Here is a 57137-nt window from a genome sequence, read left to right on the forward strand (position 1 = left end):
TGAAACGCCACCATACTGGCAAACCCGAGCCCGATAGGACGAGCCGTTCGAATGGGTAGACTTTCCCTTTTCAGCGGCCGGTGAACTTGGGCTTGGCCCTCTCCGAGAACGCCCGCATCCCGATCTTGGCGTCGTCCGTGGCGAACAGTCCGGAGAACTGCAGGCGCTCGATCTCGAGCCCCGTGTCGAGGTCGGCGTCCAGGCCCTGATCGACCGCCTGCTTGGCGGCGCGGAGCGCGACCGAGGGTCCGCCGACGAACGTGGCGGCCCACTCCAGGGCGGCCGTGTAGACCTGCTCGTCGGGCACCACCCGGTCCACCAGCCCCAGGTCGAGGGCCTCGGCGGCGGGCACGTGGCGGCCCGTGAAGATCAGGTCCTTGGCCCGCGCCGGGCCGATCAGGCGGGGCAGGCGCTGGGTGCCGCCCGCGCCGGGGATGAGGCCGAGCAGGATCTCCGGCTGGCCCAGCTTGGCCGACTCCCCCGCGACCCGGAAGTCGGCGCACAGGGCGAGCTCGCAGCCGCCGCCCAGCGCGTAGCCGGTGACGGCGGCGATGACCGGCTTGCCGATCCGCGCGACCTCGGTGAAGCAGGCCTGGAGCGTACGGGAGTGGGCGGCCATGTCGGCATAGGACATGTCGGCCATTTCCTTGATGTCCACACCCGCGGCGAAGACCTTCTCACCGCCGTAGACGATCACGGCCTGCACCTGCGGGTCGGCGTCCACCTCGCGGGCCGCCTCGACGATCTCCCGCTGGACCTGCATGTTGAGGGCGTTCATCTTCGGACGGTCAAGACGGATCGTGGCGATCTGGTCGGCCACCTCGACGCTCACAAACTCACCCATGAGCCGAACCTAACAGAGTGATCGCGTACGTCCATGGCAGCCGCGGTCAGCGCGCGGCGGAGATCACCTCGTCGACCGTCTTCCTGCTCCGGGAGGCGCGGACGAGCGCCGCCGAGAGCCGGGCCAGCTCGTCGTTGGAGTGGGCCAGCTCGGCCAGCGGGCGCGCCTGGCGCGGCAGCCCGAGCTTGCCCGCGCCCTCCAGCACCCGCTGGTCCAGGTGCGGCGCGACCTGGGGCCACACGGCCTGGACCTCGCGCAGGAAGATGTCGGCCCCCGTCGGGCCGATGCCCGGGAACTCCGTCAGCAGCGCCGCGATCTCGCGGTCGTCGCCGCCGGCCTCCTCGCGCAGGCGGCGCAGATCGCCCTTCCAGCGGTCGAGGAGCAGTTCGGCGCCCTTGCCCAGCATCGTCGAGGTGCGCTCGTCGTAGCGGACGTAGTGGCCGCGGTCCAGCGCGTCCACCCGGTCCTGCCAGCTCGCCTCCCGCATGGCCTTCGGCGTGCCGTACCCGGCCTCGAACAGCTCCCTGGCGGCCGCGACGGCGACCTCGGCCGAGATGCGCGCGCTGAGCAGCGTGGCCAGGACCAGGAGCTGGTACAAGGGCTTGGGCTGGTCGGCGAGTTTGATGCCGGCCTCCCGGGCGAACGTCCGGCCGTACCGGTCGAGCAGCACGTCCACGACGGCTTTCTCGGTCTTACCCATGCCCGCCCGCTACCCGCGGCGTGTCGTGACATGCCGGGTTTGGGGTGCAGGTCGCTGGGGAGGCGGAGGGTTGGCGACTGCGAAGGAGCTAGCCGTGCTGACCTTGACAGACAACGCCGTCGAGGCGATCCGCGATCTGATGGTCGGAGAGGACGTGCCCGCCGACGCGGGCCTGCGCATCTCCCCGAAGCCCGACGAGGCGGGAACGCTGGAGCTCTCGCTGACGAGTACGCCGGAGGCGGGTGACCAGGTCGTCGAGAAGGAGAACGTCCGCGTCTTCGTCGCCGAGGACGTGGTCGAGATCCTCGACGACAAGGCGCTCGACGCGCAGCCGGGCGTGCCGGGGCAGCCGACGTTCCGGCTGGATCGGAGGGCCTGACAGGTCCTAGCCGAAATCGGGCCCGGTCTCGGGCGGGCGCACGTCGCCCAGCCCGAACAGGCCCACCAGCGTCCCGTCCACCCGGGTGACGACGACGTGGTCCACCTTGGCCCGGTCCATGCGCTGGACCAGCGGTTCGAGCTCCTCGCTCGGCCGTACCGTGGTGACGCCGACCCGCATGGCGCGCTCGGCGGCGCCGTTCAGGTCGGCGCCCTTGAGCTCGCGCGAGCCGATGACGCCCTGGACCACGTCGTCGTCGTCCACGACGACCGCCAGCCCGGCCGGGTCGCCGATGATGCGCTCGGTGATCTCGTCCAGGGGGTCGCCGAGGGCGGCCCGTACGGGGTCGCGGCGCAGGTTGCGCGACACCAGCGCGGCCGTGCCCTCGTAGGGCAGGTCCGCGGAGAGCCAGTCCATCTTGCCCTGCCGGTAGTCGTACACGTCCTCGAACCCGAGGTGTTCGAGCCGGTGGGCGGCCCGCGGGCTCAGGTCGCAGAGCCAGTCGTGGCAGTAGACGACGACCGGCCGGCCCGGATCCAGCTCGCCGGCGGACGTGCGCAGGGCGGCGAGCGGCAGGTGCACGGCCTCGGGCAGGTGCGCCCACGCGTACTCCTTCTCCGGCAGCACCTCCACGAGCTGGGCCCGCCGGTTGGCGACCAGGTCCCGCACGGCTTCGCGATCGATGATGTTCGTCATGGCATCCCCCTGCCCTCAGACGGCGATTCGTGTCACGATGACGAGGCGTCCTGCTTCAGGGAGTGCCCGATGTGTGACGATCCGCTGCTGCCCGCGTCCGTGGCCCGCGCGCTCGCCGACTATCGCGAGCTGCGTGATGCGCACGGCCCCTGCTGGGGCGAGCCGCCCATCCCGTACGTCGTCCAGGCCTGGGCCACCGTCTTCCTCGACCGCCGCTACAACTACTGGGAAGCGGCGCTGCGGCAGCTCGCCGGGCGCTACCCCCCGGAGGAGATCGAGGACCATCTCGACGAGGTGGACCCGGAGCGGGCGGTGCGGGACGCGCTGGCGGGCGACGTGCTGGACAACCTGGCCGCGCTGCGACTGACTCCCGAGGGGTTCGCCCTGGAGGCCGTCACCCGGGTGGTGCTGGACGAGCGGCCCTTCCGTACGTCGTTGCTCCTCGACTCCGGCGTGGACGAGCCGGTCACCGTCGTCGTGGACGGCACGCCGTACGAGGTGCCTCCCCATGGCGCCCGGGTGGCCGGCCTGGAGCGGGACGTCAGCGTGGCCGGTGCGCCCGTGGACCTGTCGCCGCTGCGCAGGCGGGCGGAGGCGGCCACGATCAGGGTGCGGGCGGGGTTCCCGTGCCGGTGGAGCGTGACGGGCGCCGACGGGCAGGGCTGGTACCCCGAGGGCGCCCCGCCCAAGGTGGACGTCCACCGCAGGCCGTTCTTCCACGGCGACGACCTCGTGATCGCGGTGCCCGCCGAGCCCGTCACCGTGGCGGTGGCCAGGGGCATGGAGTACACCGCGAACGAGGTCGTGATCACCCCCGAGGCGGGCGCGGAGACGCTGGTGGAGCTGGCCCCCGAGCGCCTGTACGACGCGGCGGCCCGCGGCTGGTACGGCGGCGACCTGCACGTGCACCTCAACTGGATGGGCGAGGAGCCCGCCGCGCCCGAGCTGGCCGCGGCGGCGCAGCACGGCGAGGACCTGCACGTGCTCAACCTCGTGGCGGGCAACGTCGCGAGCGGGCGCGTCTACGACGTCGAGGCGCTGGAGCACTGGGTGGGCAAGGACCTGCCCTGGTCCGACGACCGGCACCTGGCCAGGCTCGGCGTCGAGTACCGCAACGACGTCGTCGGCCACCTGACCGCGTTCGGCCTGCGGGAGCCGCCGCGGCGCTACCACACGGGGTTCGAGGGCACGGTCGACTGGCCGCCCAACGCGGTCGCGCTGGAGGAGCTGCGCGGGCTCGGCGGGGTGACGGGGTACGGGCACCCGTTCCACACGGCGTTCTCCGACGACGACCCGCCCGACGTGGTGCTCGACCAAGGGCGCGACTGCTCGGCCAGGGAGATCGTCGCCGACGCCGCACTCGGCCTGATCGACACGCTCGACGTGCTCAACCACTCCTCGATCGCCGGCACCGCCGCCGTCTACCGCCGTTTGATCGGCGCGGGCAACAGGCTCACGGTCACCGCGGGCACCGACGCCGTGCTGTCCTTCTGCCGCCGCGGCACCGCGTCCAGCCCGCCGGGGTGGGAGCGGGTCTACGCGAACGTCGCGGGCCCGCTCACCGCCGAGGCCTACGCCGAGGCGATCCTGCTCGGCCGCACGTTCGCCACCACCGGGCCGTGGCTGGAGCTGACCGTGAACGGGCACGGGCCGGGCGACACGCTGGCGCTGGCGCCCGGGCAGCGGGTGGAGATCGTGGTCTCCTCGATCGGGCCCGAGGTCGAGTCACTGGAGATCCGCACCGCCGAGGGCGTCCTGGCGCAGGGGCCGCCCGGGCGGCTGGTCGCCTCGATGACGGCGGGCGAGCCGACGTACGTGGTCGCGGTGGCCTCGGGCGGGCCCCACCCGCGCACCGTGCACCGGTCGGGGGCGTACGCGCACACCAGCCCGGTGTACGTGGACGTCGCGGGCGGACACGTGGCCAGGGAGGCGGACGTGCGCTGGTGCCTGGCGTGGCTGGACCGGCTGGAGGTCCTGCTGCGGCGCCACGGCACGTTCGAGACGCCTACCCAGCTGGACGATCACCTCGAGCTGTACGAGCGCGCCAGGGCCGTCTACCGCGGGCGGCTCCCCTAGGCGAGACCCGCGAGGACGCGTTCGAGGCCCCAGCGGAACGGTCCGTCGACACGTACGCCGCGATCGCGTCGGTCGCGGCGTGCGTGCGCGGGAAGGCCTCGGGGTCGATCGAGAGCGCGGCGCGGCGGGCGGCGATCCGCTCCTCCTCCGGCGGGACCGGCCCGTGCACCTCCGCCGCCTCCAGCGCGATCGCGCCCAGCACGTACACCATCACCGTGTAGGACGCCCGCGGGTCCGGCAGGGCGGCCAGGGAGGCATTCGCCCACGCGCAGCGCGACCGGGCCGCTGAAGGCGGCGCCGAGGATCGCGGGGACCGCGCTCCGCGACCGCCTCCTGCCCCGGCCCGCCCCGGCCGTCACCGCCCACTCGGGCTGAAGCTCACTCCCCCGACAGGCGTTCGACGACGCGCAGCAGCGCGGAGTGGTCGAGCGCGCCGTCCCCGGAGGCGTTCGCGGCGGCCACCAGCTGGGCGACCAGCGCGCCGAGCGGCAGCACGACGCCTGCCTCGCGGGCCGCCGACGTGACGATGCCCATGTCCTTGTGGTGCAGGGCGATGCGGAAGCCGGGCTCGAAGGAGTGGTTCAGCATGTTGGCGCGCTTCTGCGCCAGCACCGCCGACCCGGCCAGGCCGCCGCCGAGCACCTCCAGCGCCGCCTCCAGGTCCACCCCGTACGCGCGCAGGAACACCACCGCCTCGGCCAGCGCCTCGATGTTGGCGGCGACGACGAGCTGGTTGGCGGCCTTGACCGTCTGGCCCGCGCCGCTCGGCCCGACGTGGACCACCGTCTTGCCGACGACGTCGAAGATCGGCCGGGCGGCCTCGAAGGCGTCGCCCGCGCCGCCCACCATGATCGACAGGGCCGCGTTCTTCGCGCCCGCCTCACCGCCCGAGACGGGGGCGTCCAGATAGCGCAGGCCGCGGCCGGCGGCCTCGGCCGCCAGCTCGCGGGTGACGTCGGGGCGGATCGAGGAGAAGTCGATGACCAGCGTGCCGGGGGCGGCGTGCGCGAACACGCCGTCCTCGCCGGTCAGCACGTCCTGGACGTCGGGCGAGTCGGGCACCATGAGGGCGACCGCCTCGGCTCCCGACACGGCGTCGGCGATCGACTCCGCCACCCGGCCGCCGGCCTCGGCGAGGGCCCTGGCCTTCTCCGGCGAACGGTTGTAGCCGGTCACCGTGTGCCCGGCCTCGACCAGGTGGATCGCCATGGGGCTGCCCATGATGCCGAGGCCGATGAAGGCGATGGTGGTCACGTTGGTCCTCCCGTTCCGTTTCAGCGCCCCGAGGCTCCGGGGGCCGCGCGTCGGTCGCGCGGGAGCCAGGCGAAGCGGTCCGGGCCCTCGGAACGGTATTCAAGGCCGATATATCCGTCATATCCGGCGGCGTACACGTCGTCGATCCACTGCTGGAGCGGCAGCGCGCCCTCGCCGGGCGCGCCCCTTCCCGGGGCGTCGGCGATCTGTACGTGGGCGACGCGCGGGCCGTACCGCTCGATGGCGGCGGACACGTCGTCGCCGTTGGTCGCCAGGTGGTAGAAGTCGGCGAGCAGCCCCACGCCGGGCACGTCGCCCAGCCGGTCGAGCACGGCCACGGCGTCGTCCGCCGTCAGCAGGGGATAGCGCGGCGCGCCGCTGACCGGCTCCAGCAGCACGGTCCCGCGCACGCCCCGGGCGCAGGCCGCCAGCATCTCGACCGCCAGCTCGTCCTGCTCCTGCGCCGCGACCCCGTCCACCCGGTTGCCGTAGAGCGCGTTGAACGCCCGGCAGCCGAGCCGCTCCCCGATGGCCGCCACCACGGGGACGTTGTCCAGCAGCTCCCGCGAACGCCCCGGCCAGGACACCAGCCCGCGGTCGCCGCCCGGCATGTCCCCGGCGAAGAAGTTGAGCCCGGTCAGCCGCACCCCGGCGTCCTCCACGGCGCGGACGAACGCGTCCACGTCCCGGTCCGCGGGGACGGCCACCGGCCACGGCCACCAGAACTCCACCGCGGTGAATCCGTCGGCGGCCGCCGCGGCCGGGCGTTCGAGCAGGGGCAGCTCCGTGTAGAGGATCGAGCAGTTCACGGTCCACTTGGTCACGCGCAGGCCTCTTCCCGTCAGACTCGGAACATTGTCACGCAAGTGCGCAGGAGTCACAAAGGCGGGGCGACACGCGCGTGTCGGCGGAGTGGCTTCGTGAAGTCGTGGCGGGTCTATGATGTTGGAAACTGAAGCGGCTCCGGTCCCCGGTCGCCGCCGGGCAAAGCGTTCGGAGGTCGGCGCATGCTGGAGTCGCAGTGGGCCCGTGACACGTTCGGGCAGCGGGTGCCGGCGATCAGACAGGCGGTCGCCGAGGCGCTGTCGATCGCGCTCGACAACGCCCGCGACGCCCAGACGGCCGCGCAGACCGAGCACACGCATCCGTTCGGGTTCACGCTCATGTCGCGCAAGTTCGAGGCGCTGGCCGAGGCGTTCGAGGACATGGGCGACGTGCGCATCATCAAGCCCGCCGGGTCCCCCCACGAGCTGGTGGTGCTCGACGGAAAGCTGCTGTTCCCGTTCCGCTACGCCAAGGACCGCTCGATCAGCGTGATGAGCGCGCGCATCGGCGAGGGCCGGCCGTCGGCGCTGGTGCAGGCGCTGTTCAACCGGTTCGGGCCCGAGCCGCGGATGCGGCAGCTCGCGCTGCACGACCTCGCGCCGCACGCGGTGCCGGTGGCCGAGGCGCTGTCCGACCTGCCCGACGAGACGAGCCTGGTGCTGATCGCCTACGCCTGCAACGCGCACGCGGGGCTGCTCGACGCCTGGTGGGGCGAGGCCGAGCTGCTCGACCGCACCGGCAGCCTGCGCTGGCACGTGTGCGAGCCGATCCCCCTGGATCAGGACGCGACGGCGGCCGGGCAGGCCGGGGCGCAGCCGGCCGCGTTCGACCAGGGCGCCCTGCCCACCCCGTCGCTCAACCCCCGCACCGGGGCCGGGCGGCTCGTGGCGCCCGTCAGCGAGGCCGTACCGATCACCAGGGCAGAAGCCGCCGGCGGTGAGTGAGTTCAAGACCGGCACGCCGACCCCGCAGGCCGTCGCCGACGCGTTCGACGCCACCCGCCTCACCCAGGCCCGCCATCTGGCCGCGCTCACCAAGAAGGAGGTGGCCGAGCTCCTCGGCGTCTCCCCCGCCGCGGTCGGGCAATATGAGGCGGGCGTCACCCGCCCGCGCCCCGACCTGGTCCCGCTGCTGGCCGAGGTGCTGGCCGTGCCGATGGCGTTCTTCCTGCCCGGGCGGCCGCACGGCAAGCTCGACGGCTCCATGGCCCACTTCCGCAGCCTGCGCTCCACCCGCGCCTACCAGCGGGCCAAGGCCGTGGCCTTCGTCGAGCAGGTGTGGGAGCTGACGTACGCGCTGGAGAAGCGGGTCCAGCTGCCGGCCGTCGACCTGCCCGGGTTCGCGGGCGGCGAGATGCACTCGTCGCTGCCGCGCGACCCGGCGGGCGCGGCCCGCGCGCTGCGGGCCCACTGGGGGCTCGGCACCGGTCCGGTCAGCCACCTCGTACGCCACATGGAGTCCCACGGCATCGTCGTCGCCTTCCCCCGCCACGACCCCGACGCGGTCACCGTCGACGCGTTCTCCACCTCCAGCCTGCCGCGGCCGATCGTCGTGCTGACCCCCAACCGGTTCGACGACATCTACCGCCACCGCTTCACCGCCGCCCACGAGCTGGGCCACCTCGTCCTGCACGGCGACACCGCGGCGGGCGACAGCCATCAGGAGCGCGAGGCCGACGCGTTCGCCGCCGAGTTCCTCACGCCGCGCGACAGCATCCTGCCGCAGCTGCCGCAGCGGGCCGACCTGCGCAAGCTCGCCGACCTGCGGCGGACGTGGGGGGTGTCGGTCGACTCGCTGCTCTACCGGTGCCGCGAGACCGGGCTGATCTCCGACTCAGCCGCCGGCCGCGCCTACCAGCGGCTGGCCGCCCTGCGCGACCAGCCGGGCTTCACCAACGAGCCCGTCTCCGGCTACCCCGGCGAGCAGCCGGTCCTGCTCGCCCACGCCTTCGACCTGGCCACCCGCGAGAGCGACCTGACCGCCGCCACCCTCGCCCGGGAGCTGGCCTGGCCCATCAGCCGCGTACGCGAGCTGATCGGCCTGCCCGACCAGCGGCCCTCACTCAAGCTCGTCCTTTAGTCCCGCTGGTCCCGCGCCGACGGCGTCCAGCTCCGCGACCGTGCCCGGGGACAGGACCTCGCGCGTCGCCTGTCCAGGCCGACCTCCACCGACACCGGCGCGCTCACGGCCAAGGAGCTCGCCCGCCGCCTGCAGGTCAGCCCTGCCTCGTCCGCGGCAAAGCGGCCTTTCTCAACGGGAAGGCGCCGAGCCACCGGAGCCGGCGATCCGGTCCGGCAGTCGTGCGGCCAGATGGTCGACCAGCTCGCTGATCCGCCGGGGCACGTGGACGTCTTCGGGCAGGAGCGCGTAGATGTCAGCGGGCGGTGTCGGCACCTCGGGCAGCACGCGCACCAGGGCGCCGCTCTCGAGGTGGGGCCGGATCTGCCATTCGGAGCGCATGATCACCCCGCGGCCCTGCAGCGCCCAGTCGGTCACGATGTCCCCGTCGTTGCTGGACAGGCGGCCCTGCACGCGGATCTGGCGCGGGTTCCTGGCGTCGCCGAAGCGCCACACGGCGAAGTCCCCCTCGTTCTCGCGGAGCACGATGCAGTCGTGATCGGCCAGGTCCTCCACGCGTCCGGGCGTTCCGCTCCGTTCCAGGTAGGACGGTGCGGCGCAGGGAACCCGGCGGTTCTCCGCCAGCCGGCGCATCCGCAGTGAGGAGTCCGGGGGCGCTCCGACGTGGACGGCCATGTCGAACTCGCGCCGGTGCGGACGCAGGGGCAACGCCGTCGTGCGGAGCTGGATGCTCAGCCGGGGATGCCGGACGGTGAACTCGCCGAGCAGCGGCGCCACGTGCGCGCGTCCGAGGCCCAGGGTCGCCTGGACCACGACGGAGCCCCGCAGTTCGCCGGAACGATGGCTGACCAGGTCCTCCAGCTCGCGGACCTGGTCGAGGATCGGCTCCAGGCGGGCCGCGTAGACCTCCCCCTCGGCGGTCAGCGAGAGCCGGCGCGTGCCGCGGTGCACCAGACGTACGTCGAGCCGGCGTTCCAGGGCGCTGAGGCGCTTGCTGACGACGGGGAGGGAGCAGTCCAGCTCGCGGGCGGCCGCCGTGAGCGTTTCGCTGGAGGCGACCACCTGGAAGAAGCGGAGGTCGTCCATGGAGGTCGTCATCGGGTGCGGAGCGGATGTCTTTCCATGGGCGAAAGGATAGGTTGCTCCGGGCGTTCTTGTGGCGGGCGTTCCCCGGCGACGAAGGTGGACGGGCGCGTGCACTGTCGACGTGGCTGGAGGAGCGCCTGTGTCCCACCGTTACCGCATCGCGGTCATTCCGGGCGACGGCATCGGACGTGAGGTCGTCCCGGAAGGGCTGCGGTGCCTGCGGGCCGTCGCGGAGACCCATGGGTTCGAGCTGGAGACCGTCGAGTTCGGGTTCGCCTGCGCCGACTACTGGGTGCGGCACGGCGAGATGCTGCCACCGGACTGGAGGGAGGTGCTCGGCGGTTTCGACGCGATCTTCTTCGGCGCGGTCGGGTGGCCCGAGGCCGTGCCCGACCACGTGTCGCTGTGGGGCAGCCTGCTGAAGTTCCGCCGCGAGTTCGACCAGTACGTCAACCTGCGGCCGGTCCGGCTGCTGCGCGGGGTGCGCGGGCCGCTGCGCGATCACGAGCCGGGCGACATCGACTTCCTGGTCGTCCGCGAGAACACCGAGGGCGAGTACTCGAGCATCGGGGGCCGGATCTTCGAGGGCACCGACCGCGAGACGGTCGTGCAGGAGACCGTGATGACCAGGACCGGAGTGGACCGGGTGCTGCGGTACGCGTTCGACCTGGCCGGCTCCCGGCCACGCAAGCACCTGACGTGGGCGACCAAGAGCAACGGCATCTCCATCACGATGCCGTACTGGGACGAGCGCGCGGCCGCGATGGCGGAGCGGTACCCGGACGTGGTCGCGGACAAGGACCACATCGACATCCTCGCGGCCAAGTTCGTCCTGCGTCCCCAGCAGTACGACGTCGTCGTCGCCAGCAACCTCTTCGGGGACATCCTCTCCGACCTCGGGCCGGCGTGCGCGGGGACGATCGGGATCGCCCCGAGCGCCAACATCAACCCCGACCGCACCTGGCCGAGCCTGTTCGAGCCGGTTCACGGCTCGGCACCCGACATCGCCGGACGCGGGATCGCCAACCCGGTCGGTCAGATCTGGAGCGGCGCGATGATGCTCGACCACCTGGGAGAGCCCGCCGCGGCGGCGCGGATCGTGGCCGCGATCGAGAACGTGCTCGACGAGCGACCGGAGGTGCTCACTCCCGATCTCGGCGGCTCCGGGACGACCGCGGGTCTCGGCACGGCGATCGCCGCCGAGGTCGGTTCGCGGCCGAAGGTCACCACGGCGTCATGACACCGTCCTTCTCCGACCCGATCGGCCTGGAGGTCCGGTGGGACCGGCTCGCCGCCGCGACCGACGAGGCCGCCTCGACGATGCTGCGCACGGCGTTCTCAACCATCATCCGCGAGTCCAACGACTACACCGTCGTCCTGATGGACCGTCTGGGACGCACCATGGCGGAGTCGCGGGCCGGCATCCCGGGGTTCGCGGCCCTGATGAGCTCCCTGACCGCCGTGGTCCTGGACAGGTTCCCGGCCAGGGAATGGCGGGACGGCGACTGCGTCATCACCAACGACCCGTGGATCGCGACGGGACACCTGCCCGACATCGCCATGATCACCCCGATCTTCCACGAGGGTGTGCTCGTCGGCTTCTCCGGGACCGCGGCGCATTCCCCCGACATCGGCGGCACGCCGTCGCTGGGGGCCACCGAGCTGATCTCGGAGGGCCTCCTGATCCCGCCGTCGCGGCTGTTCCGGGCCGGGCGGGTGGAACAGGGCGTCAAGGACCTCCTGCTGGCCAACGTCCGCCTCGCCGACCAGCTGTGGGGCGACCTGGAGGCGCAGGCCGCCGCACACGCGGTGTGCCGGCGGCGGGCGCGGGAGTTCCTCGACGACTTCGGCGAACCGGACTTCGAGCGGTTCGCCGCCGAGGTCCACGCGCTGGCCGATGCCGCGCTGCGGGCGGCGATCCGCGAACTGCCGGACGGCGTCTACCGGGCGGGCGTGGACGCCGACGGTGTCGAGGGGCACCCGACGCACATCGAGTGCGCCGTCACGGTGGGCGATGACACGATCGCGATCGACTACGCCGGGAGCTCGGCCCAGGTGCCGTACTCGACCAATTCCACCCTGAACTACACGCGCGCATACTCGATGTATCCGCTGAAGATCCTGCTCGATCCGGCCACGCGGACGAACTGGGGCTCCTACCAGGCGATCAGCGTGACCGCCCCGGCGGGCACGATCGTCAATCCCACCTTTCCGGCGCCGGTCGTCGCCCGCCACCTGACCGGGCACCTCCTCTCGTGCGCGATCTACCGGGCGCTCGCGCCGGTGCTGCCCGACCGGGTCATCGCCGACAGCGGCGGAGCGCCCGCGCTCCGCGTCCGGTTCTCCGGTGTCGACGACGCCGGTCGCCCCTTCTCGCAGATGCTGTTCGCCAACGCCGGCATGGGCGCCTCGAAGGACAGGGATGGGCTTTCGACCACCGCTTTCCCGACCAACTCCGGAAGCGGGAGTGTCGAGGCGTTCGAGGTCGCGTCCCCGCTGCGGTTCGTACGCAAGGAGCTCCGGGCCGGCTCGGGCGGTGGCGGACGGCGCCGCGGCGGGCTGGGGCAGGACATCGAGGTGCACAACCCGACCCGTCGTCCGGTGCAGATGGTGCTGCTGGGGGACCGCGAACGTCACCCGGCCCTGGGGCTCGCCGGAGGGCGGCCGGGGGCGACGGCGTACGCGGTGCTGGACACGGGGGAACGCCTGCCCCTGAAGTCGATCTCCCAGCTGGCCGCGGGCGCCTCCGTGCTCATTTCGTTTCCCGGCGGCGGAGGATTCGGCGCGCCGGAGGACCGGGAGCCGCACCTGGTCGTGGCCGACGAGCTGGACGGCTACGTCCGTCCGCGTACGGCTGAACCTGAACAGATTGGCGATCACCGATGAACCGCACGGCCCGGATCGGGGTGGACGTCGGTGGCACGTTCACCGACCTGCTGCTCCACGACCCGGCACGCAACCTGACGTGGCCCGGCAAGCTGCCCACCACGCCGCATGCCCCCAACGAGGCGATCACCGCGGGCATCTCGCGTCTGCTGGCGGAGACCGCCACGCCGGTCGGCGACCTCGCCGGGGTGGTGCACGGCACGACCCTGGTGACCAACACCCTGCTCGAGCGCACCGGCGCCGTCGTGGGACTGCTCACCACCAGGGGTTTCCGCGACACCCTGGAGATGGCCAGGGAGATCCGGTTCGACACCACCGACCTCCTCGCCCGCCCCGCCGATCCGCTGGTCCCGCGGCATCTCTGCCGCGGGGTGCGGGGCCGCGTCGCCGCCGACGGCACCGAGCTCGAGCCGCTGGACGAGGGCGAGGTGCTCGCACAGGCGCGGGAGCTCCTCGATCGAGGCGTCGAGGCGGTGGCTGTGTCCCTGCTGCACTCCTACCGCGACGACAAGCACGAACGGCGGGTGCGGGAACTGCTCGCGCGGGCACACCCGGGGCTTCCCGTCACGATCTCCAGCGCGGTCGCTCCCGTGATCGGCGAGTACGAACGGGCGAGCACCGCATGCCTCAACGCCTACGTGCAACCGCTGATGGTGCGCTACCTCGACGCGCTGCGTGACGACCTGCTCGCGATGGGCGTTGACGCGCCGCTGCACATCATGCTGTCCGGGGGCGGAGTCACGACCTTGGACGAGGCGAAGGCGTTTCCCTTCCGCCTGCTCGAGTCCGGTCCCGCCGCGGGTGCGATCGCCGCTGCCGCCGTGGCACGCCGGTTGGGTGAGCCCAACGTCGTCTCGTTCGACATGGGCGGCACCACGGCCAAGATCGCGATCGTGGGCGGCGGTGAGCCTCGCCGCAAGCACGACTTCGAGGCGGGGCGCGTCGACAAGTTCAAGCCCGGCTCGGGACTGCCGTTGCGGCTGACCGTCGTCGACATGATCGAGATCGGCTCGGGTGGCGGCTCGATCGCGGCGCCCGACCCCCTGGGGTTGCTCAAGGTCGGCCCGCGCAGCGCCGGGTCCGTGCCGGGGCCCGTCGCCTACGGCAGGGGCGGGGACCATCCGACCGTCACGGACGCGGATCTCGTGCTCGGCTACCTCGATCCGGCCACCTTCCTCGGCGGGGAGATGGTGCTGCGGACCGCCGAGGTCGACAAGGCGGTGGACCGGGAGGTGGCCGGGCCGCTCGGCCTCGACCGGGTCGCCGCCGCGTCGGGCATCGTCGAGGTGGCCACCGCCAGCATGGCGTCCGCCGCCCGGATGCACCTGTCCGAGCACGGCAGGGATCCCGCCGGCTTCGCCCTCGTCGCGTTCGGCGGAGCCGGCCCGGTGCACGCGTACGGTCTGGCGAAGCAGCTGAAGATCGCACGGATCATTGTCCCGATTCGCGCCGGCGTCATGTCCGCCTACGGATTCCTCGCCGCCGCACCCACGGTGGACCAGGCGCGCAGCCTGCCGTCGGCCCTCGCCGACGTGGAGTGGGACCGCGTGGCCGCCGTCTACGACGAGATGTCCGCGCACGCCGCCGCGGTGCTGCGGCCGGACCGTCCGGATCTGGTCCGCATCCGGCGGTCGGTCGACATGCGGTACGCGGGGCAGGGCTTCGAGATCGAGATCGGGCTCTCCGGAGCGGACCTCGCCCGGACGGACGTCGAACGCCTCCACCGCGCATTCGAGGAGACCTACCGCGCGACGTTCGGCCGCTCCCTCGACGGACCCGCAGAGGTCGTCAACTGGCGGCTCTCCGCGCAGTTGCCGGGCCACGACGTCCCCTTGGGATGCGCACCGGTCGCCGGAGATCCCCAGCGCGGCGTACGCGACGTGTGGTTCCCCGGGCACGGCCGGCTCCGGGCGACAGTCTGGGACCGGTACCGCCTGCGGCCGGGAACGGAGCTCACCGGGCCGGCGGTCTTCGAGGAGCGCGAGTCCTCGTGCTGTTTCGGACCGGAGTGCCGCATCAAGGTCGACCGTGACCTGACCCTCCTCGTCAGCCTCGCGCGCTGACCGCGGGTCATGGTTCTTCAGGGCTGCGCGACGGAGGCCCTGGGCGCGGCGAGCAGGTCCCCGAGCCCGCCGCGGGCGTCCTCGATCACGAGCGCCTCGGCCGCCGCCGAGTCACGCGCCCGCAACGCCCGGACGAGCGCGCGATGGCTCGTGTAGCGGTGCAGGCCGAACTCGGTGTCATGGCGGATCCGTTCGATCAGCCTGGCCCGGCGCTCCGGCCATGAGAACACCCGGGTCTGGTCGAGCAGCCGCACCAGGACCGGGTTGCCGGCGCAGGACTCGACGACCTCGTTGAAGCGCTGCATGGCGTCGAGCAGCCGGCCGAGGTGCCGCGCCGGCTCCTGCCCGGCCTTCTGCCGCTGCTTGATGAGGATCAGCAGGTCGTCGGCCTCGTCGAGGATGGCGTCGAGCTGGTCGAGTTGCTTCTGGGAGGCGTGCCGGGCGGCGAAGCGGGCCACCATCCCGCGCAGGGCCACCTCGACCTCGGCGAGGTCCTGTATCGCGACGTCGCCGAACGTGGCCACCTGCACCGTCCGCGGTCCCGTCCGTTCGAGCAGGCCGTCCTGCTCCAGGCGCCGGATGGCCTCGCGTACCGGCGTCGGGCTGACCGACAACCGCTCGGCGAGCCCCCGTTCGGTGACTTTCTGACCGGGACGTAGCTCTCCGATCGTGATCGCGTCGCGGATGGCGCGGTACGCGCGGTCGGCCAGCGTGCTGGCCGTCAGGCCCTTCAACGTCTCGTCCGCCATTCGAACAGTCTATCTGCCATTGCAAAGTAAATTTGCGACTCTTGACCATTTTGCTATAGCAAACGTACCGTTGTGCTCGCCACAACGAAGGGAACGTGTCCATGTCGACGACGAGCGGGCAGCGCACGCGAGCAGGACGGATCACATTCTTCGTCTCCCTGGCGGTCTTCGCGCAGGAGTCGACGTGGAACCTCTACGACGCGCAGGTACCGCCGTTGCTGCGCGAGCACATCGGCAGTGCCGCGCTCGTCGGTCTGCTCATGGGGATGGACAACCTGCTCGGCGTCTTCATCCAGCCGTGGATGGGCAACCGGTCGGACAACACCCGTACCCCGTGGGGAAGACGTATCCCGTATCTCGTGGTCGGGATGCCGCTGGCGGCCCTGCTGTTCCTCGCCATCCCGCATGCCGCGGCCACGCTGCCGCTGCTGGTCCTGGTGATGTTCGCCTACGCGCTGGTCGCGAACTCGTTCAAGCCCATCGCCGAGTCGCTGCTCCCGGACTTCATCCCGCCGCAGCGCCGGAGCCGGGCCAACGCGGCGGTCAAGATCGCGTCGAGCCTCACCGTGATGGTCGCGGCGCTGATCAGCATCTTCCTGATCGACGACTTCCCGAAGTCGTCGTTCGCGATCCCCCCGGTCCTGATGATGGCGTCCATGATCGTGCTCGCCGCGAAGCTGCGGGACAGCCGGTCCCCGGCCTACCAGGCGGCTCTCGAGGAGGACCGCGAGCGGCGGGGTACGGCGCCGGCGGACGTGCGGGTGCGGGACGTCGTGCTCGACATCGTGCGGGACCAGGACCGCAGCAGATTGTGGCTCATCGTGTCCATCCTGCTCTTCGGCGGTGCGTGGGCCGCCTCCCGGGCCCTCGTCACGCCGTACGGCATGGAGGCGCTGGGCCTGTCCCGCGGCGAAGCGGGCGGGCTGACCCTGCCCAGCGGGGTGGCCTTCATCGTGGCGGCCTACCCGGTGGCGATGCTCGCGGAGCGCTTCGGCCGGCTGCGCGTGATGATGGCCGGGATGGCGGTGTTCGCCGCCGGCCTGGTGCTCGGCACCGTGGTGCAGACGCCCACCGGTGCGGTGATCGGTCTGTGCGTCGCGGCTGCGGGTGCCTCCTCGTTCCTGGTCAACGCCGTCGTCGTCCTGTGGAACCTCGCCCCGTCCGACGGCGTGGTCGGCACCTACACCGGTCTCTACACCGTCGGATGGGTGGGCGGCGGCTTCCTCGGGCCGGCGGTGGTCGGCGGCATGGTCGACCTGACGAGCTGGTCCCTGCTGCTGGTCCACGTGTCGATCATCGCGGTCATCGCCATGCTGACGGTCGCGCGCGTCAGCGCCCTGCAACGACGCTCCTCCTCCGGGCGGGCGCTGTGACGGCGACCCGCGTGCTGATCACCACGGACTACCTCCGCCCCGGCGACGAGGTCGACGAGTTCCTGAGACGCTCCGGGCTGGAGACCGTGCACCTGCCCTTGGCCGGCCGGCGCGATCCCGAGCAGCTCGTGGCGGCGCTGGCCGGGATCGACGCCGCGCTGGTGGCCAACGAACCGCTGACGGCCGACGTCCTCGCCCGCGCGCCGAGGCTGAGGGTCATCGTGCGGACAGGCGTGGGCTACGACTCGATCGACGTCGCCGCCGCGACCCGGCTGGGGATCAGCGTGAGCAACCTGCCCGGCATCAACGCCAACGCCGTCGCCGAGTACACCATGGGCCTGTTGCTCGCGGGCGCCCGGCGTCTCGTGCAGTCCGCACACGGTGTGGCGCAGGGAGCCTGGCCACGTGAGGACGGACGCGAACTGCGGGGGGCGACCCTCGGACTCATCGGCTACGGCGCGACGGCGCGGGCGGTGGTGCCGCTGGCTCGCGCCTTCGGCATGAGCGTGGTCTGCGCCACCGGCGTGCCGGCGCGGTTGCGGAGCGACCCCTCGGTCCGCTTCGTCGACCTGCACGAGCTGCTGGCCGCCGCCGACTACGTCTCGGTGCACACCTCGCTCACGGAACGGACCCGAGGCCTCCTCGGCGAGCCGGCGTTCAAGCGGATGAAGCCGACCGCGCTGCTGGTCAACACCGCGCGTGGCGCCATCGTCGACGAGGACGCGCTCGTCGCGGCCGTACGGACGGGACAGATCGCGGGCGCCGCGCTCGACGTCGTGAGCGAGGAGCCGCTGCCGCCGGGCAGCCCGTTGCGCGGCGTCGACGGCATCGTCGTCTACTCCCACCTGGCCGGGCAGACCGCCGAAGCACGAGCCGCCGCGGGGCGCGGAGGGGCCGAGGAACTCGTCGCGGCGCTCGAAGGCCGAGCACGGTTCCCGGTGAACTGACACAAAGAGAAAGAGGGATATGGACAGCGTCAAATCCGTCCGGGTCCTGTCGCCGAGCGGCATGCTCGGCGCCGGTTGGGACCACGCGACGATCGAGCGCGGCATCGCCCTGGGTGCCGACGTCATCAGCATCGACGCCGGGTCGACGGACTCCGGCCCCTACTACCTCGGCTCCGCGACCCCCAAGACGACAGCCAAGGCGGTGGCACGTGACCTGCGCAGCCTGCTCACGGCCGCGGCCGGCGCGGGCATACCCGTGATCGTGGGTTCCTGCGGTACGAGCGGGACCGACAGCGGCGTCGACTGGGTCGCCGGGATCGCGGCAGAGGTGATGGCGCAGGAGGGCCTGGACCTGAAGGTCGCGCGGATCTACAGCGAGCAGAACGCGGCCGAGCTGAAGGAGCACCTCGACGCCGGCCGGATCCACCCGCTGCCACCGTTGGGACGGTTGCGGGCCGAGACCCTCGAAAGCTGCACCCACATCGTCGGCGCGATGGGCCACGAACCGATCGTCGCGGCACTCCGTGCCGGCGCCCAGGTCGTGCTCGCCGGCCGGGCCACCGACACGGCGGTGGCCGCCGCCTACCCGCTCATGAAGGGCATGCCCGCCGGGCCGACGTGGCACGCCGCCAAGATCGTCGAGTGCGGCGGTCAGTGCACGAGCAACCCGCGCGCGGGCGGAGTCCTCGCCACCGTCGACGCCGGCGGCTTCACCATCGAGCCGCTCGACCCCGCGGTGTCGTGCACGCCGATCTCGGTGGCCGCCCACATGCTCTACGAGACCGCCAACCCGTTCGAGATGCGGGAACCCGACGGCACCCTCGACGTCCGGGACGCGCGGTACACCGCGATCGACGACCGGATCGTCCGCGTCGAGGGGTCGAGGTTCCACGTCGCCGACCAGTACACGATCAAGCTGGAAGGCGCCCGGATCACCGGCTACGAGACCATGTCGTTCACCGCGATCAGAGACCCGCTCATCCTCGCCGACATCGACGCCTGGGCCGATCTGATGCGCACGATGATCAGGCGGCGGGTGTGCGAGACGCTGGGGCTGGCCGATGACGAGTACGCCTTCGACCTACGCCTCTACGGCCACAACGCGGTGCTGGACGACCTCGAGCCCGAGACCGGGCCGCCGCGGGAGGTGGGCGTGATGCTGCTGGTCAACGCGCCCGACCAGGCGACGGCCACGGCGATCGCCAAGGTCGCCAACCCGCTGATGCTGCACCTGCCGACGCCGGCGATGGACTACCTGCCGAGCCTCGCGTTCGCGTCCTCTCCGGCCGAGGTCGAGCGCGGCGCGGCGTACGAGTTCGTGCTGAACCACGTCGTCGACTGCGCCGACCCTACGAGCCTGTTCCGCATCGAGATGGGGGAGAACGCGGATGTCTGAGACCACCCTGGCGGACCTCGCCCACGAGGTCCGGTCCAAGAACGCGGGCCCGTTCTGGGTCACCATGGAGCTCTTCCTGCGCGACGCCGACGGTTACCGGATCGCCGCGGACGAGTCCTTCCTGAACGAACGCGTGATCGCCCAGCTCTATCGAGTCGAGGAGAGCACGGTCCAGATATTCCGGATCCCGTCGCTGAACGTGGTGAAGATCTCCTTTCCTCGTCCCATCAGCCAGGGATCGCTCCGGGACCGCGACATGCACGCCGGCCAGCACCACGTCCCGCTCGCGCGCATGCCGATCAAGCGACCGGCCGACCGTGATCGCTGACGACCTCGGTTCCTGGGCGGCTGAGCTGCGTTTCGACGACCTCAGCGAGCACGCGATCCACACGGTCCGGCAACGCCTGGTCGACAGCCTCGGCTGCGGGCTCGGTGCGTTCGACGCCGAGCCCAGCCGCGCGGCGCGACGTCTCGCGCGTGCCCTTCCCCCGGGCCCGTCGACGGTACTGGGCACGAGACACGGCGCCACCGCGGACGTCGCCACGTTCGTCAACGGAACGATGGTGCGCCACCTGGACTTCAACGACGGGTACCTCGGGCTCGAGCCCGGGCATCCCAGTGACAACATTCCGGCGTGCCTGGCGGTCGCCGAGGCGGAGGGGAAGTCCGGGCGGGACCTCGTCACAGCCATCGCGCTCGCCTACGAGGTACAGGTCAGGCTGCAGGACGCCGCGAATCTCCACCGCCGCGGGTGGGACCACGTGAACTACGTGCTCGTGGCCGCCGGCCTCGCCGCGGGCAAGCTCATGGGCCTGGACGCCCGGCAGCTCACCCAGGCGGTCAACATCGCGCTGAACGGGCACATCGCGATGCGTCAGGTCCGGGCGGGCGAACTGTCATGGTGGAAGGGATCCTCAGCGCCGAACGCCGCCCGGAACGGTGTCTTCTCCGCCTGGCTGGCCAGGGAAGGGTTCACCGGGCCCGCGCCGATCTTCGAGGGCGAGATGGGGTTCATGCGGCAGGTGAGCGATTCCTTCGTCCTGGAGCCGCTCGAGTTCCCGCGCACCTCCGGCAGCCCGTACGCCGTATCCCGGACGCTCACCAAACTGCTGCCCACCAACGGTGAGATGCAGACAGCGGTGTGGGCGGCGCTCGCCTTGCGCGAGAAGATCGCCGACCTCGGCGAGATCGACCGCATCGTCGTCGACACTACGCACATCGGGTGGACGATCCTGGGCAAGGCCCCGGAGAAGTGGCGCCCCACCACTCGCGAGACCGCCGACCACAGCCTCCCGTACACGGTGGCCCGGGTGCTCGTCGACGGGGAGCTGACGGCGTCCTCGTACGATCCGGACAAGCTCACCGACCCCGCCGTCGGGGCGTTGATGGCCCGCGTCGAGGTCCGCGAGGACCCGGTTCTCACGGCGATGCTTCCGGCCCTCATCCCCAACCGGGTCACCATCAGCCTGACCTCCGGCGACGAGCTCGTCCGCGAGGTCCACGACGCCCCCGGTGGCCACCGGACGCCGATGACCGACGAGCAGTTCGAGAAGAAGTTCGTTGCCCTGGTGGAACCGCTGACGACGGCGGCGCGGTGCCGCCGGATGCTCGACGAGATCTGGAACGTCGACCTGGCGCCGACCGTCACCACCCTCACGAACGCCCTGGTCCTCCTACCTCGACCTGAAAGGGAGATCCCGTGATCCGTGTCGAAGACCTGCCTGCCGGGCACCCGGGCCGTCGGCTGCTGACCGGCCGCACACCGTTCTTCGTCGCGCCGACCGAACCGCGCTGCAGCTACTGCGCCTACGTCCCCAGGAGCTGGACTCCCGATGCCCGGATGCCGGTGCTGGTCGCCGTGCACGGCACCGGGCGCAACGTCGGCGCGTTGCGTGAGGGACTCATTCCCTTTGCCGACCGCCACGATCTCATCGTCGTGACACCACTGTTCCCGGTCGGCATCGACGATCCGGACGACGTGCACAACTACAAGACCATCGACGCCCACGGCATCCGGTTCGACCTGGTGCTGCTCGAGATCCTGGAGCAGGTCCGGGTCCGGTGGAACGCGCGGGTGGACACGGTGCTGATGTGCGGGCACTCCGGTGGCGGTCAGTTCGCCCACCGGTTCCTCTACCTCCACCCGGATCGGCTCGCCGCCGTCGCGGTGAGCGCGCCGGGCACCGTCACCCTGCTCGACCACTCGCTCACCTGGCCGACCGGCATCGGCGACACCCAGCGGCGATTCGGGATCACGGTGGACCTCGCCGCGGTCGCCCGGGTGCCGGTGCTGCTGGTCATCGGCAGTGACGACGACGGGCGGGCCGACCTGGCCGCCATGGGCGACCCCGGCCGCAGCCGCCCGGAGGAACTCGACCGCCTGGCCGGGAGCCTGGCACGGCACCGAACCACGGTCAGGAAGGCCGTGGTCCCGGGGGTGGGCCACGATGCCGCGGGGACGCAACCGCCGATCATCGACTTCTTCGACGACCTGCTGGCCGGCCACGCCGAATTCGCGGCTCCGGCCAGTCCCCACCGGCTCCGGTGATGTCCAGACGGTCGCCGGCAAGGTAGCGGGCACTTCCCTCCACGACGCCGGCGGCGATCGGCCAGCCCTGCTCCAACGCCTGGCCATGGCGCAGGAATGCGCGGTGGCTGGTCAGGTGGCGGGCCACGGCGGCTGAGAGCGTCGCCTCGATCGGTCGTCCGGGCCGTCGGATCGGCGATCACGTCGTCGAGGCAGCCCTTCTCCAGCCGCCCCGCCCCAAGCCCGGCCGCCAGGCGGGCCTCCTCCCGGTCCGTGCAGATCCAGATGATCCTGTAGCTGCGCCAGCCGACGGCCCGCCCGTCTCGAACCTCCGGCGAGCAAGAGCCACGGCCGACCACCATCACCCGCACATCACGGTGACGGGCCGGCACCGTCTGCCCCTCCTTGCCCTCTACTGGGAGATCCGCCGACGGGCCTGCTCGGTCAGGGCGAACAGCCCGGGCTCATCCTGGGTCAGCCGGCCCCGTTCCACCAGCCGCGTGAGCTTGCCCCGCAGGCCCTCCACCACCGCGGCCGGCTCACCCCCGCTGCCGAGATCTTCCCCGCCCGCATCGCCCGCCCGGCACCTCCAGCACATCCCGATACGCCGGCGGCAACACCGAAGGCTCCAGACCCTCACGTCAAGGCGGCATCGTCACCACGCCCTGCCGCATCACCTCAGCCTCGCTGCCCTGACCGTCCTGCCGTGTCACGGCGGCATCGGCATCCTCGCCACCCGGCACGGGATCGGCGGTGAGCCGGCCCTGTCCACCCAGGATCTTCTCCACCACCGCCTCGCACGCCTGCAACCACGGTAGAAGCCGGTAACGCGATCAAGCAGCCCAGGGCAGCAAGTCACTGCAATGGAGCTGCACCCGACTAACATGGCGTTCTTTCCATGACGGTGACGTCCTTCGGCAGCTTGCCGCGGAAGAAGTCAGAAGCGGAAATCCCGTCTCCCTTCGCAATCTTTTCCACGGGAATCGTCAGGTCACCCGAGGCGACGAAATCCATGAAGGACTGAGCGATGGCCGTTACCGGGATTTTCACGCAGACTTTCCCCTCCTGGCCGGCGTTCGGCAGAGTGTCGGCAGTGGCGGCCGGGCCTGAGAGCAGGGCGGCGCCGAGGGTGGTCGCGGTCAGAGCATGCTTGTACATGTTGCTTCCTCCGTGGCTGACGAGAAGATCAAAGTCGCGTCGTCGCCGCTGAGGCGCCCGCGCACATCACGCCCGTGCCCGCGTCCCGGCGATGAGGCACCCCAGCATGAGCACCCAAGCCGCGCCCACCTGGGGCGGAGCGCGCGTGAGCGCGAGCGCCCACCCGGCGTCGCGGGAGCGCGTGAGTGCCCCTCACATACGCCCACCCGACGGCGCGGGGCCGCGTGAGCTTCCCTCACATACGCCCCCCGACGGTGGGGGGCTGCGGAGCCTCACATGCCCCAGCCAGGGGCGGGGCAGCAGGAGCGCCCTGCACACCCACCGAGAAGGCGGCGCAGCGCGAGCGCCCTGCACACCCACCGAGAAGGCGGCGCAGCGCGAGCGCCCTGCACGCGCCCAGCCGAGAGGCGGGACACCTGGGGCGTTCTTCATGCACGTGTCCCGGTCAAGAGGCGGGCTCGCGTGAGGACGTCGGCGATCGTGCATACACCGGCGAGGGTTTCGTGCGGCATCGGGCCCCACGTGTCCTCCATGGCGACGTGGAGTTCGGCGAGGTCCAGGCTGTCGGCCTCCAGGTCCTCTCGGAGCCGCGCGTCCAGCGTGACCCGGCTCGGGTGGACCTTCAGGATGCTGACACAGCGGTCGCGCACCACCGCCAAGATCTCCTCGTCGCTCACATCGAACCCTTCCTCGTAGCAGTCTTGGCACTTAGCGTGGCCGGTGGCCCGATAAATGGGCACTCGTGACGCGGGACCCGCCGTTAAGGAGTTGATCAAGTTTCGAGGGTCGCGACGGGCGTCCCCGGTGCCGCGTACCTATCCTGAGCAGCACCTGATCTTGAGGGGGGATGGGCGTGGCCGCGCAGTCCGAGCCGTACCCGAGGCGGTACTCCCATGTGGCCGGGGTGGCGGTGCACCTGCCCGAGGAGAGCCTGACCACGCCGGAGCTGGAAGAGTTGCTGACCGCCCGCAATCCGGGCACGCGCATCCCCCGCGGTGTCATCGAGCAAGCCAGTGGCGTGGAGCGGCGGCACGTCGCCGCTCCCGGTCAGACGGCCGCCGGGATGGCCGCGGCCGCCGCCCGTACCCTGCTCGAGCAGACCGGGCACGTCCCGCCCGTCATAGATCTGATCATCTACGCAGGGGTGAGCGTCGACGCCGTCGAGCCCGCCACCGCGCACATGGTGGCCGCCGAGCTGGGGGCGAGCTGCCCGGTATTCGACGTACGCAATGCATGCAACAGCGTTCTGAACGCGATCGAGCTGGCCGACACGTTCATCACGGCCGGCCGCTACCGCACGGTCCTCATCGTGTGCGGGGAGGTCGCCACGCCGGCCATCCGCTGGCAGGTCGAGTCGGCAGAGGACTTCGCCGCCGCCGGGCCCTCCTACACCGTCTCCGACTCGGGGACGGCCATGCTGCTGGAGGCCAGCGCGGTGCCCGGGGTGCTGGGGCACCGGTTCTGCGCCAGCTCGGCGCACTGGGACGCCGCCGTCCTGCCGGTCACGCGTTCCGCCTCGGCCGGTTACCAGGTCGGCGCGTTCACCGTGGATCCCGTGGGGCTGGCCGTCGGGGTGCACAAGCTCGACCGGTCCGTGCTGCGGGCGCCGCTGGCCGAACGCGGGCTCGACTGGGACGACATGGCGGCGATCTGCGTGCATCAGGCGTCCCTGTCGTCCTTGCACACCTTCTGCGAGGCGGCCGGGATCCCGCTGGGGAAGGTGGTGGTGACCATCGCCGAGCACGGCAACCTCGTCGCCTCCACGATCCCCGTGCAGTTGCACCAGGCGGTCCAGTCGGGCCGGGTGCAGCGGGGCGACCTGGTCGCCCTGGTGGGGGTGGCCAGCGGGGTCAGCGCAGGGACCGTGCTGCTCCGTTGGTGAACGGTATCTGCCGTGTCGGTGAACGGTATCTGCCGTGTTGATGGAGGTCTCCAAGACTTCTCAGCGCCGAAGGGCTGGAGGGTCGGGGCGGTTGCCGGGTTGGCGGGTGAGGATGGGAGGAAGGTCAGCGACACTACGGAGTTGTCGCGCTACTTTTCGTGACAATGCGTGCGATGATCGCTTCCATGTGGGACATGCGATCCAGCGGAGGTCCGGTGCGCGCCCGGGTGGCCGTCACCGGCATGGGCGTCCGTACCCCGGCGGGCGCCCATCCCAAGGAGCTGTGGGCCGCCCTGCTGGCCGGCCGCTCGACGGCACGTACGATCACCTCGTTCGACGCCGAGGGCCTGCCCGTGGACTTCGCCTGCCAGGTGCCCGACCTCGATCTCGACGGCTACGTGAAGCCCAGGGACGCCCGCCGGATGGACCGGGTCACGCGGATGGCGTTCTGCGCGGCGACCGACGCCCTGGCCGATGCCGGTCACCCGCCGGCCGCGCCCGAGCGGCGGGCCGTCGTGACCGGGACCGGGTACGGCGGTGTCGCCACCCAGGAGGTCGCCTTCGGCACCCTGGACGAGCGCGGCCGCGCCTGGCCGGGCCCCCTGCACATCCCCATGAGCATGCACAACGCCGCCGCCGCGGAGATCAGCATCCGGCACGCGTTCCTCGGCCCGAGCATGGCGGTGGCCACCGCGTGCGCCTCCGGAAGCCACGCCATAGGTGAGGGCATGCGGCTGGTCCGCGACGGGACGGCCGACGTGGTGCTGGCGGGCGGCATGGAGGCGGGTGTGCGGGCAAGCGCGCTGGTGGGGTTCGGGCGGGCGGGGACGCTGTCGCGCCGCGCGTCGGAGCCCGAACGCGCCAGCCGGCCCTTCGACGCCGGCCGCGACGGGTTCGTGCTGGGTGAGGGTGCCGCGTTCCTCGTGCTGGAACGCCTGGAGGACGCCCTGGACCGGGGCGCCCACGTGTACGCCGAGCTGAGCGGGTACGGCCGGACGTCCGACGGCCATCACCTCACCGCCCCCGACCCCGGCGGCGACGGCGCGTACCGCTGCATGCGTGCCGCGCTGGCGGATGCCGGGATCGCGGCCGCCGACGTCGTCCACGTCAACGCGCACGCCACCTCCACCCGCCTCAACGACGAGATCGAGGCGCGGGCGATCGCGCGGCTGTTCGGCGAGTACGCGGTGCCCGTCACGGGGAGCAAGAGCGTGATCGGCCACGCCCTGGGGGCCTCGGGCGCCATCGAGGCCGTGATCAGCCTGCTGACGCTGCACGAGCGCACCGTCCACCCCACCGCGAACCTCGACCACCAGGACCCGGCCTGCCCCGTCGACGTGGTGACCGCGCCGCGCCCCATCGTTCCCGGCCCGGTGCTGTCCAACTCGTTCGCCTTCGGGGGGCACAACGCGACCCTCGTCTTCACCCCGTTCCGGGAGGACCGATGAAACTGGCGGGCACGACCGCCCTGGTCACGGGCGCCAGCGGCGGCATCGGCCAGGCCACGGCCCGCGCGCTCGCGCGGCACGGCGTGCGCCTGGTCCTGACCGGCCGCGACGCCCGCATGCTGGAGACGCTGGCCGCGGAGGTGGGCGGACGTGCCGTCCCCGCCGACCTGACCGGTCGCAAGGCCATCGCGAAGATGATGAAACAGGCCGGACCGGTCGACATCCTGGTGGCCAACGCCGGGGTCATCGCCCCCGCGCGGATGACCGATCACGACCTCGACGAGATCGACCACTACCTGGAGCTCAACCTGCGCGTGCCCCTCGTGATGGCCCGCCTGGCCGCCGAGCGGATGGTGTCCAACGGGCGCGGCCACCTGGTGTTCATGAGCTCGATCGGCGGGAAGATGGCGCATCCGCATCTCGCCGTGTACAACGCGACCAAGCACGGCCTGCGGGGGTTCGGGCATGCGGCCAGGATGGACCTGGCGCCCTATGGCGTCGGCGTTTCCGTCATCTGCCCGGGGCTGGTGCGCGACGCCGGGATGCTCACCCGTACCTCGCTGACCGTGCCCCCATGGATGACGCGCAGCCCGCTGCACGTGGCGCGGGCGGTGTGCCGGGCCATCCTGACCGACGCCGCCGAGATCGACGTCGCGCCGCTGCCCGTCCGCGTCGCGGCCGGGCTGGCGAGCGTGTGGCCCGCGGCCGGGGCGCGGGTGCAGCGCCTCATGGGAGTCGAGGGGTACGCCCGCGCCGCCGCCGGCCGCGGCTTCCTATGACCGGGTGACATCAGGCCCCGTTGACATCAAGCCCGGTCGACATCAAGCCCGGTCGACATCAAGTCCCATTGACACCGAGCGCGGTTGACATCAAGCAAGGTTGAGGTTGCAGGCTCGGAGGACGAGTTGACCGCCGCTTCCTGGAGTGCGCCATGCATGCCGTCGTCCTGCACACCTTCGGCCCCGCCGAGAACCTCCGCTACGAGCGCGTCCCCGACCCCGAGCCGGGGCTCGGTCAGGTGCGCATCGCCGTCAAGGCGGCCGGGGTGCACCTGATCGAGACGACCATGCGATCAGGGGTCACCGGCGGCATGACGCCGCCGCTGCCCGAGCTCCCGGCGATCTTCGGCGCCGAGGTGGCCGGGCGCGTGGACCAGGTGGGTCCCGGGGTGGATCCGTCCTGGATCGGGCGCGACGTGGTGACCGCGTACGGCCGCCCCGGCGGCTACGCGGAGCTGGCGGTCGCGGACGTGACGTCCGTGCACCCGATCACCACCGGTTATGAGTCGGCCGTCGCCATGGTCATCACCGGGGTGACGGCGCTGCAGTTCCTGGACGTGGCCAAGCTGACCCCTGACGACGTCGTGCTGGTGACCTCGGCGGCCGGCGGCATCGGGCGCCTGATCGTCCAGTACGCGCGCGGCCTCGGCGCCAGGGTCGTCGGCGCGGCGGGCGGGGCCGCGAAGGCGGCGGCCGTACGCGACCTCGGGGCGGACCCCGCCGTCGACTACGACCAGCCCGGCTGGGCGGAGACCGTCGCCGAGGAGCTGGGCGGCCGCGCGGTCACCGCCCTGCTCGACGGGGTCGGCGGCGACAAGGCGCGGGCCGCGTTCGAGCTGCTGGCCGACGGCGGCCGCTACGTCACCATCGGCAACGCCTCCCGGCAGGACTTCCAGCCGGATCCCCAGACGGTGACGGAGCGCGGCCTCACCGTGACCAACGCCCTGATGCTGCTGCTCAGCGAGCCGCACACGCGGCCGGACTACGAGGTCAGGGCGCTGGCGGCGCTCGCCGACGGCACGCTGACCCCTGCCGTGCAGACGTTCCCGCTCGCGGAGGCGGCGGCCGCCCACGCCGCGCTCGAGAACAGGCGCACGACCGGCAAGGTCGTGCTCATCCCTTAGCCGCGATGGCGTACTGCGGGTTCTCGGGGCGGTAGGTCGAGCCGACGACGGTGAACCCGGCCTCGTCGAGCCGCGCCTCCAGGTCGGCGGGGGTGAACGGCTGGAAGTCGATGGTGTGCCGGTGGTGGCTGAGCGTGCCGTCGGGGTGCTCCTGGACGAACAGGATCTCGGCCAGGCACGGCTCGTCGAAGCTCTCGGGGAAGGTCCAGACGTAGACGCAGGTGGACCGTACGCCGTCGCGCTCGCGCACCCGGTCGCCGACCACGATCCGCCGGCGCTCGCGATAGAGCAGCTCCCAGTTGCGGGAGTCGACAATCAGCGTGCCGGTCGGCGACAGCACCTGCCGCATCCCCGACAGCGCCGCCACCATGGCCTCGCGCGACCCCGTGTGGACGAGGGAGTTGCCCAGGCACAGCACCAGCTCGTACGGCCCGGTCACGGCGGCGGGCAGGTCCTCCCACCGGGAGGTGAGCAGCTCCACGCCGGCGGGCACGCGGCGGCGCGCCTCCGCGACCATCGCGGGGCTGCCGTCGGTGGCGGTCACCCGGAACCCGGCGTGCGCCAGCGCCATGGCGTCCGCACCGATGCCGCAGGCGCAGTCGAGCACGGGGGCGCCCGGCGGCAGGGCGGCGACCACGGACTGGATGAACTCCCGGCTGGAGACGGACGTGCCGCCGATCACGCCCGGCGGGTTCACGATCTCGTCGGCGAGGAGCCAGTGGTAGTCGACGGCCAGGTCACGGTAGTAGTCCGACACACAGCGAGCCTCGCACGATCACCACGCGCGTTCCACCCAATAAACCTGATGGCCGGCGATCGCCTCCGGGCCGTCTCCCCCGCTTCCCCGCCCAACCCCGACCTGGTCGGCGTCGGCGTCGGCGTCGGCGTGGAGCTGGGAGAGCACGGCTTCGGCCGGCGGGGCTACGTGGCCGGCCCGACCCTGGGGGTAGACGTGCTGCGCGACCGCCTTCACCGGCTCGGCGTCCCGATCCTCGGCGGTCTGCCGGCCGGGCACGGCGACGACCCGCCGACCATCCCCATCGGCACGGAGGCCACGATCGACACGGCCGCGGGCACCCTGACCGTGCAGGCCGCTGTGAGGTAATTCGCGTCAAGCGATGAAGAATCTCTTCGCAAAGATCTCGCCTACGAAGGAAAATGTTGAGACGCTGATCTGCACCAGGTGCCCCCCAGTCCCGAGGAGTGGTTCATGCGCCGCCTATTGGCGATCTCCGCGGTCGCCGCGCTGCCCTTAACGTCCGGCATCGCCCCAGCTCACGCCCAGGATCCCGTCGACCGGCAGCAGGCCTTCGCGGCCGCCGCGCAGGAGTTCAAGGTCCCCGAGAGCGTCCTGCTCGGCGTGTCCTTCCTGGAGTCGCGGTGGGAGGCCCACGCCGGGCAGCCGTCCAACGACGCCGGGTTCGGCCCCATGCATCTCACCGACGCCGCCGCGTACACCGCCTCCAACCACCACAGCGACGGCGAGGAGGATGCCCGGGGCGACGAGGCCCGGCCCCTGCCCGCCCCCGAACCCCAGCCGTCCACCGTCGCGATCCCCGCCTCCCTCCGCACCATGGAGAAGGCCGCGCAGCTCACCGGTGAGACCCACGAGCGGCTGCGTACGGACGACGCCGCCAACATCCGGGGCGGCGCCGCGCTGCTCGCCGACTACCAGAAGGCGCTCGGCGCGCCGCTGAGCGACAACCCCGGCGAGTGGTACGGCGCCGTCGCCAAGTACTCCGGAGCCCAGGAGGCCGGGGCGGCCAAGTTCTTCGCCGACGAGGTGTTCGCGACGATCAAGGACGGCGAAGCGCGCACCACGGACGACGGCCAACGGGTCGCGCTCCCGGCCGTGCCGGACCTGGAGAAGATCGAGAAGTGGCTGGAGAAGCTCGGTCTCCGCCCGTCCAGGACGGACGGCGTGGAGTGCCCGGCCTCAGTCTCGTGCGAGTGGATCCCGGCCGCCTACCAGGAGCTGCCCCCGGACGACTACGGGCACTACGACCTGGCGAACCGGCCGTTCAGCCAGAAGATCGACTACATCATCATCCATGACATGGAGGGATACTTCGACTCCTCCATCGACCTGAACGAGAACCCCAAGTACGGCGCCAGCTGGCAGTACTCGGTGCGCTCCAGCGACGGCCACATCGCCCAGCACATCAAGGGCAAGGACGTCGCCTGGCAGGCCGGCAACTGGTACGTCAACGCCAAGTCCATCGGCATCGAGCACGAGGGCTTCCTGGCCGAGGGCAGCACCTGGTACACCGAGGCGATGTACCGCTCGAGCGCCCGCCTGGTCCGCTACCTGGCGTTCAGGTACGGCATCCCGCTCGACCGCGCCCACATCCTGGGCCACGACAACGTCCCCGGCACGCTGCCCACGACCGTGAAGCAGATGCACGAGGACCCGGGCCCGTTCTGGGACTGGGCGCACTACTTCCAGCTGATGGGCGCCCCGCTGCACCGGTTCGGCGGGCCCAACTCCGGCTCGATCATGATCAAGCCGGACTTCGCCACGAACAAGCCGTACTTCTACGGCTGCGACCGCAAGAACCCGGCGAACGCCTGCCCGCCGCTCCCCGCGAGCACGGTCTGGCTGCGCACCGAGCCGAGGGCGGACGCGCCGCTGGTCAAGGACATCGGCAAGCACCCCACGGGCGAGTCCCTCTACAGCGTGTACGACCACAGCGCCCGCGCCACCACCGGCCAGCGCTACGCGGTCGCCGACCGCCAGGGCGACTGGACGGCCATCTGGTACCTGGGCCAGAAGGCGTGGTTCTTCAACCCGGCGAGCGCGCCGACCGCCGTCCCGTCGGCGGGCCTCGTGGTCACCCCGAAGCCGGGCAAGGCCACCGTCCCCGTGTACGGCAGGGCGTACCCGGAGCAGGAGGCGTACCCGGCCGACATCCCGTACCAGGCGGTGACCCCGCTGCAGTACACGTTCTCGGCAGGCGAGAAGTACACGCTCGCCGGGGCGGCGCCGGCCGAGTACTACCGGGCGGTCACGTTCACCATGGACCAGGACCACAAGGTGGTGCGGGGCAAGACGAAGTACCTGCAGATCCAGTTCGGCCACCGCGTCATGTTCGTCAAGGCTGACGACGTGCAGGTGACGTTCTCCGGGTGAACTCCTTGACGGCGCGCCTGGTGCTCGCGAGCGCCTCCTGAGAGGAGTCGTACGTGCGCTGGGCGACGCCGACGAACACGCAGTCGACGACGAGGAGCTGGCTGATCCGGCTGGCCAGGGCGCCGGGACGGAACTCCGTCTCGCGCCCGGCGGAGATCAGCACGTGTTCGGCCAGCTCCGCGATGGACGAGCGCGGGTTGTTCGTGATCGCGACCGTGGTGGCCCCGGCCTCCTTGGCCCGGGTCAGCGGCTCGATCACGTCGGGCGTCTCCCCCGACGTGCTGATGCCGATCGCGACGTCGCCCTCCCTGAGCAGCACCGCGCTGGTCAGCGCCAGGTGCGCGTCCTGGAAGGCGTGGCTGGACAGCCCGATGCGCAGCAGCTTCTGCGCGACGTCCTCGGCCACCAGCCCGGAGGCGCCGACGCCGTACGCGTCGATCCGCCGGGCATCCACGATGGCGTCCACGACCAGGCCCAGCCGCTCGGAGGTCAGCTGGGCCACGGTGTCGTTGATCGCCTCCGACTCGGCCCGCGCGACCTTCTGGATGACCTCCGACAACGGGTCGTCGGGCGCCAGGTCGCCGGGCACGAGCCGGTCGGGCTGCGCGGCCGCAGCGGCTAAGGCCAGCCGGAGCTGCGGGTATCCCGCGAACCCCAGCAGCCTCGCCGTGCGCACGATCGTGGCCTCGCTGGTGCCCGAGGCAGCGGAGAGCTCCGTGATGGTGCTCCGGGCCACCGTCGCGGGGTCCTCCAGGATGAGCCGGGCGACGGTCTGCGCGGCCGGCGTCAGGGACGGCAGCACACCGCGGACCGTGGCCACCAGTGTGTCGGCCCGCAAGCCGTTCCCGCTGTCGTCCACCCCCTGATTATGCCGTCCGTTTAACGCGATATGCCGTTCGCGGGGGCCCCTGATTAACGCAATGTGCCATTTGTCATGCCCACGGGTTCCTCCGGCACGGCGATCAGGCCGAGCTCGGCGGGAGTGGCCACGAGCGGGTGGTGAGGAACGACGCGCACGGTGTATCCGAACGCTCCCGTACGGTCGAGCGGCACCGTGCCCGTGTAGTGGGCCCGCCCGTCGTCGTCCGTCGAGGCGACGGTGAGCTTCGCGTACGTCGGACGCATCAGCTCGTCGTGCGGCCCGACCTTGCCGTAGGCGGCCTCGACCAGCACGTCGTCGGGCTCCAGGTCACCGAGCGCGATCGTGGCGTGCAGCTCGATGGAGGCGCCCACCTCCGGCGTGTCCCCCACGCCCGAGGCCTCGACGTGCTCGACGCGCACCCCTGGCCAGGCCCTGGTGACCCGGACCCGCCAGGCCGCGAACGCCTTCGCGGGCGCGTACGAGTCGGCCGACAGCGCGTTGGCCGCGGCGGCGGCCGGGTTGTACAGGTCGACCACGTAGTCCCGCAGCATGCGCCCGGCCAGCACCTTGTGGCCCAGCGAGGTGAGCGTGTGCTTGACCATCTCCAGCCAGCGCCGCGGCAGCCCGTCCACGGGACGGTCGTAGAACCGGTCGGACACCTCGTGCTCGATCAGGTCGTAGAGGGCGGCGGCCTCCAGCTCGTCGCGCCGGTCGGCGTCCGTCACGCCGTCGGCGGTCGGGATCGCCCAGCCGTTGGTGCCGTCGTACCACTCGTCCCACCAGCCGTCGCGGATCGACAGGTTGAGCCCGCCGTTCAGCGCGGACTTCATCCCCGAGGTGCCGGACGCCTCCAGCGGGCGCAGCGGGTTGTTCAGCCAGACGTCGCAGCCCTGGACCATGAGCTGGCCGAGCGCCATGTCGTAGTCGGGCAGGAAGACGATGCGGTGGCGCACGTTGGCCTGGTCGGCGAACTTGACGATCTGCTGGATCAGCTTCTTCCCGCCCTCGTCGGCCGGGTGCGCCTTGCCGGCGATCACGATCTGGACCGGCTTGTCCGGGTCGAGCAGCAGCTCGGTGAGCCGCCGGGGATCGCGCAGCATCAGCGTGAGCCGCTTGTACGACGGCACCCGCCGGGCGAAGCCGATGGTCAGCACGTCGGGGTCGAGCGCGTCGTCGATCCACCCGAGCTCGGCGTCCGAGGCGCCGCGCTCCCGCCACGACCTGCGCAGGCGCACCCGGGCGCCCTCGACGAGCCGCCGCCGCAGCGTGCCCCTGATCTGCCAGAGGTCGGCGTCGGAGATCTTCTGGATGCCCTCCCAGCCGCGGGCCCGCTCCAGCAGCGAGGGCAGCTCGCGCTCGGCCAGCTCCATGAACTCCCTGCCGACCCAGGTGGGCGCGTGCACGCCGTTGGTGATCGACCCGATCGGCACCTCGTCCAGGTCAAATCCGGGCCAAAGATCCTTGAACATCTCCCGGCTGACCTTGCCGTGCAGCACGGAGACGCCGTTGACCCGCTGGGCCAGCCGCATGCCCATGACGGCCATGTTGAACCGGGTGGGATCGGCCTCGGCGCCCAGAGCCAGGATCCGCTCGACGGGCACGGTCGGCCAGGCGTTCGCGCCGCCGAAGTGGCGCTCGATCATGTCCACGGGGAACCTGTCGATGCCCGCGGGGACGGGCGTGTGCGTGGTGAACACCGTGCCCGCCCGCACCGCCTCCAGCGCCTCGTCGAAGGAGAGCCGCGCCTCGGTGAGCTCGCGGATGCGCTCCAGGCCGAGGAAGCCGGCGTGCCCCTCGTTGGTGTGGAACACCTCGGGATCGGGGTGCCCGGTGATCTTGCAGTACGCGCGGATGGCGCGTACGCCGCCCACGCCCAGCAGCAGCTCCTGCATGAGCCGGTGGTCGGTGCCCCCGCCGTAGAGGCGGTCGGTGATGTCGCGGGCGGCGGTGTCGTTCTCGGCCACGTCGGAGTCGAGCAGCAGCAGCGGCACCCGGCCGACCTGCGCCACCCATATCTGCGCGTGCAGCTCGCGCTCGCCGGGCAGGGCGAGGCGGATCTTGACCGTCTCGCCGCCGGCGTCCTTCAGCAGGCTGAGCGGCAGGCCGCCGGCATCGAGCGACGGGTAGTGCTCCAGCTGCCAGCCCTCGGGCGACAGCGACTGCGTGAAGTAGCCGTGGCGGTAGAGCAGGCCGACCGCGAGGATCGGCACGCCCAGATCACTGGCGGCTTTGAGGTGGTCTCCGGCAAGGATGCCGAGACCGCCCGAATACTGCGGCAGCGCGGCGGCGATGCCGTATTCCGGGGAGAAGTAGGCGATGGTCCGCGCCCCGTCGGGAAGCGTCTGGTACCAGCGCGGAGAGGTCATGTATTCGCGTAGGTCGTCGGCCGCGTCGGCGAGGCGGCGCAGGAAGCGGCGATCTGCGGCCAGTTCGCTGAGCCGGGCGGGGGTGACGGCGCCGAGCAGGGCCACGGGATCGTGCCCGACCTGCTCCCAGAGGGCGGCGTCCACCTCCGCGAAAAGGTCCATCGTCTCCGGGTGCCAGGACCAGCGGAGATTGTGGACGAGCTCGCCGAGGGCGGCCAGCTCCGCGGGCAGGACGGTGCGGACGGTAAACCGGCGGATTGCTCTCACGTTTCTGCACCCTACGGGCTAGGAGGGACCTCTCAGTCCTTCACCCCCATGAAGACCGTTCAAACCCCTTCCGGGAACAAGCATGAAGACGGACGATTGGGGCAACTTTCCTGATTGTTGGCACTCCCGCGGACACACTCGGGAGGTCTATCCGCTGCTGTCCACAATTTACATGCAAGGATCGTTCCTACCACGGTGGTCCGCGTCCAGCGGCTCACCGCCGGGACGCGGAGTCTGCACCCACGGAAAGCCTCCGGCGGCACCGAGCGCGCCGTCGCCAACCCTTGAATGCGATGATCGGACGAATTCCCATCACGGACATCTCCCCCGTCGTCGACTGCGGGCAATGGCCCGCCAAGGCGGTCGCCGGCGAGACCTTCGAGGTCTCGGCGACCGTGTTCAGAGAAGGCCACGATGCCGTGGCCGCGGGCGTGGTGCTCACCTCGCCCGATGGGCAGCGTGGCCGTCTGAGACGGATGCGCGAGCTCGCCCCGGGCACCGACCGCTGGGGCGTGGAGGTCTCCCTTCCTGCCGAGGGTGACTGGCTGTTCCGGGTGGAGGCCTGGAGCGACCCGATCAGCACGTGGCTGCACGACGCCGAGATCAAGATCCCGCGCGGCATGGACGTCGATCTGATGTGCGAGGAGGGCGCCCGGCTCTTCGAGCGGGCGGCGAAGGCCGTGCGTACGGCCGACTGCCCCAACGGCCGGCCCAAGAACGGCACGAACGGTTCCAACGGCGGCTCCCACGGCGGCTCCAAGGGGAACGGCAACGGCGACAGCGCCTGCGGGCACCGCGCCGCCCTGCTGTCGGTCTCCGCCACGCTCCGCGACGAGGAGCTGGACCCCAGGGCCCGGCTGTCGATCGCGCAACTGCCGGAGACGGCCGCGCTGCTGGAGGCGCACCCGTTCCGGGAGCTGGTGACCAGGTCCAAGTCGCACAAGATCAGGGTGGACCGGCGGCGGGCGCTGTACGGGTCGTGGTACGAGTTCTTCCCCAGGTCGGAAGGCGCGGTCGTCAACGAGCTCGGCATCTCCAAATCCGGAAATTTCCAGACTGCTGCCAAGCGCCTCCCCGCCATCGCCAAGATGGGCTTCGACGTCGTCTACCTGCCGCCGATCCACCCCATCGGCACGACGTTCCGCAAGGGCCGCAACAACACGCTCAGCCCCGAGCCCGACGAGCCCGGCTCGCCCTGGGCCATCGGCTCCGAGGACGGCGGCCACGACGCCATCCATCCCGACCTGGGCACGTTCGAGGACTTCGACGTGTTCGTCGGCCGTGCCAAAGAGCTGGGCATGGAGATCGCGCTCGACTTCGCGCTGCAGTGCTCGCCCGACCACCCGTGGGTGAAGGAACACCCCGAGTGGTTCACGATCAGGGCCGACGGCACCATCGCCTACGCCGAGAACCCGCCGAAGAAGTACCAGGACATCTACCCGATCAACTTCGACAAGGATCCCGAGGGCATCTACGCCGAGGTCAAGCGGGTGCTGATGCGCTGGATGGCCCACGGCGTGCGGATCTTCCGGGTGGACAACCCGCACACGAAGCCGGTCGGGTTCTGGGAGCGGCTGCTGGCGGACATCCACACCACCGACCCGGACGTGATCTTCCTGTCGGAGGCGTTCACCAGGCCCCCGATGCTGCGCATGCTGGGCAAGGTGGGCTTCCACCAGTCGTACACGTACTTCACCTGGCGCAACACCAAGCCGGAGGTGGAGTCGTACCTCATGGAGCTTTCCCACGAGACCCCCGCCTACGTGCGCCCGAACCTCTTCGTGAACACGCCGGACATCCTGCACGAATACCTGCAGCACGGCGGTATCCCCGCCTTCAAGATCAGGGCGGTGCTGGCCGCGCTCGGCTCGCCGAGTTGGGGGGTTTACTCCGGATATGAGCTTATAGAGAACATTCCGGTACGCCCCGGCAGCGAGGAATACCTCGATAGCGAGAAATATCAGTACAAACCTCGCGATTGGGTTGCCGCCGAACGTGAAGGGTGGAGCCTGGCGCCCTTCATCACCCACCTGAATTTGTTCCGAAGAGCGCATCCGGCACTGCAGGAATTGCGTAATCTACGGTTCCACAGAGTCGACCAGCCGGACATCGTCTGCTTCTCGAAGCGGCTTCCCGGCGCCTATGATCCGGCCACGCGCAGGCACGGTCCGGGCGACGTGGTGCTGGCGGTCGTCAACCTGGATCCGCACCATACCCACGAGGCGACCGTAGACCTTGACCTTCCTGCCATCGGACTCGACTGGAACGCCGAGTTCGTCGTGGACGACGAGCTCTCGGGCGAGTCGTACCGCTGGCGGCAGAGCAACTACGTGCGCCTCGATCCCCACATCCAGCCTGCCCATATTCTCACCGTCCGAGCCGCGCCACGGTAAGAACTGAATTCAGCGGGGAGTCTTCAACGTGTGTGAAAGCGCCTCCGTCATGAGCCACTCCCGGAGTGGCTCATGAGCTCAACCACACCCATTCCCAACACCTTTGACGAGGAGAAGCCGCGCGATCCGTACTGGTACAAACGCGCGGTTTTCTACGAGGTCCTGATCCGAGGTTTCGCCGACTCCAACGGCGACGGCACGGGCGACATCAGAGGGCTCATCGACAAGCTCGACTACCTCCAGTGGCTCGGGGTCGACTGCCTCTGGCTGCTGCCCCTCTACGAGTCGCCGCTGCGCGACGGCGGCTACGACATCGCGGACTTCATGAAGATCCTGCCCGAGTTCGGGGACCTGGGAGACTTCGTGAAGCTCGTGGACGAGGCGCACAAGCGCGGCATGCGCGTCATCGCCGACCTCGTCATGAACCACACCAGCGACGCCCACCCGTGGTTCCAGGCCTCGCGTCACGACCCCGAGGGGCCGTTCGGCGACTTCTACGTGTGGTCCGACACCGATGAGAAGTACCAGGACGCCCGGATCATCTTCATCGACACCGAGACGTCCAACTGGACCTACGACCCGGTGCGCGGCCAGTACTACTGGCACCGCTTCTTCCACCACCAGCCGGACCTCAACTACGAGAACCCGGACGTGCAGGAGGCCATGCTGGAGGTCCTGCGCTTCTGGCTGGACCTGGGCATCGACGGGTTCCGGCTGGACGCGGTGCCGTACCTCTTCGAGGAGGAGGGCACCAACTGCGAGAACCTGCCGAGGACCCACGAGTACCTCAAGCGGGTCAGGGCCGAGATCGACCGGATCTACCCCGACCGGGTGCTGCTCGCCGAGGCCAACCAGTGGCCGTCGGACGTGGTGGAGTACTTCGGCGACCCGGTGGGCGGCGGGGACGAGTGCCACATGGCCTTCCACTTCCCGCTGATGCCGCGCATCTTCATGGCCGTACGCCGGGAGTCTCGCTACCCCATTTCCGAAATCTTGGCGCAAACGCCGAAAATTCCGGAGCACTGCCAGTGGGGGATCTTCCTCCGTAACCACGACGAGCTGACGCTCGAGATGGTCACGGACGAGGAGCGCGACTACATGTACGCCGAGTACGCCAAGGACCCTCGCATGCGGGCGAACGTCGGCATCCGCCGCCGCCTGGCGCCCCTGCTGGAGAACGACCGCAACCAGATCGAGCTGTTCACCGCGCTGCTCCTGTCGCTGCCCGGCTCCCCCGTGCTCTACTACGGCGACGAGATCGGCATGGGCGACAACATCTGGCTCGGCGACCGCGACGGCGTGCGCACGCCCATGCAGTGGGACCCCGACCGCAACGCCGGCTTCTCCGACTGCGACCCCGGCCGGCTCTACCTGCCCGTCATCATGGACCCGATCTACGGCTACCAGGGCCTCAACGTCGAGGCCCAGCAGCGCAGCGCCGGCTCGCTGCTGCACTGGACCAAGCGCATGATCGACATCCGCAAGCGGCACCCGGTGTTCGGTCTGGGCGGTTACGCGGAGCTCAACTCCTCCAACCCCAGCGTGCTCGCCTTCGTCAGGGAGCTCGGGGACGACCGGATGCTCTGCGTGAACAACCTGTCACGCTTCCCCCAGCCGGTCGAGCTGGACCTGCGGAGATTCGTCGGCGTCTCCCCCGTGGAGACCATGGGTGGAGTCCCATTCCCGGCAATTGGCGAACTTCCGTATCTTTTGACGCTTCCTGGGCATGGGTTCTACTGGTTCACACTCCCGCCGGCCATCACCCAGGAGGAGTAGGACGTGCTGAGCGAGCCCCTTGCCGCATGGATCGGTCGTCAGCGTTGGTTCGGCGGCAAGGGGCGCGCGATCGACGAGTTGTCGATCGAATCGGACGTCGAACTGACGTCCGGGCTCAGGCATCTGATCGTCGCGGTGTGGCAGGAAGGCTCGCGCGACCGCTACCAGATCCTGCTCGGCGAGCGGACGGAGCTCCCCGACCGCCTGGCGCACGCCCTCATCGGCACCGTGGGCGACACCTACCTCTACGACGCCGTCCACGACTCCGAGCGCATGAGCTGGCTCCTCGAAGGCATGGCCCACGACGCGGCCGGCAACGGCCTGCGCCTGCGCCACGTGCCGGACGCCACCATCGACACCTCCCAGCGCAGCCTGGTGCTGGGGGCCGAGCAGTCCAACACCTCGCTCGTGTACGGGGACGCCTACATCTGCAAGCTCTTCCGCCGCCTCATCCCCGGCGTCAACCCCGAGCTGGAGATCGTCACGGCGCTGGCGGCCAGGGGCGCCCCGCACGTCGCGCAGCCGTACGGGTGGATCGAGACGGACCTCGACGGCACCGGCACCACGCTCGGCTTCATGCAGGAGTTCCTGTCCAACGCCAACGACGGCTGGGACCTCGCCCTGGCCAGCGTCCGCGACCTGTACGCGTCGCTGCCCGAGGTGCCGGCGGCCGAGGCGGGCGGCGACTTCGCGGCCGAGTCGCTGCGGCTGGGCAGCGCCACCGCGCGGGTGCACCACGAGCTGGCCGCGGCCTTCCCCACGGACGTCATCGAGTCGCACGAGGTCAAGCGCATGGCCGAGGCGTTCCGGCGGAAGCTGGGCCGGGCCGCCGCGGAGGTGCCCGAGCTGCGCCGGCACGTGACCGCGATCGAGGACGCCTACCACCAGGTGGAGCTGCTCACCCACGAGGTGCCCGTGCAGCGGGTGCACGGCGACTACCACCTGGGCCAGGTCATGCGCACGCCCACGGACTGGGTGGTGCTGGACTTCGAGGGCGAGCCCGGGCAGCCGCTGGCCGAGCGCAGGGCGCTGTACTCGCCGCTGCGGGACGTGGCGGGGATGCTGCGCTCGTTCGACTACGCGGCCAGGCACCTGCTGGCCGGCCACTCCCAGGCCGAGCTGCTGGAGCCGCGGGCCCAGGAGTGGGCGGACCGCAACCGGGCGGCGTTCCTGGAGGGGTACGCCGAGGGCGGCGGCGTGATCACGCGCGGCGACGCGGCGCTGCTGCGGGCGTTCGAGCTGTCCAAGGCGGTGTACGAGGTCGTCTACGAGGCCCGTAACCGCCCGTCGTGGATCTCGATCCCGCTGGCCGCCTTCCGCCCCCGTTAGAGCCCCTCCACGCTAGAGCCCCTCCTCGCTAGAGCTCCTCCACCAGACCCGGCAGGCCCTCGTGGCCGAGGCCGCGGGCCACCCGCCGGTCGATGACGGTCTTCATGGGAAGGAGCAGGTCCGGCCTGACGCCCTGCTCCTCGAAGGCGCGGACGAGGTTCTCCACGCCCGCCCTGTTGATCTCCAGGTTGGACACCTCGGTCCGGTAGTCGCCCGCCTCGATGTCCTCCGCCCAGCGGGGCAGCCCCGCCGCCATCGCGTTGAGCCAGGGGACCAGCAGTTCCGCGGTGAACTCCGTCAACGGGTATTTCGCCGACCTCGCCAGGGCGAGGGCCTCCAGGGAGCCGGCCATCTGGCCGTACATGCCGGTCAGCATGGCCAGGTCGAGCAGCGGCGCCATGCCGGGATCGTCGCCGGTGTAGCGGGCCCCGGCCATGACCCCGAACGCCTGCTCATAGCGTTCGAACGCCGGCTGCGAACCGCTGTAGAGGATGAGCGCCCCCGGCTTGGCGATCATCTGGGGCACGGCCATGATGCCCCCGTCCAGGTAGTCGCCGCCGCGCTCGCCCACCCAGGCCGCCATCTCGCGGGCCTCGGCGGGGCGGCCGGTGGTGAGGTTGGCGACGACGCGGCCCTCCAGCGGGACGTCCTCGAGCACGTCCAGGACGGAGGGGTAGTCGAGCAGGCAGACGATCACCAGCGGGCTCGCCTCGACGGCCCGCGCCGGGGTGGCCGCGCGGGCCGCGCCTTTGGCGACGAGGGGGTCGGTCTTGGCCTGTGTACGGTTCCACACGGTGACGTGGTGGCCCGCCTCGATGAGGCTCGCCGCGAGCGCGGTGCCCATGAGGCCGAGGCCGAGCACGGAGATATTTTCTGACATTTCAGCGTTCCCTCTGAGTAGCAGTGATGCGTTCACCTTCCAGGTGGGCGGTTATGGTCTGGTTCGGAGTCGGTTATGGGGGCGAAATGCGGTTCGGGGTGCTGGGCCCCCTCGCGGTGTGGAGCGCGGACGGGGAGCCGGTCAAGGTGCCGGAGGTCAAGGTCCGGGCGCTCCTCGCCGACCTGCTGGTCCACGCCGGACACCCGGTCTCCGCGGACCGCCTGATCGAGGACCTCTGGGGCGACCGTCCCCCGGCCAACGCGCCCGGCGCCCTCCGGGTGAAGGTGTCGCAGCTGCGCCGGGCCGTCGGCGGGCTGGTCGCGTACCGGGCGCCCGGATACGTGCTGCAGGTGGAGCCGTCCTTCGTGGACGCGGGACTGTTCGAGACGTTGATCGGGCGCGCGCAGCGGGCCTCCGGCCCGCAGGAGCGGGCCGCGCTGCTGCGCGAGGCGCTCGGGCTGTGGCGCGGGGACGCCTACGCCGAGTTCGCCGACGAGCCGTTCGCCGTGGCGGCCGTGGCCCGGCTGGGCGAGCAGCGGCTGGCGGCCCTGGAGGAGCTGGCCGAGGCGCGGCTCGGGCTCGGCGAGCACGTCCTGCTCGCGGCCGAGCTGGCCTCCCTGGTGGCCGAGCATCCGCTGCGCGAACGGCTGCGCGCCGCGCACGTACGGGCTCTCTACCTGGCCGGACGGCAGAGCGAGGCGCTGGCCGGCTACGAGGAGCTGAGACGGCGCCTGTCGGAGGAGCTGGGCCTGGACCCAGGGCCGGAGCTGGCGGCCCTGCACCAGGCGATCCTGCGGCAGGACCCGTCCCTGGGCCCGGTCGCACGCCCCCGCACCAACCTCCCCGCGCCGCTGACCAGCCTGGTGGGCCGGGACGGGGCGGTGGCCGAGGTCCGCTCGCTCCTGGGGGCCGGCCGCCTGCTGACGCTGACCGGCCCCGGCGGGGTCGGCAAGACCCGCCTGGCCCTGGCCGCCGCCTCGGGCAGGAGCGGCGGGGACGTGTGGCTGGTCGAGCTGGCCGCGCTCCGGCCGCGGGCGGCGGAGATCGAGGTGGCCGAGGCGATCGCGGCCGTGCTCGGCCTGCGCGACGACACGGCCGGGCCGGGCGCTCCGGTCGAGCGGATCTCGGGCGCGCTGGCGGGCAGGGAGACGCTGCTCGTGCTGGACAACTGCGAGCACGTCGTCGAGCAGGTCGCCGTGCTGGCCGGGCGGTTGCTCCAGGCCGTGCCCGGGTTGCGGATCCTCGCCACCAGCCAGGAGTCGCTGCGGATCGAGGGCGAGGCCCTGTGGAGCGTGCCGCCGCTGACACGCGAGGCGGCCGTGGAGCTGTTCGCGGCGCGGTCCGGGGTGGAGCCCGACGCGGACGTGGCGGAGATCTGCGCCCGCCTGGACGGCCTGCCGCTGGCGCTGGAGCTGGCCGCCTCCAGGATGCGGGCGCTGACCCCGCGCCAGCTCGCCGACCGGCTGGACGACCGGTTCAGGCTGCTCGCGTCGGGTCTGCGCGGGGCCCCGGCCAGGCAGCGGACGCTGCGGGCGATGATCGACTGGAGCTGGGAGCTGCTGACCGGCCCCGAGCGCGTCGTGCTCCGGCGGCTGGCCGCGCACGCCGACGGCAGCACGCTGGAGGCCGCCGAGGAGGTGTCCGCCGACCCCGGCGTGGACGTCCTCGACGTGCTGGCCAGGCTGGTGGACCGCTCGCTGGTCGTCCGGGTGCGGGCGCCCGGGGCCGAGCCGCGCTACCGGCTGCTGGAGTCGGTCTCGGCCTACTGCCTGGAGCGGCTGGACGAGGCCGGCGAGCTGGACGGGGTGCGGCTCAGGCACGCCGCGTACTACACGGCGCTCGCCGAGCGGGCGGAGCCGTACCTGCGGGGGCACGGGCAGCGGGACGCGCTCGCGCTGCTCGACGCCGAGAGCGCCAACCTGCGGGCGGCGCTGGAGACGGCGGTGCGGCTGGCCCGGCCCGGCGAGGCGGTGCGGCTGGTGAACGCCATGGCCTGGTACTGGGTGCTGCGCGGCAGGCTCGGCGAGGGACAGCGGGCGCTGGAGGCCGCCCTGTCCGTCCCGGGCGCGGCGGGGTCCGGCGCCGCGCAGGCGAGGGTGTGGCGGGCCGGGCTCCGGCTGCTGGCGGGGCGGCTGCAGCCGCCGGACCACGAGGTGTTCGAGGCCATCGAGGGGCGGTCTGCGCGGGCCAGGGCGCGGTGGTTCATCGGGTACGCGATGTTCGGCTACGACGATCTGTCGGCCAGCGGGGCCCTGATCGAGCAGGCGCTGGAGACGTTCCAGGAGCTGGGCGACAAGTGGGGCACGGGCGCGGCGCTGAACGTGCTGGCCCGCTACGCCGCCATCCGCGGTGACCTGGCGGCGCTGCGGCGGGACGGCGAGCGGGGGCTGGCGCTGTTCAGGGAGCTCGGCGACCTGTGGGGCGAGCTGCGGGCCGCCGAGAACCTCGGCACGCTCGCCGAGATCACCGGCGACTACGAGCGGGCCGCCGCGATGCGCGCGGAGGGCTTGCGGATGGCGGAGGAGCTCGGGCTGTGGAGCTCGGTGTCCGACGCGCTGTCCCGGTTGGGGAGGATCGCCCTGCTGACGGGCGACCACGCGCGGGCCGACGACTACCACGAGCGGGCCAGGCGGCTGGCCGTGGAGCAGTCGAACCGGCCCGCCGAGGAGTTCGCGGAGCTGGGTCTGGCGCTCGCGGCGCGGCGCCAGGGCCGCCTCGACGAGGCCGAGCGGCGGCTGCGGGCCTGGCTGGAGTGGGTCAGGGACGTGGCCGGCGAGCCGGGGGCGGCGCTGATCCTGGCCGAGCTGGGGTTCGCCGCCGAGCAGCGGGGTGACGCGGCCGCGGCCCTGGAGCTGCAGCTGGAGGGGCTCAGAGCGGCTCGCAAGGTCGGCGATCCGAGGGCCACCGCGCTCGCGCTGGAAGGGCTGGCGGGCGCGCGTGCCCTGGGCGGACGCCACGAGGAGGCGGCGCTGCTGCTGGGCCGGGCGGCGGCGCTGCGGGCGGCCGCGGGCGCGCCCCTCCCCGCCGGGGAACGGGGCGACGTCGACCGGATCACGGCCGCGGTGCGGGCGGTTCTGGGGCAGGAGGCGCTTGAGGCGGCTCTGGTGCGCGGCGCGGAGTCGGAGCCGGAGAGGCTGGATCCAAGCCTGGTGTAAGGCAGGTTAAACCCAGGATTTCGCACTTTCGGTGATTGTCTCGGTGAAAGCGGGCAGTGCCTGGGATGGACGGTCATCATAGGGCAAGGTTGGGAGCATGCCGATGAGGACAGAGCTCGACCGCCTCGCGGGTGGGGCACACCACGATCCGCACTCCGTGCTGGGGGCGCATCCCGCGTCCGGCGGGGTGGTCTTCCGCACGCTGCGCCCGCTGGCCGAGCGGGTGCGGGTGGTGCTGGAGGACGGTACGGCCCACGACATGGAACACCAGGCCCACGGGGTGTTCGAGGTCACGGTCCCCGGCCTGGACAAGGTGCCCGGCTACACGCTGAGCGTCAAGTACGCCGACCATGACCCGTACGAGGTCCGTGACCCCTACCGGCACTGGCCCACGCTCGGCGAAGTGGACCTGCACCTCATCGGCGAGGGGCGCCACGAGCGGCTGTGGGAGGCGCTCGGCGCCCGCGTGATGGAACACGAGGACGTCGAGGGCACGGCGTTCGCCGTCTGGGCGCCCAACGCGCGCGGCATCCGGGTCGTCGGCGACTTCAACCACTGGGACGGCAGCGCCTACCCGATGCGGTCGCTGGGCCGCTCCGGGGTGTGGGAGCTGTTCGTCCCCGGCGTCGGCACGGGCGAGCGGTACAAGTTCCAGATCCTGGGCGCCGACGGCGTGTGGCGCGACAAGGCCGACCCGATGGCCAGGCGCACCGAGGTGCCGCCGATGACGGCCTCCGTGGTCGACAAGTCCGCCTACACCTGGGCGGACGACCAGTGGGTGGCGGGCCGGGCCGAGAGCCATCCGCAGGCCGGGCCGATGAGCATCTACGAGGTGCACCTGGGGTCCTGGCGGCCGGGCCTGTCGTACATGGAGCTGGCCGAGCAGCTGTCCGCGTACGTGGTCGACATGGGGTTCACCCACGTGGAGCTGCTGCCGGTGGCCGAGCACCCGTTCGGCGGGTCGTGGGGCTACCAGGTGACGTCCTACTACGCGCCGACGGCCAGGTTCGGGACGCCCGACGAGTTCCGCCACTTCGTGGACCTGATGCACCAGCGCGGCGTCGGCGTGCTGCTGGACTGGGTGCCGGCGCACTTCCCGATGGACGACTGGGCGCTGGCGCGCTTCGACGGCACCCCCCTCTACGAGCACGCCGACCCGGCCAGGGGCGAGCATCCTGACTGGGGCACGTACGTGTTCGACTTCGGCCGCAGGGAGGTGCGCAACTTCCTGGTGGCCAACGCCCTCTACTGGCTCAAGGAGTTCCACATCGACGGGCTGCGGGTGGACGCGGTGGCGTCGATGCTCTACCTCGACTACTCGCGGCGCGAGGGCGAGTGGACGCCCAACGTCTACGGCGGCAGGGAGAACCTCGACGCGGTCGAATTCCTCAAGGAGATGAACTCCGTCGTCTACCGGGAGACGCCCGGCATCTCGACCGTCGCCGAGGAGTCGACGGCCTGGCCGGGGGTCTCGCGCCCGGTGCACCTGGGCGGGCTCGGGTTCGGGTTCAAGTGGAACATGGGCTGGATGCACGACACGCTCGAATACCTGCGCCACGAGCCGATCTTCCGGCAGTACCACCACCATCAGATGACGTTCTCGCTGCTGTACGCCTACTCCGAGAACTACGTGCTGCCGCTGTCTCACGACGAGGTCGTGCACGGCAAGGGGTCGCTGCTCGGCAAGATGCCCGGGGACGAGTGGCAGCGCTTCGCGCAGCTGCGGGCGCTGCTGGCGTTCATGTGGGCGCATCCGGGCAAGCAGCTGCTGTTCATGGGCGGCGAGTTCGGCCAGGGCTCGGAGTGGTCGGAGGAGCGCGGGCTCGACTGGTGGGTGCTGGAGTTCGACGGGCACCAGGGCGTGCAGCGGCTGGTCCGCGACCTGAACCGGATCTACAAGGAGACCCCGGCGCTGTGGGAGCAGGACTGCAAGCCCGAGGGATTCCGGTGGATCGACGCCGACGACGCCTCCGGTAACACGTTCTCGTTCGTCCGCTACGCCGACGACGGGTCCGCGCTGGCGTGCGTGGTCAACTTCAGCGGCGCGCCGCACGAGAGCTACCGGCTCGGCCTCCCCTACTCCGGCCAGTGGTCGGAGATCGTCAACACCGACGCCTACGACTACTGGGGCAGCGGCGTGGGCAACATGGGCGAGGTCGAGGCCGACGACGAGCCGTGGCACGGGCTGCCGTACTCGACCACGCTGAGGGTGCCGCCGCTCGGCGCGGTGTGGCTCACGCACGAGGGGAACACGCTGAACGTTTAGAGTGCGCCCGCTGAAAGTTCGGTGAGAAACCGGCCCCGAGACCTGTCTCTGTCCGGAAAATCACCCTAAACTCCGAGATCATCCCCCTCTCGGAGGACGCGTGCGACTTCGCCCCCTGATCGTGAGCTCGATCGCGCTGGCCCTGCTGCCGTTGTCGGCCCCGGCCTACGCGGAGGATCCCACTCCCAGTCCGAGCGTCGTGGAAGAAACGACCCCCACCCCCAGCGATCCCCCCGCCAAGGTGGAGGAGGGGTTAGGCGTCGACGGCGGCTCCGTGCGGGCCATCGTCGAGCTCGCCGACCCGGCGCAGACCGCGCCCGTCGCGAGCCAGGCGGCGGCCGAGAGCGTGGACGTGGTGCTGCAGCCGCAGAGCCAGTCGTTCATGGTCGTGGAGGGGACCGCGGAGGAGCTGGCCAAGCTGGCCGAGGACCCGCGGGTCGCCTCCATCCACCGGGACAGGACGTACGCGCCGGTGGACGTGAGCCCCAACCTCAAGCTGATCGGGGCGGACCAGGCGCACGCCAAGAACCTCACCGGCGCCGGGCAGGCGGTCGCCGTGCTGGACACCGGCATCGACCGCGACCACCCGTGGTTCGGGAACAGGATCGTGGCCGAGGCCTGCTTCTCCGCCGTGGAGGACGGCGTCGAGTCGCTCTGCCCGAACGGGCAGACGTCCCAGACCGGGGCGGGCGCGGCGGACGCCACGACGGCCAAGTGCCTGGCCGACGGCGCGAACCTGTGCGAGCACGGCAGCCACGTCGCGGGCATCGCGGCCGGCACCGGCGGCGTCGCGCCGGGGGCGAACATCGTGGCGGTGCAGGTGTTCAGCCGGGTCAACGACGAGGACATCTGCGGCGAGCCCTCGTGCCTGCTGGCGTTCGAGTCGTCGCTGCGGCAGGCCATGGACTACGTGGCCGGCCTGACCGAGCCGGTCGCCGCCGTGAACCTCAGCCTGGGCGGCGAGCTGTCCGAGGCCGACTGCGACTCCAGCGAGGAGGGAGCGATCTTCAAGCCTAAGATCGACGCCCTGCTGGCCAAGGGCACCGCGACCGTGGTGGCCGCGGGCAACGAGTCCTTCGAGGGGGCGTCGTACCCGGCCTGCATCTCCTCGGCGGTGGCCGTCGGGGCGAACGACAACAACGACGTCATGGCGGACTTCTCCAACCGCGGGGCCATCGTGGACCTGTTCGCGCCGGGCGTGGGCATCGAGTCGTCCGTGCCGGACAACCGGACGGCCGTCTTCAGCGGCACGTCGATGGCGACCCCGCACGTTGCCGGCGCGCTGGCGCTCATGAAGCAGGCCTCCCATCAGGCGCCGATGGCCGACCTGATCAACACGCTGAAGACGACCGGCAGGCCGTACTCGTACGAGGCCAACGGCCAGCAGGTCACCACGCCGCGCCTGGACCTGGCGGCGGCCCTGGCCGGCGCCTCGCCGCAGCCGACCGTCACGCAGTCCCCGGTCACGCCGACCGAGGACCCCGCCCCCGAGCCCGACCCGTCGGACAGCAGCGGCCCCAGCCCCGAGCCCGACGGCCCGGCCGACCCCGCGCCCAACCCCTCACCCTCCACCTCGCCGGTCCCGCTGCCCACGGTCACCGTCACGGTGACGATCACGCCGACCCCGAAGACCACCGCGCAGGTCTGCACGCGGGGCACGAACGCCACCAAGCTGTCGGCCAAACAGTGGGCCGTGGAGATCCACCGCAGCAGCGGCACGATCCCGGACGCCACGCTCACCTGCTACCTCAAGCTGATCGGCAAGTCGAGCAAGGTGTTCCCCGAGGTCACGAAGGCGTCCTCGCTCGGCAAGGCGTACCGGGTGCTGAAGAACACCAAGGCCGGCAAGGCCAAGCTGGACAGCTCGCTGCTCACGTCCTGGCTGAACTGGGCGCACGGCACGAACGGCACCAAGAAGCTGACCACCGCCGAGAAGGTGCGGCTGAACGGCAAGTCGACCGCGGCGGCATTGCGGAAGGCGGCGAAAACCGTCAAATAGCCAGCGCTAGGCGGCTAGGGCCGCAGGAAGGCAAAAAAGCCTCCAACGTTTCTCTGGGCTACATAGACCACCGACATCACAGTTGTCGCAGGTGGGGATGTATGCGGCTGTAAGCGAGCCAGGAGCTCTCGGAGGAACAAGTGAGGCTACGAACTCTGCTGGCCGGCGCCGCGGCGCTGGCCGCAACCATCGCCGGGCTCTGTACGGGCCCGGCGCTCCACGCCGACTCGGGCGATCCGATCATCAGCCCGTCGCTGGCCGCGGAGGTCGAGGCGAAGTCCAGGGTGCGCTCCATCATCCAGCTCAAGCCCGGGCAGAGCGTCGAGGCCGTCGCGCGCGACATCGAGAAGGCGTCCGAGGGCAGCCGGGTCCTGGAGTCCGCGCAGTCGCCGCACTTCTTCGTGGCCGAGGTGGACGGCCCCACGCTGGCCAAGCTCAAGAAGGACAACCGCGTCCAGTCCGTCTACAAGGACGAGCTGCGCATGCCCACCCTTGACGTCAGCACCGCCCTCATCCGCTCGAACCGGGCGAACCAGGCCGGCTGGACCGGCCGGGGCGCCACCGTCGCCGTCCTGGACACGGGGATCGACCGGGATCATCCCTTCTTCACCGGCCGGATCGTGGACGAGGCGTGCTTCTCCTCCTCCGACGCCAGCGACGGCGCCGTCTCGCTCTGCCCGAACAACCAGCCCAGCCAGACCGGTCCCGGCGCGGCGGACGCCGAGACCGCCCAGTGCGTCATCAGGGGGGCGAACGCCTGCTCCCACGGCACGCACGTGGCCGGCATCGCGGCCGGCCGGCTGGCCACGGGGGCGCCCTCCAACGGCGTGGCCCCCGAGGCCGGCATCCTGCCGATCCAGGTCTTCAGCCGGGTGGACAACCCGATGACCTGCCTGATCGGGGGTGTTTCCGCACCGTGCTTCCTCAGCTACACCTCCGACCAGAAACTGGCGCTCGAATACGTCGCGCGGGTGGCGAAGACCCACAACGTCGCCTCGGTGAACATGAGCCTCGGCGGGGGCGGCCCGTACGCCCAGGCCTGTGACACGGACGCGTCCGCCGCCGCGGTCAAGCCCGAGTTCGACACGCTGGTGGGCCTGGGCGTGGCCCCCGTGGTGGCAGCGGGCAACAACGGCTTCCCGAACGGCGTCGCCACCCCCGCGTGCATCTCCACCGCCGTCACGGTGGGCGCCACCGACGACTCCGACGCGCTGGCCGGCTTCACCAACCGGGGGCCGCTGCTCGACCTGTTCGCGCCCGGCGTGAACATCAACTCCTCCGTGCCGAACAACACGTACGCGGAGAAGAGCGGCACCTCGATGGCCGCGCCGCACGTGGCGGGGATGTTCGCGCTGATGAAGCAGGCGTACCCGGCCTTCACGCTCGCGCAGAGCCTGCAGCGGCTGCAGGAGACGGGCACGCCCATCCGCTACGACGCGGCGGGCACCTCAGTGACCACCACGCGGATCGACGCCGAGCGCGCCACCGCGGGCGCCCGCGCCTGATCGGCGCGGGGAAGGCCGGACGGCGGGGTCCGGCTGCGAGGGCCGGACGGCGGGGGGCCGGCCACAAGGGCCGGATCGGCGGGATCCGGCCCTTTTCACTGTCTTGTTGCATCAATCATTACTCTTGATGACAAACGCCCCCTTAACCCCCGGAGGAACAGTTGAGACTCTCGTCTCTGCTGGCCGGCGCCATCGCATTAGCCGCCGCCTCGGCCGCGCTGGTCGCCACACCCGCCCTGGCCGACCCCGAATCCAAGATCGACTCGACGATCACCGCGACGGGCGAGCACCGCGCCATCGTCCGCGTGCGGCAGCCCGCACAGGTGCAGGCCGTCCAGTCCCGCGCGGAGGAGGTCAAGCGGGACAAGAAGAACGTCTACGCGCAGCCGCCCGCCGAGGTGGCCGGCAAGCTGGACTTCTTCGTCTACCGGGGCACCCGGGCGGAGCTCGAGCAGATCGCCGAGCAGCCCGACGTGGTCTCGATCCGCAAGGACAAGCTCAATGAGCCCTCACTCGTCGAGAGCATCCCGCTGATCGGCGCGGACCGGGCACACCGCCAGGGCTTCACGGGCATGGGCACGACCGTCGCGATCATCGACAGCGGCATCGACAACGACCACCCGGCCTTCGGCGACCGCATCGTCGCCCAGGCCTGCTTCTCGGCCGCCGACCCGGCCGACAACTCCACCTCGCTCTGCCCGGACGGCAGCCAGTTCCAGATCGGTGACGGCGCCGCCGACGCCGAGACGGCCGCCTGCATGACGGGCGCCCCGCAGCCGCAGTACGGCCTGTGCTACCACGGCACGCACGTCGCCGGCATCGCCGCCGGCCAGGCCACCGACGACTTCCCGGCCGGCGGCGTCGCCCCCGAGGCCAGGATCGTGCCGGTGCAGGTGTTCAGCCGCTTCGACAACTCCCCGTACTGCGCCGGGCGTCCCGTCTGCATCCTGGCGTACGACTCGTCGATCCTGACCGGCATGGAGTACGCGGACCTGCTGGCGGACTTCTACAACATCGCCTCCGTAAACCTCAGCCTGGGCGGGGGCCAGTACACCGAGGCCTGCGACACGGGCGACGGGGCCGACTTCAAGGCCGAGGTCGACAAGCTCCTCGCCAAGGGCACCGCCACGGTGGTCGCCTCGGGCAACAACGGCTTCGAGTCCTCGGTGTCGTGGCCCGCGTGCGTCTCCAACACGGTCGCGGTCGGCGCCACGGACAAGCAGGACGCCGTGGCCGCCTTCTCGAACCGGGGGACGCTCCTGGACGTGTTCGCGCCCGGGGTGTCGATCAAGGCTGCGATCGCGGGGAACACGTACGCGACACTGAACGGCACCTCCATGGCCTCGCCGCACGTGGCCGGCTCCCTGGCCCTGCTCCACCAGAAGCGGCCGCGCGCCGAGGTGGACAGCATGGTGGACGCGCTGAAGCGCACGGGCAAGCCGATCACGTACACGAGCGCGGGGGCCGAGGTCACGACGCCGCGCATCAACGTGTACGCGGCCCTGCGCACCCGCTACTAGAACCCCACCTGGGCAACGGGTAGGTGGGCCCTGGCTCACCCACCCGTTGCCCATCTGGGTGCTCGGCCCGCTGGATCCCGCCCCGAGCCAAAGGTCTTCGCGGGGAGGCGCTTCGCGCTCGGGGCTCAGGCGCTTCTTATTCGGGCGCCTGGCGGCGCAACCCCCGCGCCTTGCGGCGCCATCGCCCACCCCTTACCCGGTTACCGGTCTGGCCTGCTGGAGCCCACCCCGAAACCCCCGCTCGCTGAATGGCCCACCCGTTGACCGGCGAAGCGGTGGGCCGACCGACGCCCGCCCGGACCGGGATGCCTTTCGGGCCGTCCATTGGCTGCGGGACGAACAACCTTGGGCGTGTATTGGGTCGTGATCAATCGCCGGGAGTCGATCCCCGCCTGAGTCTGGTCGCCTGCCAGGGAGGCCCCCAGGTGCGACCTGCGAAGATGGCTCCATGCTGCAGGTTTGTCTCAACGGTGCTAGAAGCCGTGCCGAGTGTTCCCATCTGCCGGTGACCGCCGACGAGCTGGCGGTGGCGGCCCGTGAGGCTGTCGCCGCCGGCGCCGAGGACGTCCATCTGCACCCCAAGGACCGCGACGGTCAGGACACGCTGGAAGCCACCGCCGTCGCCGCCGCTGTGAGCGCGGTGCGGGTTGCTGTCCCAGGCATCCCGGTTGGGGTCACGACCGGTGCATGGGCCACGGCAGACCCTCATGCCCGTGCCGCGCAGGTCCGGGCCTGGACCGTGTTACCTGACCACGCTTCCGTGAACTGGCACGAGGACGGCGCCACCGATGTCGCCGCGGCCTTGCTGGACCGGGGGATCGGCATCGAAGCCGGCATCTACTCTGGTACTCCCGCAGCACAACGGTTTCTGGACTGGCCCGGATCCCGCCGGGTCCTGCGTGTACTGGCCGAGATCACCGAGGCCATCCCGCAGGACGCGCTCCACGCCGCAGCCGGCCTGCTGGATAAACTCAAATCGGCTGCCACACCGATTCTCTTGCACGGCGAAGACACCGCCGCGTGGCCCATCCTGCGACTTGCGGCCTCCCGCCGCCTGGATGCCCGTATCGGCCTGGAAGACGTGCTCTACCTCCCCGACGGCGCCCCCGCCCCGGGCAACGCCGCCCTCATCCGTGTAGCACGCGAGATCATCCAGCACACGCCGCAGGGCACGCCTTAGCAAGTCGTGATTACGTGCTCTGCGTGAGGTCCTTGATCCAGATCATGGAGGCGCGGAGGTGGAGTCCGGCTTGGTAGCTCTCGGGGGTCTTGTCGTAGCGGGTGGCGATGCCGCGCCATGCTTTCAGCTTGTTGATCAGGCGCTCGACGGTGTTTCTCGCCTTGTAAAGCTCGGCGTCGTGACTGATCGGGCGGCCACCCCGGCTGCCCTTCTTCTTCCGGTTGGCGGCCTGGTCATTCTTCTCCGGGATGACGCCTTGATCTGGCGTTTGCGCAGGTAGACGCGGTTGCCGCAGGAGGAGTACGCCTTGTCCCCGGCGACCGCGTCCGGCCGGGTGCGGGGTCGGCCGACCGGGCCGCGGACCCGGATCTTCTTGAGCACGGGGATGTACTGGGGACTGTCAGCGGCCTGGCCGGCGGTCAGGATGATCGCCAGCGGGCGGCACTTGCGGTCGGTGGCGAGGTGAACCTTGCTGGTCTGCCCCGCCCCGCGAGCGTCCCAGGAGGGCGGCCCTCAGGCGGAGCTTCCGGCGGCGCCGGACGCGTCGTCGCTCCTCCTGCTCGGGATCCGCTTCGGCATCTCGTCCGCTTTGTTCGTCGGGGCTGCCCCCTTTGACCGGGCCTTCTCCTCCTCGGCCTCCGCGATCAGGCCCTCCAGCAGGGCCTCGAACACGCCGGCGGCACGCCACTGACGGAAGCGGTTGGAGACGGTTGACCAGGCACCGAACTCCTGCGGCATCTCCCGCCACTGCCCGCCGGTCTTGAACCGCCAGATCACACCCTCGAACTGCTGCCGCAGCCGCTCGGGATACGGCCATACTCGCCGATCGGCAGGTACGGCCCGATGAACTCCCACTCTTCGTCCGTCAGCTGCACTCGCGTCACGCAAGATGATCTACCGGATCAGAGACTCGTTGAGGCGAGTCCGCAGGTTGACCGTGGCGACGGGCCCTGATTTGCGCGGCCACTCCCGCCTCGTCGGAGTGTTCGGCGACCTCGCTCCACACCTCGTCGGGCACCGCGTCGCCCGAGTCAGAACGGCGATCGATCGCTCAGCCCACGTCAGCCTCATCCCAGAACGGGGGTACGAACGCGCCCCCGCGACGCGTCACGATCTTCGTGTCACGGACACTCAGCAACTCCGGCTCATCGTCCTCGTACCAGCGCTGATAACCGAAAAAGGACCCGTTCTTGTGGAGCCGGGCGGCCAACCAGTTCATCAGCTCGGCCACCTCGGCATGCCCGTCGGGGTGGATCTCCCAGCGGCAGGTCAGCGCCCAGCGTTCGTCGCCGTGGTCATCCGCGCGCACCAGGACCGAGCAGCCGGCGCCCGGAATCTTCGAGGCCGCGTACGGCGAGCCATCGTCCCACGCCGGTCGCGGATACTCCTTGATCACCCAGTCGCCGTTCTCGTCCTGCACCGGCTCCTGCTCCTCGTCCAGCAGATCGAGAACCTCGTTGACGATGATCGTCTTCTCGGTGATGTGCTCGGGCCGCGAGCCGAGGCCCAGGTGCCAGCGCAACTCGGCGAGTTCGGTCTCGGACAGGTCGCCACGCAGGTCCATCGCGACCACGAGTTCGTGAATGTCAGCCACGGCAGCACCGTATCGACACAGGCCGACACGACCTTCCGCCGTGCCGTCGGGCCCGAGCCGGAAAGAAGGGAGTGGTCGTTCCGGAAACCGGCCTGGAACCATGACAGCCATGAAACGAGTCGTGATCCTGGGGCGTGGCGGGTCGGGAAAGTCGACCCTCGCCACCCGCCTGGCCGCGATCACCGGGCTCCCCGTCATCGAGCTGGACCAGCACTTCTGGCAGCCAGGTCTCGAAGCGACGCCTCCCGATCAGTGGGCTGCCGTCCAAGGCGAACTCGTCCGGGCCGAGGCTTGGATCATGGACGGCGACCTCGGTCCCTACGACGTCCTGGACGTACGGCTCCGAGCGGCGGACACCGTCATCCTGCTGGACTTCTCGTTCTGGCGCTGCGCCTGGCGAGCGATCCGACGCTCCCGGGAACGCGCCGATTTCTGGTTGTGGGTATGGGCCTGGCGACGCCGGAGCCGACCGCTTCTCCTCGCGGCGATCGCGACTCACGCCGGTGACGCGGAGCTGCACGTGATCAGGACTCCACGCGCGCTGAGACGATTCGTCGGCCAGGTCTCGGGCCGACCGTGATCACATCTATGGCCGTACGGCTGTCGGCGGGGCCGCATCCCTTGATCTCGGGGAGACGCGGCCCCGACCAGCTCACCAGGTCTTGCCGGCCTGCTCGCGGGTCGCGCGGTTGATCCGGTTGAAGAAGTTCGTCAGCGCGATGTTCAGAACGATCGCCGACAGCTGCTTCTCGTCGAAGTGGGCGGCGGCGGCGTCCCAGATCTCGTCGGTGACGCCCGTCGCGCCGTCCTGGATCCGGGTGGCGGCCTCGGTCAGCGCGAGCGCTGACCGCTCCGCATCGGTGAAGAAGGGCGTCTCGCGCCAGGTGACCACGTTGTGCAGCCGCTCGTCGGTCTCTCCGTGCTTCTTGGCCGACGCGACCCCGGCGAACACGCACGGGCTGCAGCCGTTGATCTGGCTGGCGCGCAGGTGTACGAGCTCCAGCACGAGCGGGTCCACCCCACCGGCGTGGATAGCCTTGTGGAGATGCTGGACTGCGGTGATCACGTCAAAGTTCGCGGGACTCTGAGTGCGTGCTTCCATCGGTCTTGCTCCTTCATCGGTTACGTGTGCCCGTCCGGGCTCGTCATCCCCATGACGGAGCAGATGCGAGGAAGGTAACAACATGTCCGAGACCAGCCCGAGGGACCCCGTGGCCGAGGCGTTCGAGGCCCAGCGCGACCGGCTGCGCGCGGTCGCCTACCGCATGCTGGGATCGCATGCCGATGCCGAGGACGCGGTCCAGGAGGCCTGGTTGCGGCTCTCCCGCCAGGACACGGAGACCATCCACAACCTCGCCGGCTGGCTGACCACAGTGGTCGGCCGGATCAGCCTCGACGTCCTGCGGTCCCGCCAGACCCGCCCTGAGGCCTCCTACGACGCCCAGTTGCCCGCACTCGTCGTGGCGGTCGACGACGGTCCTGCGCCGGAGGACGACGTGGCGCTCGCCGACTCGGTCGGGCTCGCGCTCCTCGTCGTCCTCGAGTCGCTCGGGCCGAGCGAACGGCTGGCGTTCGTGCTGCACGACCTGTTCGCGGTGCCGTTCGAGGAGATCGGCCAGATCCTCGGCAGGTCCGCCGACGCCACCAAGATGCTCGCCAGCCGCGCCCGCAGGAAGGTGCAGGCGACCGACCGGCCGGCGGTCGTCGGACGGGAGCAGCGAGAGGTGGTCCAGGCTTTCCTGACGGCGGCTCGCAGCGGCGACTTCGAGGGGCTGCTGCGCGTGCTCGACCCCGAGGTGAGGTTGACCGTCGACAGCCCCCATGGGGAGATCGTCGTCCTCGGCGCCACCAAGGTGGCCGCGGGCGCGCGGCTGTCCTCCGGCGCGGCCACGCAGGGGAAAGCGGTGCTGGTCAACGGCCTTCCCGGGTTCGTGTCGTGGCGCGAGGACGGCACCCCGTTCTCGGTCATCGCGTTCACCGTCGTCGGCGGCCGGATCGCCGGGATCGCGGTCGTGACCGACCCTGCCAGGCTCGCCTCGATGGACCTGCCGGATCCCGAGTGAGGACCGCCGACCTTCCCCCGACGGCGATCATGGCGCCGAAGAGGCTGCACGCATTCGATCCGCGCTTGAGGCAGCTATCCCTCGGACGGCGCGGTCGATAGAGTCGGCGCGTGCGTTGATCTTCCGGGCGGCGGCCACGTGCCGCCGCAGACGGCGCGGGCCACCCCGCAGGCACCCGTCACCATCCCACCGGAGATCACCATGTCCATTCGACAGCCCCTCACCTACCACGCGTTCGTCGAGCTCGCCACCGCCGATCCCGCCGTCGTCGGACTCGTCCTCAAGGGCTCCCACGCCCACGACGGCATGATCACCGAGTACTCCGACCACGACCTGTACGTCGTCCTCGCCGACGGCGCGGCAACGGACCTCACCCGGTTCGCCGGTCACCGCACCCCCGAGCTCGACCTCGTCATCATCACCCTGTCCGACTTCCGCGCGGCGGGGATGCCCGGTTTCGAGCGCTACGCCCTCGCCCGCGCCAGCATCGTGCTCGACCGGCTCGACGGAGGCATCGCCCAGATCCTGGCCGCCAAGGCACGACTCGACGCCGATGAGGCGTTCCGGGACGCCGGTGAACG

The 57137-nt window shown here is 71.1% G+C and carries 50 protein-coding genes and 1 pseudogene (2 of these 51 cut by a window edge); 32 read left to right on the forward strand and 19 right to left on the reverse strand.

Features of this window, described 5'->3' with window-relative positions:
* From ACFKCF_RS26250 to ACFKCF_RS26260, 3 genes are all read right to left on the reverse strand, one after another.
* Nucleotide 1, reverse strand: a 1-nt sliver of a protein-coding gene (locus ACFKCF_RS26250; protein ID WP_394497537.1) for a hypothetical protein. 368 nt of this gene lie to the left of the window's left edge; a 1-nt sliver of its 369-nt coding sequence is all that appears in the window; only part of the start codon is in view: it crosses the left edge, with 1 base visible at nt 1; its stop codon lies beyond the left edge, outside the window.
* A gap of 69 nt (nt 2-70) precedes the next feature.
* Nucleotides 71-844: an enoyl-CoA hydratase/isomerase family protein gene (locus ACFKCF_RS26255; RefSeq protein ID WP_394497539.1), complete on the reverse strand. Its 774-nt coding sequence runs from the start codon at nt 842-844 to the stop codon at nt 71-73.
* 46 nt (nt 845-890) lie between these two features.
* Nucleotides 891-1544 carry an endonuclease gene (locus tag ACFKCF_RS26260; protein ID WP_394497540.1) on the reverse strand — a complete coding sequence of 218 codons (654 nt, stop codon included), beginning with the start codon at nt 1542-1544 and terminating at the stop codon, nt 891-893.
* Between the two features lie 94 nt (nt 1545-1638).
* Between ACFKCF_RS26260 and ACFKCF_RS26265 the strand changes: the two genes are divergently transcribed.
* Nucleotides 1639-1923 carry a Fe-S cluster assembly protein HesB gene (locus ACFKCF_RS26265; RefSeq protein ID WP_394497541.1) on the forward strand — a complete coding sequence of 95 codons (285 nt, stop codon included), beginning with the start codon at nt 1639-1641 and terminating at the stop codon, nt 1921-1923.
* A 6-nt stretch (nt 1924-1929) separates the two neighbouring features.
* Here the strand turns inward: ACFKCF_RS26265 and ACFKCF_RS26270 are convergent, their stop codons facing one another.
* Nucleotides 1930-2619 carry a rhodanese-like domain-containing protein gene (locus tag ACFKCF_RS26270; RefSeq protein ID WP_394497543.1) on the reverse strand — a complete coding sequence of 230 codons (690 nt, stop codon included), beginning with the start codon at nt 2617-2619 and terminating at the stop codon, nt 1930-1932.
* A 69-nt stretch (nt 2620-2688) separates the two neighbouring features.
* On the opposite strand from ACFKCF_RS26270, the gene ACFKCF_RS26275 reads away from it, so the two are divergent.
* Nucleotides 2689-4695 carry a CehA/McbA family metallohydrolase gene (locus tag ACFKCF_RS26275; protein WP_394497544.1) on the forward strand — a complete coding sequence of 669 codons (2007 nt, stop codon included), beginning with the start codon at nt 2689-2691 and terminating at the stop codon, nt 4693-4695.
* A gap of 83 nt (nt 4696-4778) precedes the next feature.
* Nucleotides 4779-4916: a hypothetical protein gene (locus ACFKCF_RS26280; protein WP_394497546.1), complete on the forward strand. Its 138-nt coding sequence runs from the start codon at nt 4779-4781 to the stop codon at nt 4914-4916.
* 157 nt (nt 4917-5073) lie between these two features.
* Here ACFKCF_RS26280 and ACFKCF_RS26285 read toward each other — a convergent pair whose 3' ends face one another.
* Nucleotides 5074-5949, reverse strand: coding sequence for a 2-hydroxy-3-oxopropionate reductase (locus tag ACFKCF_RS26285; protein WP_394497547.1), 876 nt, complete (start codon nt 5947-5949; stop codon nt 5074-5076).
* A 20-nt stretch (nt 5950-5969) separates the two neighbouring features.
* The gene (locus tag ACFKCF_RS26290; protein ID WP_394497644.1) at nt 5970-6779 is read right to left on the reverse strand and encodes a hydroxypyruvate isomerase family protein; all 810 of its coding nucleotides are present in this window, start codon (nt 6777-6779) and stop codon (nt 5970-5972) included.
* A 177-nt stretch (nt 6780-6956) separates the two neighbouring features.
* On the opposite strand from ACFKCF_RS26290, the gene ACFKCF_RS26295 reads away from it, so the two are divergent.
* Entirely contained in the window at nt 6957-7718 is a 762-nt protein-coding gene (locus tag ACFKCF_RS26295; RefSeq protein WP_394497549.1) for a hypothetical protein, read from the forward strand.
* Complete coding sequence (locus tag ACFKCF_RS26300) at nt 7711-8853, forward strand: ImmA/IrrE family metallo-endopeptidase (RefSeq protein WP_394497551.1); 1143 nt, start codon at nt 7711-7713, stop codon at nt 8851-8853. Before ACFKCF_RS26295 ends, ACFKCF_RS26300 begins: the two co-directional genes overlap by 8 nt.
* 171 nt (nt 8854-9024) lie before the next feature.
* On the opposite strand, the gene ACFKCF_RS26305 is transcribed toward ACFKCF_RS26300, so the two are convergent.
* The gene (locus tag ACFKCF_RS26305; RefSeq protein WP_394497552.1) at nt 9025-9951 is read right to left on the reverse strand and encodes a LysR family transcriptional regulator; all 927 of its coding nucleotides are present in this window, start codon (nt 9949-9951) and stop codon (nt 9025-9027) included.
* A gap of 127 nt (nt 9952-10078) precedes the next feature.
* On the opposite strand from ACFKCF_RS26305, the gene ACFKCF_RS26310 reads away from it, so the two are divergent.
* Genes ACFKCF_RS26310 through ACFKCF_RS26320 form a run of 3 tightly spaced genes read left to right on the forward strand, consistent with a single transcriptional unit; the run spans nt 10079 to nt 14888 of the window.
* On the forward strand, nt 10079-11179 hold the full coding sequence (locus tag ACFKCF_RS26310; RefSeq protein WP_394497554.1) for a tartrate dehydrogenase: 1101 nt from the start codon (nt 10079-10081) through the stop codon (nt 11177-11179).
* The gene (locus tag ACFKCF_RS26315) at nt 11176-12825 is read left to right on the forward strand and encodes a hydantoinase B/oxoprolinase family protein (protein ID WP_394497556.1); all 1650 of its coding nucleotides are present in this window, start codon (nt 11176-11178) and stop codon (nt 12823-12825) included. Before ACFKCF_RS26310 ends, ACFKCF_RS26315 begins: the two co-directional genes overlap by 4 nt.
* Nucleotides 12822-14888, forward strand: a complete 2067-nt coding sequence (locus ACFKCF_RS26320; RefSeq protein WP_394497558.1) for a hydantoinase/oxoprolinase family protein — start codon at nt 12822-12824, stop codon at nt 14886-14888. Before ACFKCF_RS26315 ends, ACFKCF_RS26320 begins: the two co-directional genes overlap by 4 nt.
* A 17-nt stretch (nt 14889-14905) precedes the next feature.
* On the opposite strand, the gene ACFKCF_RS26325 is transcribed toward ACFKCF_RS26320, so the two are convergent.
* Nucleotides 14906-15637, reverse strand: coding sequence for a GntR family transcriptional regulator (locus ACFKCF_RS26325; protein ID WP_394497559.1), 732 nt, complete (start codon nt 15635-15637; stop codon nt 14906-14908).
* Between the two features lie 101 nt (nt 15638-15738).
* Between ACFKCF_RS26325 and ACFKCF_RS26330 the strand changes: the two genes are divergently transcribed.
* The 6 genes from ACFKCF_RS26330 to ACFKCF_RS26355 are packed head-to-tail and all read left to right on the forward strand — an operon-like array spanning nt 15739 to nt 21901.
* A complete protein-coding gene (locus ACFKCF_RS26330; protein ID WP_394497561.1) occupies nt 15739-17010 on the forward strand; it encodes an MFS transporter in 1272 nt (423 codons plus the stop codon).
* 11 nt (nt 17011-17021) lie between these two features.
* Nucleotides 17022-17957 (forward strand): phosphoglycerate dehydrogenase, encoded by a 936-nt coding sequence (locus ACFKCF_RS26335; RefSeq protein ID WP_394497563.1) that lies wholly within the window; start codon nt 17022-17024, stop codon nt 17955-17957.
* 19 nt (nt 17958-17976) lie between these two features.
* A complete protein-coding gene (locus ACFKCF_RS26340) occupies nt 17977-19353 on the forward strand; it encodes an acyclic terpene utilization AtuA family protein (protein WP_394497564.1) in 1377 nt (458 codons plus the stop codon).
* Complete coding sequence (locus tag ACFKCF_RS26345; RefSeq protein WP_394497566.1) at nt 19346-19681, forward strand: DUF4387 domain-containing protein; 336 nt, start codon at nt 19346-19348, stop codon at nt 19679-19681. The genes ACFKCF_RS26340 and ACFKCF_RS26345 overlap by 8 nt, the downstream gene beginning before the upstream one ends.
* Nucleotides 19671-21056, forward strand: a complete 1386-nt coding sequence (locus tag ACFKCF_RS26350; protein ID WP_394497568.1) for an MmgE/PrpD family protein — start codon at nt 19671-19673, stop codon at nt 21054-21056. Before ACFKCF_RS26345 ends, ACFKCF_RS26350 begins: the two co-directional genes overlap by 11 nt.
* The gene (locus tag ACFKCF_RS26355) at nt 21053-21901 is read left to right on the forward strand and encodes a hypothetical protein (protein WP_394497569.1); all 849 of its coding nucleotides are present in this window, start codon (nt 21053-21055) and stop codon (nt 21899-21901) included. Before ACFKCF_RS26350 ends, ACFKCF_RS26355 begins: the two co-directional genes overlap by 4 nt.
* 391 nt (nt 21902-22292) lie before the next feature.
* Here ACFKCF_RS26355 and ACFKCF_RS26360 read toward each other — a convergent pair whose 3' ends face one another.
* The 4 genes from ACFKCF_RS26360 to ACFKCF_RS26375 form a co-directional block, all read right to left on the reverse strand.
* Nucleotides 22293-22478: a hypothetical protein gene (locus ACFKCF_RS26360; protein ID WP_394497570.1), complete on the reverse strand. Its 186-nt coding sequence runs from the start codon at nt 22476-22478 to the stop codon at nt 22293-22295.
* A 43-nt stretch (nt 22479-22521) separates the two neighbouring features.
* Nucleotides 22522-22668, reverse strand: coding sequence for a hypothetical protein (locus tag ACFKCF_RS26365; protein ID WP_394497572.1), 147 nt, complete (start codon nt 22666-22668; stop codon nt 22522-22524).
* 91 nt (nt 22669-22759) lie between these two features.
* A complete protein-coding gene (locus tag ACFKCF_RS26370; RefSeq protein WP_394497574.1) occupies nt 22760-23038 on the reverse strand; it encodes a hypothetical protein in 279 nt (92 codons plus the stop codon).
* Between the two features lie 428 nt (nt 23039-23466).
* The gene (locus ACFKCF_RS26375) at nt 23467-23715 is read right to left on the reverse strand and encodes a phosphopantetheine-binding protein (protein ID WP_394497576.1); all 249 of its coding nucleotides are present in this window, start codon (nt 23713-23715) and stop codon (nt 23467-23469) included.
* A 176-nt stretch (nt 23716-23891) separates the two neighbouring features.
* On the opposite strand from ACFKCF_RS26375, the gene ACFKCF_RS26380 reads away from it, so the two are divergent.
* The 4 genes from ACFKCF_RS26380 to ACFKCF_RS26395 all read left to right on the forward strand — a co-directional run bounded on the left by ACFKCF_RS26380 (nt 23892) and on the right by ACFKCF_RS26395 (nt 28271).
* The gene (locus ACFKCF_RS26380) at nt 23892-24920 is read left to right on the forward strand and encodes a 3-oxoacyl-ACP synthase III family protein (RefSeq protein ID WP_394497577.1); all 1029 of its coding nucleotides are present in this window, start codon (nt 23892-23894) and stop codon (nt 24918-24920) included.
* 173 nt (nt 24921-25093) lie between these two features.
* Nucleotides 25094-26368 (forward strand): beta-ketoacyl-[acyl-carrier-protein] synthase family protein, encoded by a 1275-nt coding sequence (locus ACFKCF_RS26385; RefSeq protein ID WP_394497578.1) that lies wholly within the window; start codon nt 25094-25096, stop codon nt 26366-26368.
* Nucleotides 26365-27147, forward strand: coding sequence for an SDR family NAD(P)-dependent oxidoreductase (locus ACFKCF_RS26390; RefSeq protein ID WP_394497580.1), 783 nt, complete (start codon nt 26365-26367; stop codon nt 27145-27147). Before ACFKCF_RS26385 ends, ACFKCF_RS26390 begins: the two co-directional genes overlap by 4 nt.
* A 152-nt stretch (nt 27148-27299) precedes the next feature.
* Nucleotides 27300-28271, forward strand: coding sequence for a zinc-binding dehydrogenase (locus ACFKCF_RS26395; protein WP_394497581.1), 972 nt, complete (start codon nt 27300-27302; stop codon nt 28269-28271).
* On the opposite strand, the gene ACFKCF_RS26400 is transcribed toward ACFKCF_RS26395, so the two are convergent.
* Entirely contained in the window at nt 28261-29028 is a 768-nt protein-coding gene (locus ACFKCF_RS26400) for a class I SAM-dependent methyltransferase (protein ID WP_394497583.1), read from the reverse strand. The two genes, ACFKCF_RS26395 and ACFKCF_RS26400, sit on opposite strands and share 11 nt — an antisense overlap.
* A 48-nt stretch (nt 29029-29076) precedes the next feature.
* Here ACFKCF_RS26400 and ACFKCF_RS26405 point away from each other — a divergent pair, with 48 nt between their 5' ends.
* Together ACFKCF_RS26405 and ACFKCF_RS26410 are read left to right on the forward strand one after the other, a co-directional pair.
* Nucleotides 29077-29376 carry a hypothetical protein gene (locus tag ACFKCF_RS26405; RefSeq protein WP_394497585.1) on the forward strand — a complete coding sequence of 100 codons (300 nt, stop codon included), beginning with the start codon at nt 29077-29079 and terminating at the stop codon, nt 29374-29376.
* A gap of 105 nt (nt 29377-29481) precedes the next feature.
* A complete protein-coding gene (locus ACFKCF_RS26410) occupies nt 29482-31401 on the forward strand; it encodes an N-acetylmuramoyl-L-alanine amidase (RefSeq protein WP_394497586.1) in 1920 nt (639 codons plus the stop codon).
* Here the strand turns inward: ACFKCF_RS26410 and ACFKCF_RS26415 are convergent.
* Both ACFKCF_RS26415 and glgP read right to left on the reverse strand, forming a co-directional pair.
* On the reverse strand, nt 31364-32260 hold the full coding sequence (locus tag ACFKCF_RS26415; protein WP_394497588.1) for a MurR/RpiR family transcriptional regulator: 897 nt from the start codon (nt 32258-32260) through the stop codon (nt 31364-31366). The genes ACFKCF_RS26410 and ACFKCF_RS26415 overlap by 38 nt on opposite strands.
* A gap of 53 nt (nt 32261-32313) precedes the next feature.
* On the reverse strand, nt 32314-34896 hold the full coding sequence (gene glgP / locus ACFKCF_RS26420; protein WP_394497589.1) for an alpha-glucan family phosphorylase: 2583 nt from the start codon (nt 34894-34896) through the stop codon (nt 32314-32316).
* 293 nt (nt 34897-35189) lie between these two features.
* On the opposite strand from glgP, the gene ACFKCF_RS26425 reads away from it, so the two are divergent.
* From ACFKCF_RS26425 to ACFKCF_RS26435, 3 genes are all read left to right on the forward strand, one after another.
* Nucleotides 35190-37289, forward strand: a complete 2100-nt coding sequence (locus ACFKCF_RS26425) for an alpha-1,4-glucan--maltose-1-phosphate maltosyltransferase (RefSeq protein WP_394497590.1) — start codon at nt 35190-35192, stop codon at nt 37287-37289.
* 72 nt (nt 37290-37361) lie between these two features.
* On the forward strand, nt 37362-39065 hold the full coding sequence (treS, locus tag ACFKCF_RS26430; protein ID WP_394497592.1) for a maltose alpha-D-glucosyltransferase: 1704 nt from the start codon (nt 37362-37364) through the stop codon (nt 39063-39065).
* A 3-nt stretch (nt 39066-39068) separates the two neighbouring features.
* Nucleotides 39069-40394 (forward strand): aminoglycoside phosphotransferase, encoded by a 1326-nt coding sequence (locus tag ACFKCF_RS26435; RefSeq protein ID WP_394497593.1) that lies wholly within the window; start codon nt 39069-39071, stop codon nt 40392-40394.
* Nucleotides 40395-40422: 28 nt separating this feature from the next.
* Here ACFKCF_RS26435 and ACFKCF_RS26440 read toward each other — a convergent pair whose 3' ends face one another.
* Nucleotides 40423-41274 carry an NAD(P)-dependent oxidoreductase gene (locus tag ACFKCF_RS26440; RefSeq protein ID WP_394497595.1) on the reverse strand — a complete coding sequence of 284 codons (852 nt, stop codon included), beginning with the start codon at nt 41272-41274 and terminating at the stop codon, nt 40423-40425.
* Nucleotides 41275-41360: 86 nt separating this feature from the next.
* On the opposite strand from ACFKCF_RS26440, the gene ACFKCF_RS26445 reads away from it, so the two are divergent.
* The 6 genes from ACFKCF_RS26445 to ACFKCF_RS26470 all read left to right on the forward strand — a co-directional run bounded on the left by ACFKCF_RS26445 (nt 41361) and on the right by ACFKCF_RS26470 (nt 52899).
* Complete coding sequence (locus ACFKCF_RS26445) at nt 41361-44429, forward strand: BTAD domain-containing putative transcriptional regulator (protein WP_394497597.1); 3069 nt, start codon at nt 41361-41363, stop codon at nt 44427-44429.
* Nucleotides 44430-44532: 103 nt separating this feature from the next.
* Complete coding sequence (glgB, locus tag ACFKCF_RS26450) at nt 44533-46695, forward strand: 1,4-alpha-glucan branching protein GlgB (protein WP_394497645.1); 2163 nt, start codon at nt 44533-44535, stop codon at nt 46693-46695.
* A 100-nt stretch (nt 46696-46795) separates the two neighbouring features.
* Entirely contained in the window at nt 46796-48694 is a 1899-nt protein-coding gene (locus ACFKCF_RS26455; RefSeq protein ID WP_394497599.1) for a S8 family peptidase, read from the forward strand.
* A 140-nt stretch (nt 48695-48834) separates the two neighbouring features.
* Nucleotides 48835-50199: a S8 family peptidase gene (locus ACFKCF_RS26460; protein ID WP_394497600.1), complete on the forward strand. Its 1365-nt coding sequence runs from the start codon at nt 48835-48837 to the stop codon at nt 50197-50199.
* Between the two features lie 161 nt (nt 50200-50360).
* Nucleotides 50361-51719, forward strand: coding sequence for a S8 family peptidase (locus ACFKCF_RS26465; protein ID WP_394497602.1), 1359 nt, complete (start codon nt 50361-50363; stop codon nt 51717-51719).
* Nucleotides 51720-52167: 448 nt separating this feature from the next.
* A complete protein-coding gene (locus ACFKCF_RS26470; protein ID WP_394497603.1) occupies nt 52168-52899 on the forward strand; it encodes a 3-keto-5-aminohexanoate cleavage protein in 732 nt (243 codons plus the stop codon).
* 10 nt (nt 52900-52909) lie between these two features.
* Here ACFKCF_RS26470 and ACFKCF_RS26475 read toward each other — a convergent pair.
* A pseudogene (locus ACFKCF_RS26475) lies at nt 52910-53783 on the reverse strand (IS5 family transposase).
* Between the two features lie 167 nt (nt 53784-53950).
* Nucleotides 53951-54604, reverse strand: coding sequence for a hypothetical protein (locus tag ACFKCF_RS26480; RefSeq protein WP_394497605.1), 654 nt, complete (start codon nt 54602-54604; stop codon nt 53951-53953).
* Here ACFKCF_RS26480 and ACFKCF_RS26485 point away from each other — a divergent pair.
* Nucleotides 54603-55073, forward strand: a complete 471-nt coding sequence (locus ACFKCF_RS26485) for a hypothetical protein (protein WP_394497607.1) — start codon at nt 54603-54605, stop codon at nt 55071-55073. The genes ACFKCF_RS26480 and ACFKCF_RS26485 overlap by 2 nt on opposite strands.
* Nucleotides 55074-55145: 72 nt before the next feature.
* Here ACFKCF_RS26485 and ACFKCF_RS26490 read toward each other — a convergent pair whose 3' ends face one another.
* Nucleotides 55146-55595, reverse strand: a complete 450-nt coding sequence (locus ACFKCF_RS26490; RefSeq protein WP_394497609.1) for a carboxymuconolactone decarboxylase family protein — start codon at nt 55593-55595, stop codon at nt 55146-55148.
* 82 nt (nt 55596-55677) lie between these two features.
* Between ACFKCF_RS26490 and ACFKCF_RS26495 the strand changes: the two genes are divergently transcribed.
* Nucleotides 55678-56556 (forward strand): sigma-70 family RNA polymerase sigma factor, encoded by an 879-nt coding sequence (locus ACFKCF_RS26495; protein WP_394497611.1) that lies wholly within the window; start codon nt 55678-55680, stop codon nt 56554-56556.
* A 201-nt stretch (nt 56557-56757) separates the two neighbouring features.
* Nucleotides 56758-57137: the start of a hypothetical protein gene (locus ACFKCF_RS26500; protein ID WP_394497613.1), read on the forward strand. It continues 415 nt past the right edge of the window; 380 of the gene's 795 nt are visible here — the first part of the coding sequence; it begins with the start codon at nt 56758-56760; its stop codon lies beyond the right edge, outside the window.

The organism is Nonomuraea sp. JJY05 (assembly GCF_043496855.1).
Classification (GTDB): Bacteria; Actinomycetota; Actinomycetes; order Streptosporangiales; family Streptosporangiaceae; genus Nonomuraea.

Bases quoted from the DNA above. Each gene is read 5' to 3' on its own strand.
- ACFKCF_RS26370 (WP_394497574.1), bottom strand. From the start codon at position 23,038: ATGTACAAGCATGCTCTGACCGCGACCACCCTCGGCGCCGCCCTGCTC.
- ACFKCF_RS26305 (WP_394497552.1), bottom strand. From the start codon at position 9,951: ATGACGACCTCCATGGACGACCTCCGCTTCTTCCAGGTGGTCGCCTCC.
- ACFKCF_RS26390 (WP_394497580.1), top strand. From the start codon at position 26,365: ATGAAACTGGCGGGCACGACCGCCCTGGTCACGGGCGCCAGCGGCGGC.
- ACFKCF_RS26270 (WP_394497543.1), bottom strand. From the start codon at position 2,619: ATGACGAACATCATCGATCGCGAAGCCGTGCGGGACCTGGTCGCCAAC.
- ACFKCF_RS26405 (WP_394497585.1), top strand. From the start codon at position 29,077: ATGGCCGGCGATCGCCTCCGGGCCGTCTCCCCCGCTTCCCCGCCCAAC.
- ACFKCF_RS26275 (WP_394497544.1), top strand. From the start codon at position 2,689: ATGTGTGACGATCCGCTGCTGCCCGCGTCCGTGGCCCGCGCGCTCGCC.
- treS (WP_394497592.1), top strand. From the start codon at position 37,362: ATGAGCTCAACCACACCCATTCCCAACACCTTTGACGAGGAGAAGCCG.
- ACFKCF_RS26490 (WP_394497609.1), bottom strand. From the start codon at position 55,595: ATGGAAGCACGCACTCAGAGTCCCGCGAACTTTGACGTGATCACCGCA.
- ACFKCF_RS26325 (WP_394497559.1), bottom strand. From the start codon at position 15,637: ATGGCGGACGAGACGTTGAAGGGCCTGACGGCCAGCACGCTGGCCGAC.
- ACFKCF_RS26385 (WP_394497578.1), top strand. From the start codon at position 25,094: ATGATCGCTTCCATGTGGGACATGCGATCCAGCGGAGGTCCGGTGCGC.
- glgB (WP_394497645.1), top strand. From the start codon at position 44,533: ATGAGGACAGAGCTCGACCGCCTCGCGGGTGGGGCACACCACGATCCG.
- ACFKCF_RS26320 (WP_394497558.1), top strand. From the start codon at position 12,822: ATGAACCGCACGGCCCGGATCGGGGTGGACGTCGGTGGCACGTTCACC.
- ACFKCF_RS26295 (WP_394497549.1), top strand. From the start codon at position 6,957: ATGCTGGAGTCGCAGTGGGCCCGTGACACGTTCGGGCAGCGGGTGCCG.
- ACFKCF_RS26480 (WP_394497605.1), bottom strand. From the start codon at position 54,604: ATGGCTGTCATGGTTCCAGGCCGGTTTCCGGAACGACCACTCCCTTCT.
- ACFKCF_RS26315 (WP_394497556.1), top strand. From the start codon at position 11,176: ATGACACCGTCCTTCTCCGACCCGATCGGCCTGGAGGTCCGGTGGGAC.
- ACFKCF_RS26445 (WP_394497597.1), top strand. From the start codon at position 41,361: ATGCGGTTCGGGGTGCTGGGCCCCCTCGCGGTGTGGAGCGCGGACGGG.
- ACFKCF_RS26360 (WP_394497570.1), bottom strand. From the start codon at position 22,478: ATGTGCTGGAGGTGCCGGGCGGGCGATGCGGGCGGGGAAGATCTCGGC.
- ACFKCF_RS26470 (WP_394497603.1), top strand. From the start codon at position 52,168: ATGCTGCAGGTTTGTCTCAACGGTGCTAGAAGCCGTGCCGAGTGTTCC.
- ACFKCF_RS26410 (WP_394497586.1), top strand. From the start codon at position 29,482: ATGCGCCGCCTATTGGCGATCTCCGCGGTCGCCGCGCTGCCCTTAACG.
- ACFKCF_RS26260 (WP_394497540.1), bottom strand. From the start codon at position 1,544: ATGGGTAAGACCGAGAAAGCCGTCGTGGACGTGCTGCTCGACCGGTAC.
- ACFKCF_RS26255 (WP_394497539.1), bottom strand. From the start codon at position 844: ATGGGTGAGTTTGTGAGCGTCGAGGTGGCCGACCAGATCGCCACGATC.
- ACFKCF_RS26340 (WP_394497564.1), top strand. From the start codon at position 17,977: ATGGACAGCGTCAAATCCGTCCGGGTCCTGTCGCCGAGCGGCATGCTC.
- ACFKCF_RS26425 (WP_394497590.1), top strand. From the start codon at position 35,190: ATGATCGGACGAATTCCCATCACGGACATCTCCCCCGTCGTCGACTGC.
- ACFKCF_RS26495 (WP_394497611.1), top strand. From the start codon at position 55,678: ATGTCCGAGACCAGCCCGAGGGACCCCGTGGCCGAGGCGTTCGAGGCC.
- ACFKCF_RS26345 (WP_394497566.1), top strand. From the start codon at position 19,346: ATGTCTGAGACCACCCTGGCGGACCTCGCCCACGAGGTCCGGTCCAAG.
- ACFKCF_RS26485 (WP_394497607.1), top strand. From the start codon at position 54,603: ATGAAACGAGTCGTGATCCTGGGGCGTGGCGGGTCGGGAAAGTCGACC.
- ACFKCF_RS26440 (WP_394497595.1), bottom strand. From the start codon at position 41,274: ATGTCAGAAAATATCTCCGTGCTCGGCCTCGGCCTCATGGGCACCGCG.
- ACFKCF_RS26395 (WP_394497581.1), top strand. From the start codon at position 27,300: ATGCATGCCGTCGTCCTGCACACCTTCGGCCCCGCCGAGAACCTCCGC.
- ACFKCF_RS26330 (WP_394497561.1), top strand. From the start codon at position 15,739: ATGTCGACGACGAGCGGGCAGCGCACGCGAGCAGGACGGATCACATTC.